Here is a 55,423-nt window from a genome sequence, read left to right on the forward strand (position 1 = left end):
TCCAGGTGGGTGCCGATGCTTCACGACACTTGACCTTCAAGACGGTTGCTCAGGCCAGCGGCGCCAGGCCGTGGCGGGCGCGGGCGCGGCTGCAGGCCTCGTCGCCGCGCCCCAGCGGCGCGAGCAGGCCGAACTCGCGGCAGGGGCCGGGACGCCATTCATGGATGCCGCAGCTGGCCTGCACGCCGACCGTGCCGACCAGCGCGGCGCAGCGCGGCCGGGCATGATCGGTGCCGCGCAGGCGGGCGATGTGCTCGGTCAGCTCGACCGCCAGCCCGTCGGGCACGCTGCCGCCGCGCGACTGCAGCTCGTCGCAGGCGAAGTCGACCCGGAAGCTGGCACAGCAGGCGCCGCAGCGCAGGCAGGGGTTCTCGTGGGCGGCGGTCGTGGTCATGGCACGGGACGGGTGGGACAGGTCGTCACGATAGCGGCGTGGTGTCGCGGCGTGGTGATAGCGGCGTGGTGATAGCGGCGTGGGATCGCGGCGTGGTTCAGCGGACGGCGGTCGTCTCGCGCTGGCGCTCGACGTAGCCCTGCTGCGTCGCCATGGCGGCGTCCGGACAGCTGGCGCTGCCGTTGCAGGCGGTCGCCTGGATGCGCCAGACGGTCCGCACGCGCGGCACGCCGGGGCTGCTCTCGCCCTCGTTGTAGCTGCTGCGGCTGCAGGTGACGGTCACGCGCATGCCGGTGTCGGCGCCGAGGTCCAGGGTCTGGCTGCTGCCGCCGGCACCGGTCGTGCAGCCGGTCCAGCTGCCCTTGAGGGCCTGGAACAGGCCCCACTCGACGCCCGCCCGTGCGGCCAGGCCGGCCCGTGCGGCCAGCAGGCTCTGGCTGGCCGCGACCTGCTGGCCCACGCCGAGCCGGACCAGCGCGGCGGCCAGGCTGGCGAGCACCACCAGCACCACGATGGCGGCGATGGCGCCGAAGCCCCGATGCGACTGGCGGCACGTCATGGCGCGTTGGGCACGTGGGCCCCCATGCCGAGGTAGGCGCTCTCGCCGTTGCGCACGATCTCCAGCTCCATCCAGACGAAGCCGCTCTGCTGCGTCGCACCCTGGTTCGGGTCGTGCACGAAGTTGCAGGTCCGCACGCCGCTGGCGACCACCACGCCGCCGCTGGCCGGGCAGCTGGTCGGCACGCTGGCGTTGTAGCCGTAGCCGCTCAGGCGCAGCAGCCGGCCGCGGCCGTTGCCTTGCGCGTCGAGCGTGCCGTCGGCGCCGACGCAGCTGTAGAAGACCGCCTGCTGCGCGGCCGGCACGAGGTAGTAGCGGCCACCGTCGTAGCCGGGCGAGACCTGCAGCGCGTCGATGCCCAGGCGCGCCACGCCGTAGGCGGCGGGCGGGGTCGAGACCGCGCTGACGCGGCTGCGGTCCAGGCCCTCGTAGACATCGTTGCCGTTCTGGTTGTTGATGACGATGGCATCGCCGACCTCGGCCGGCGTGCCACTGGTGCTCAGGGCGTCGAACACGGTGGTGGTCGTGCCGGTGTCGACCCAGGCGCTGCAGTTGGCGCCCGGCGTGCAGCCCACGCCGCTGTCGTTGACGGTGTCGGGGCCGGACCGGTAGCGGCCGCCGCCGCTGGCGGGCAGCAGCTCGAAGCACTGGTTGCCCGGCGTGCGCACCGAGTTCGGCACCGCCCGGCGGACCTCGCGGACCAGCGTCGACAGCGCGATCTCGGCCTCGTCGTGCAATGCGGCGCGGTCGCGGGTGCGGATGTAGCCGTCGATGGCCGGGCGCAGGAAGACGGTCAGGGTCGCGGCCAGCACGCCGGCCACCACCATCACCACGATCATCTCGACCAGCGTGAAGCCGTGCGGGCGCGGCGCCGCGAGGGGTCGGATGGACCGGCTCATGAGGCGTAGTCCGTGCGCCAGGTGCGCAGCACCAGCGGCGCGCTGCCGCTGCGTGTCACGGTGACGGTGATGCGGCGGGCGGTGGTCACGCCGCCGATCGCCACCGCCTCGACCGAGACGCCGACCGAGTAGCCCGCCAGCGCGCCGATCGGCGTGCCGTCGATGCCGCAGATGCGCCCGCTGGTGGCATAGCCGTCGTAGTCGCCGATGTCGTTCCAGGTGTCGCGCGCGCAGGCCGTGGCCGGCGCCGCATTCGCGGCCGCGGCATAGGGCTTGAGCACGATCTCCTCGATCAGCTCCTCGGCGATGGCCTGCATCTGGCGCTGCACCAGCGGGTCGGCCGAGCCGCGCGTGACGGTCGAATAGGCCAGCATCACGCCCGCCAGACCGACGCCGATGACGACCATCGCCAGCACCAGCTCGACCAGGGTCAGGCCGCGAGCTTGGCGACGGGCCGGCCGGCGGGCCTTACTGGACGCGACCATGCAGGCCCTCCACCGTGATCGTGGCGACGTCGCCGGCGCTGAGCGTGTAGCTGCTGGTGGTCGTCGCGGTGGCGCTGCTGGCCACGCCGCCCGAGGGCAGGAAATAGAGCGTGCGCGAGGGGCTGGCGCTGATGCGCCAGCCGCGCGGGGCGGCCAGTGCCAGCGGCTGGCCATCCGGGCCGGGCAGGTCGACGCTGCAATCGGCCGCGCCGAAGCTGGCGGCGATGCGCAGGCGCAGCACCGGCGGGTTGGCGCTGTCGAAGCTGGCGCACACCACGCGCCGATGGCCCCGCGCCAGCGCACGGGCCTGCCGCAGCGTGGCGACCACGCCGTCGCGCCAGGCCTGTCCCTGCACCTGCGTCGACGCCTGCCAGCGCGGCAGCGCGACGACCGCCATCACGCCGATCATCACCAGCACGGCGATCAGTTCGACCAGCGTGTAGCCGCGCCTCGCATGCGGCGCACGCGCGGTCGTGCAGGGGCTGAGGGTCGGACGCAACGTGGCCATGGTGGGGGCGATCGTGCCTCGACCTGCCGGTCGGCCAAGGCCGGAAAAAACGGTCGTCGCGCCCTCAATCCACCTCACGCACCATCAGCGTCTGGCGCGACTCCGGGCTGTAGACGCCGAAGCTGGCGCGGGCCGAGGGGTCGCGGTCGAAGGCGGTGCTGCAGGCGCCGGTGCGCGAGCGCAGCCAGGGCAGGCCGGCGCCGGTGCTGCTGCCGATGGCGCCGAAGGCTCCGCCAGGGCCGGCCACGCAGCTCGCGTCGCTGGTGCTGTGGCCGAGGTTGATGGCGACGTCGACGGTGCCGGTGCCCTTGGGGCTGGGTGGCGCCAGGCGCAGCTTGCCGGTGCCGCCGCCGAGCGTGATCGACTGGACCGCTGCGGTCCAGTTCGTGTTGCCGCCGCGGTGGCTGCGTGGCGTGCCGCGGGCGACGGCCGCCAGCGGCAGCACGGTGCAGGTGTCGTCGCTGGCCGGCACCCAGCTGCGGCCGCTCCAGTATTCGAGCTGCAGCGCCAGGTCCAGCGCCTGGGTGTCGGTGCCGAAGGCGTTGGACAGGCGCAGCCGGCCGCTGCGCAGGGCCATGCCCGGGTCGCTGCCGACACCGCCGACCGGCGCGCTGCTGACGCCGTCGGCATCGCTGCCGCGCAGCACCACGCTGCGGGGGGCGGTCAGCTTGTCGGTGTAGGCATAGGCCGGCGCGCCGCTGCCGCTGAGGCTGGCGACGCCGGCGCGGAAGCTGCTCGCGGCGATCACGCCGTTGACCAGGCCGCCGCCGCCCAGGCCGCCGACCTCGGACAGGCTCACGCGCTGAGCCAGCGTCGGCGTGGTCAGGCCGCTGCCGTCGTAGTTGCGGGTGACGGCACCGGCCGCGTTGAGCGCCTGCAGCGTCACCGCGAAGGGCTGGCCGGCATAGCTCCAGCTGCCGCAGGCCGGCGTGGCCGTCAGCGCCAGGCGCTTCGGGACGAAGCGGCCGATCGCGCCGGCCGTGCCGGTACTGCCCAGCGCGCCCAGGCCGCTGCCCAGGTAGTTGGACAGGGTCGCGGCCAGGTCGATGCGGCCGACCTCGCTCCAGCTCAGGTTGGCGACGCTGGCCTCGCCGTTGGTGAAGCTGGCCGGGCCGGTGCTGAAGATGCCGTCGACCGCGCCGCTGCCGGTCGGCGCGGCGCGCGTGTGGCTGAGGGTGACGCTGGCCGGCGGCGATTCCTTGCCGAACGAGGGCATCACGCTGCCCAGCGCGTTGAGCGCGCGCAAGCGCACCGAGAAGGGTGCGCCAGCGGCGATCGGGCCGGCGGGCAGGTTGTCGATCGCCAGCACCGCCGGCACGGCGATGAAGGTGGTAGCGCCGCTCAGGCCGGCCGCTGCCAGCGCGTCGCCGGCCGGGCCGGTCAGGCCCAGCAGCAGCTCGACCTGGCCGGCGTCGGCGTAGCGCAGCGTGGTGGTCGCGATGCCCTGGGCGTCGAAGGCCAGGTTGACCGACGCGCCGCTGCCGTCGCAGGCGCTGCTGGCGCTGGCCGCCGCGTTCAGCGGCGTGCCGTTGACCAGCAGCGGCTGCGTGCCCCCGGACGGGTTGGCGTAGCGGCAGCGCGCGAGCAGCGGTCGCACCGTGTTGGCCAGCGCCGCGACGCAGACGTTGGCGTTGTCGGCCTTGCGCACGGCCCGCACCGTCAATGGTGTGTCGATGCCGGCGACGTGGTCGCTGGCGTTGACCTGCAGGCCGACATCGGCCGAGGTCCAGGTGCAGGCGGGGCTGCCGAAGTTGCAGGTCGCGTTGTTGCTGGCGCTGGGCAGCACGGTCGAGACACCCAGCGTGGTGGCGCCGGCCACGGGCAGCTGCAGCGGCACGTCGACGCTGGACTGGCCGGCCGGGATGGTGAAGGTCTGCCCCTGGGGCCAGAGGGTCGCCGCATGCGTCGAGCTCAGCTGGCCGCTGGCGCCGGCGGTGCTGGGCATGCGGCAGGCGGCGTCCTCGCAGGCCACCACGGTGATGTTCTCGGGCGAGCAGGTCAGGCCGGTGCCGGTCGCGTGGCGCAGCTCGATGTGGTGCAGCGGCGGCGTGCAGGCATGGATCGGGACCAGGTCCAGCGCGATCTCTGCCACGCCCATCTCGTAGTTCGAGATGCGCAGCTCGTCGAACTGGCCGTTGGCCGAGTTGAAGGTGGTGTTCGACGGCGCCGCGCTGCTGCGGTTGTCGCCGACATAGAGCGAGGCCAGGCTCGCGTCCAGCTCGCCGTTGGTCCGGTTGCTGGCGACGGCCGACTGCACACCGTTGATGTAGAGCCGGACGGTGCTCTGCGTGTTGTTGGTGCCGGGCAGCATGGCCCAGGTCGCGGCGATGTGGGTCCAGGTGCCGGCCGGGATGAGCATGACCGGGCTGGTCGCCGTCAGGGTCGTGCCGCTGCTGTCGCTGACGACGAACTGCAGCGTGCCGGTGGCCGTGCGCTGCAGGTGGAAGGGGCGGCCGGACGACGTTGTCGCGCTCATCAGCATGCCCGGCGTGCCGCTGGCCCAGGCCGTGTTCGACCGGAACCAGAACGACAGCGTGCCCCGGCTACCGATGGCGGTGTCGACGTCCAGCGAGGTGTCGACGGCGCTGATCGTCGTGCCCGTGTTCAGGGGGATGTCGGCCCGCCGGCAGAGACGGCCGTCGTCCTGGACGCTGGCCGAGCCCACGCGCAGGCCGTTGTTGCGGTTGCCGGACGAGTCCCGGACCTCGCCGATGGCGCCGCTCCAGGCGATGACCTCGTCGAAGCGGTACTCGGCCACCCGGGCCGGCTCGCCGCTGGGCCGGTACCAGCGGATGGCCGTGCCGTTGGCGTTGTAGCCGCTGTTGAAGGAGTACTGGGTGTGGTCGTTCGGATCGACCTGCACGCCGATGGTCGCGTTCGAGCCCGAAGCGTTGGCATTGCCGTACTGGAACTTGAACTCGCCGTTCTCGAACAGGATGATCTGGAAGGTGTAGGGGGTGCTGGTGTTGTACTGGTGGACGTTGTTCCAGCTCACCACCACCTGGCGGTTGGGCGCGCTGCCCTTCTGTTCCCAGGTCACGCTGCCGCTGCGGCTGGGGTCCAGGTCAGCCCAGTAGGCCATGAGGACCCGGGTCGTGTCCGTCGCGGGACACCCGCCACCCAACGTGGCCGGCTTGCCGATCGGGAAGGTCGTGTTGTTGTAGGTGCGGTAGAAGCCGGTGTCGGCGCCGAACTGCAGGCCGCCATTGCTGAGCACGCGGACCGAGTTGTAGGCCGTGCCGGCGAAGGTGAACGTGAAGCCGTTGGTGAAGTTCAGCGTCGCGCGGTCGTCGTCACCGGGGTAGATGGAGCAGCCACCGCTCCAGCTGACCGGCTGCGAGGCGCTTTCCCACGCGTAGCTGTCGCTGCGGTAGCTGTAGGTGGCGGCCTGGGCGGTGCTGGCCAGGCAGAGCCCGGCCAGCAGCAGTCCCTGCAGGAGGAACGCGCTCAGGCGATGTCGCCAGGCAGCCGCCATCGCCGCACCGATCAGTTGCCGGCGGCCACGCCGATGAAGGTCTGGCTGTAGGTCGTGGTGCCGACCGTCTTGCTGACCGAGCAGGTGGCGGTGGCGCCGTTGGTGGTGCCGATGTCGGCGCCGGCGGCGGACGCCGAATAGGCGGCGGGCAGGCCGCCCTGCATGAGGCCACCCACGTCGGCGCAGGCGTCGACCGTGGCGCACTTGCCGGCCGTGGCGACGTTGCCGGTCAGCGCGCAGCCGCTGTAGTTGAGGTTCATCGCCGCGCCCGCCGCACCGGCCACGCTGTCGATGGCGGCCTGCTCGGCATCCCCGCGCATGTCGATGAACTTCGGCAGCGCGGTGGCGGCCAGCACGCCGAGGATGACGATGACGACGATCAGCTCGATCATCGTGAAGCCTTGTTGACGCAGTCGCATGGTGTTCTCTCCAGGGTCAGGTATGGGGTGGGGGCGTCCGTTCCGACGACTTCGCCGGGGCGGCTGGAACTGAGCAATCGGTTCGTCCATTTGTGTTTTCGGAGATTCTTCGACCGGCTTGAGCACCCCGATCGCGGGATGTGTCACGGACTGGCCTGCCAGTTCCTGCGCTGGCCGGTGTGGGGCATCCGTGGCGCATCCATGTCGCCTCAACAACGCATCAATGCCGCATCGCCGTCCGGCCGAGGTCCCACACCGGCAGGAAGACGCCCAGCGCGAGCATCAGCACCAGCACGCCCAGCATCACGATCAGGATGGGCTCGATCTGCTGGCTCAGTGTCTTGAGCTCGTACTCGACCTCGCTGGCGTAGAAGCCGGCGACCTCGTCCATCAGCTCGTCGACCGCGCCGGTCTCCTCGCCGACCGCGATCATCTGCAGCACCACCGGCGTGAAGACGTCGGCCGCAGCGGCTGCGCGCAGGATCGAGTCGCCGCGTTCGACCGCGCCGCGCATGCCGTCCAGGCGCCGCGCGATGTGCTGGTTGTCGACCGTCTGCGCGACCACACTGAGGGCCTGCTCGATCGGCACGCCGCTGCGCAGCGCCAGCGCGAAGCTGCGCGCGAAGCGCGCCAGCATGGCCTTGCGCACGATCTTGCCGGCCACCGGCACGTGCAGCAGCGCGGCGTCGATGCGCAGCCGGCCGTCCGGCGTGCGCCGCCAGGCCCGCAGCGCGAAGGCCCCGCCAGCGCCCAGCAGCGCCAGCGCCCAGCCCCAGTCGACCGTGAACTGCGAGGTCGCCATCAGGATGCGGGTGGGCAGCGGCAGGCTCGCGCCGGCCGAGGCGAAGACGCTGGCGAAGGCCGGGATCACCAGCAGGTTGATGACGCCCAGCGCCACCACCATCGCCGCGACCACGAAGGTCGGGTAACGCATGGCAGCCTTGACCTGCTGGCGCAGCGTGTTCTCGAACTCGAGGTGGTGGAACAGGCGCAGGAAGACCTCGTCGAGCCGGCCGGTCATCTCGCCCACCCGAACCAGCGCGACGAAGATCGGGTCGAACACGCGCGCATGGCGGGCCAGCGCCATCGACAGCGCGAGGCCCGATTCGAGGCTCTTGCGGACCTCCAGCAGCACGTCCTTGACGGCCGGGTTGACGGCCGATTCCTGCAGCCCGGCGAGCGCCCGCAGGATCGGCACGCCCGAGCGCAGCAGCGTGTGCAGCTGGCGGCTGAACAGCATCAGGTCGACCGCGCGGACCTGGGGCGCGAACAGCGTCGCGAGCCGCATCGACCCGGGTCGGCCGTGCTCAGGCTTGCCGTTGGCCTTGTCGGCCTTCCTGTCGGTCTTCCTGTCCTGGGTGGCCGCGCCAGCGCCCTGTGCCCGGATGGTCAGCGGCGTGATGCCGCGCCCGCGCAGCAGGTCGGCCGCCTCGGACGCGCTGTTGGCGTCCAGCAGGCCGGAGCTGGCGCCGGCGGCGGCATGCCCGGTCCATGCGTATGACGGCATCGCGGCCTCCTCAATCGCCTTGCAGGTGGCTCACGCGCATGGCCTCGGACAGCGTGGTGCGTCCGGCCATGACCAGCTCGGCAGCGGCGCGGCCGAGCGTGTGGCCGGCCATCTGGCGGCGGCCGGCGGCGCTGAAGGCGGCCGGGTCGCCGTGGTTGATCGCCTCGACCAGCTCGGGCGTCATCTCGATGAACTCGTGCACGCCGGTGCGGCCGCTGTAGCCGGTGTGGCTGCACTCGTTGCAGCCGCGGCCCTGGCGCACCTGGGCGGTGTCCAGGCGCGCGCCGGCCGGCAGGTGGGACGCGAGCCAGGCGGCTTCCTGCGCGTCCGGCGCATGCGGCTCGGCGCAGTGCGTGCAGACGGTGCGGACCAGGCGCTGTGCCAGCACCATCTGCAGTGACAGCGCGACCATGTAGCGCGGCACGCCCATGTCGATCAGCCGCAGCGGCGTGGACAGCGCGTCGTTGGTGTGCAGCGTGGACAGCACCAGGTGGCCGGTCAGCGCGGCGCGCATGCCGATCTCGGCGGTGGTCTGGTCACGCATCTCGCCGACCAGGATCACGTCCGGGTCCTGGCGCAGCGCGGCGCGCAGCACGCGGTCGAAGCCCAGCTCGATCTTCTCGTGCACCTGCACCTGGTTCAGGCCGGGCAGGCGGTACTCGACCGGATCCTCGACCGTGATGATCTTGCGCTCGCTGCTGTTGAGCGCGTTCAGTGCGGCGTACAGCGTGGTGGTCTTGCCGCTGCCGGTCGGGCCGGTCACCAGCAGCATGCCGTGCGGCCGGGCGATCGAGCGCCGCAGCGCCTTCACGACCCGCTCGGGCATGCCCATCGACTCCATGGCCAGCAGGCCGTTGGACGGGTTGAGCAGCCGCATCACGACCGACTCGCCGTGCTGGGTCGGCATGGTGGAGATGCGCACGTCCAGCGCGCCGCCGCGCAGCGTGACCGCGAAGCGGCCGTCCTGCGGCAGGCGCTTCTCAGAGATGTCCAGGCCCGACATCAGCTTCAGGCGCAGCGCGACCGCGCCGGCGATGCGCGCATCGGCCTCGGTCTGCACATGCAGCACGCCGTCGATGCGGAAGCGGATGCGCAGCGAGCCGGCTTGCGGCTCGATGTGGATGTCGGAGGCGCGCACCCGCAGCGCCTCGTCGAAGACGGAATACAGCAGGCGCACGACCGGTGCGTCCTCGGTGCTTGCGGTGCCCAGGCCCAGCAGCTCACCGAGGTTGCCGGCCAGGCCGTTCTCGACGCTGTTCAGCTCGGTGGTCAGCTCGCGCGCCAGGCCGGCGATGGCCTCGGTGTTGCGGTAGCTGCGCTCGATCGCGGCCATCAGCTGGCCCTCGGCCAGCACGACCAGCTCGAACTCGCGCTTGAGCAGCCGCGCCACCTCGTCGTAGGCGGCCATGTCGGTCGGATCGGCCATGGCCACGCGCAGGCTGCCGGCGTTGTCCTCGATCACCAGCGCGCGCAGCCGGCGGGCCTGGACCTCGGGCAGCAGCCGCGCGATCTCCGGCCGGATCGAGCGCTGGCCCAGGTCGACGAAGGGCACGCGCAGCTGGCCGGCCAGCGCCCGCGCGATCTGGCCTTCGTTGACCCAGCCGTTGTCGATGAAGACGCGGCCGAGCTTGCGCCCGGTCGACTTCTGCGCGGCCAGCGCCTCGTCGAGCTGGGCCGGCGTGATCAGGCCCTGCTGGACCAGCAGGTCGCCCAGGCGGATGCGTTCGGGACGGGGCATGGTGCGGTTCCCGGTGGGCCTCAGCGGGCGGCCGGCTGCGGCGCGGCCGTGCCGTCGATCACCAGCGCGGCCCGCGCGGGGGCGGGGCGGGCATCGGCACCTGGCGCGGACATGTCATTGGCCTTGTCGTTGGCCTTTTCGTTGGCCTTTTCCGGCCACGGTTGCAGCCGGCTGGTCGGCTGGGTCGTGTCGGCCTCGGGCCAGGCGCTGCCGTCGCGCACGACGGTCGGCTTGATCAGGATGACCAGCTCGCGCTTGCGCACCGAGGTGGTCTTCTGCCGGAACAGCCCGCCGACGACCGGCAGCTCGCCCAGGCCGGGCAGGGCGGTGCTGTCCTCGTGGCGCTCCTGGCTCATCAGGCCGCCGATGGCCGCGATCTCGCCGTCGCGCAGGCGCACGATGCTGTCGGTCTCGTTGACCGCGCTGCTGGCCAGCGGCAGCTGGTAGCTGCCCAGCGAGCCGAGGTTGATGGCCTTCTGCTTCTCGGTCACCGTGCTGATGGCCGGATGCACGTGCAGCATCACCTGGCCGTCCTCGCCGATCTGCGGCGTGACGTCCAGCGAGATGCCCGAGAAGAACGGCTGCAGCACCACCGACGGCGTCGTCGTGCTGGTGCTGCCGGTGCTGGTCGTGGTCGATGAGACGCCGGTGACGTAGAGCTCGTCGCTGCCGACCTTGAGGACGGCCTTCTGGTTGTTGAGCGTGGCGATGCGCGGACTCGACAGCACCTGCACCTTGCCCTGGCCTTCGAGGAAGCTCAGCAGCGCGGCGAAGTGGGTCGACTGGAAGGCCAGACCGTAGAAGGGCGCGGTCGCATTGCCGGAGACGAGGTTGCTGCCCGGCGTCACCTGGCTGCCGTTGAGGTTGAGCGCGCCGCTGGCGGCCAGCGTCACGCCTGGCTGGGCCATGCCCACACTGATCGCGCCGCCCAGCGCGCGGCCGAAGGCGGCCCAGTTGATGCCCGTCTGGCTGCTTTCGCCCAGCTCGACCTCGAGGATCTTGGCTTCGAGCATCACCTGCCGCTCGATGCTGACCTGCACCGCCTGCAGGTAGGACTCGACCTGGCGCAGCTCGGCCGGCGTCGCCCGCACGACCACCACGCCGGCGGCCGGGTTGAGCACCAGGCTGCGGCGCAGCGGTGCGGCACCGGGCGTGGCCGGTTGGGCGCCGCCGGTGTTGTCCGCGCCGTTCTCGTCCAGCCCGAGCAGGGCCTGCAGCGACGCCTTCACGTCGCGCCAGAAGTCGGCATCGGAGCTGGTGCGCACATAGGCGCTGTCGTCGTTGCGGCCGCCGTGGCCACCGCTGGCCGAGCCGCCGCTGCCGCCGCCGGCATAGCTGCCGCTGGCGTTGCCGCTGCTGCCGCCGTTGCCGCTGTTGCCGCTGTTGCCATTGCCTGCGCCACTGCCGGTGATCGATGCCGAGCTGACCCGCAGGTCGCTGGTGCCCTGGCGGCGGCCGGGCAGGTAGTTGATGCGGAACAGCCGCGTCTGCGCGGTGTTGGGCAGCACGTGCACGCGCTTGCCGCTGATGCGGATCTCGTAGCCGTACAGCTCGCGCAGCGTCTCCAGCGCCTCCGGCACGGTGGTGCCGCGCAGGTTGAGCGTGACGCTGCCGGCCACCTCCGGGCTGACCATGACCTGCCAGTCGCTGCCCATGCCCAGCTGCATGAAGACCTGGGCGGCCGGGGCCTGGTTCAGGGCCAGGTCGAAACGGGCTTCGGCGGCACGCGCCGGTGCCAGCGGCGACAGGGCCAGGGCGGCGGCGAGCAGGGTGGCGGGCAGGGTGGTGGGCAGGGTGCAGCGCGCAGGGGCGGTCGGTCGGGGCATCACGGTTCCTTGTGCGGGCGGGCGTCGCCCAGCAGCGGCAGCCACAGCGTGGCGGTGTCGGGGGTGGCGCGGCGCAGCAGCACGCCGTCGTCGCCGATGCGCTCGACGCGCCAGTCGGTGCCGAGGCTCTGGCCGGTGGTCAGCACGACGCCGTCCAGCATGGCGCTGCGCGGGCCGCCGTCGGGCGACATCAGCGCCTGCAGGCGGGGCGGTGGCACGACGCGGGCCGGTGCGCGCGCGGTGCTGGCGCCTGCGCGCGGGACCGGATTCGGTGTCAGGCCAGCCGGGCCGGCCGGCGCGGCCGGTGTGGCCGTCAGCGATCGGGCCGTGCCCATCGGCCGGGTCGGATCGGGCAGCGACTGCGCCGGCAGCGGCAGCGGGACCAGCCCGGCCAGGGCGAGGCCCAGGGCCAGCGCGGCGGCGCGTGGCGGTCGTTGCAGTCGTGGCAGGTGTTGGTTCGTCACAGCGCGACCCATCCGGCTTGCGGGCTCAAGGTGTAGACGCGCAGCGTCAGCACGGCCCGCGGGTGTTGTTCGACGTGCAGCTGCAGGCTGCCCCACAGCAGCTTCTGCGGCAGGGCTTCGAGCGCCTGCAGGTAGGCCAGCAGCTCGGGGTAGCTGCCCTCGACGCGGATCTCGACGCCGTGGCGGTAGAGCGTGGGGCGGTCGGCGGATGAGGGCGCAGATGCGGATGCGGATGCGGGTGCGGGTGCGGGTGCGGGTGCGGGGTTCGCGGCGCCGGGTGCGACGCGCGCCTCCGCGCCGACCGGCGTCTGTCCCAGCGACTGCAGCGTGCGCACGCGCAGGCCGTGGCGCCGGCCGATCAGCTCGCCCAGCAGGGTCGGCATCTGCTGCGCGTCGACGAGTTCACGGGTGCCGCTGGCGAGCGGCTGGGCCAGCGTCGCCTCCAGCGTGGCCACCTCCGCCTGCATGCGGCCGAGGTCGGCGGCATGCTGGCCTTCCAGCGTGGCCTGGTCGGCCTGCAGGCGCTGCAGGCCGGTGTCGAGCGCCTGGCGCTGCTGGCGCAGGTCCTGCCAGCCCTGCCAGGCAGGGTCCAGCCACAGCGCATGGGCCAGACCGAGCAGCAGCACGGCGGCGCTGGCGATCAGCAGCACGCGTTCGCGCGGTGCGCGGGCATCGAAGGCCCGGGCGGTCTGGCGCCAGAGGGCCTGTGCGCGGGCGGTGGATGGGTCGGCTTCCATGGGTGGCAAGGGCTGGGGTTCGGGGGGCGGGGTGTTCGCGGTGTTCTCGGTGTAGGGGGGCGCGGCTCAGGGCCGGGCCACGGGCTGGGGCAGGCCGGCCGATCCGGTGGCGATCGGCAGCAGCGTGCTGCGCAGCAGGAATTCGGTCAGGCCAGCGGCTTCGGGCTCGGCGCCTTCGGCATCGAGCCGGCGCAGCTGCAACTGGGCGAAGGCGCGGCCCTGCAGCAGCGGTTCGCGCCGCAGCCGTTCGAGGTAGCCGGGCAGCGCGGCCGGGTCGGCCATGCGGCCGGTCAGCTCGATGGCCTGGCCGTCCGGGGCGACCGTCACGCCGGTCAGCCACACGGCGGGGTCGGCCTGACGGGCCAGTGCCAGCAGCAACGCCGCATGGCCTGTACCCCGACCGGCCTGGCCGCCGGCGATGACCTGGCGGACCTGCTGGCGTGCGGCTTCCTCGCGCTTGAGCTGCTGCCAGCGCTCGCGCAGGGCATGGCCGGTGTCGTGGGCCGGGCCGGTGGGGTCGCCCTGCCCGTCACCGCCGGCCAGGCGTTGCTGCGTCTGTTCGCGCTGCTGTGCCAGGCTGGCCTGCAGCGCCGTCATGGCCTCGCGCTCCTGCCGATCCAGCCACGCCAGCAACGGCACGGCGGCCAGGCACAGCAGGGCGAGCAGCGCCAGCAGCACGACGCCGTGCTGCAGCGTGGCCCAGGGCCGCTGGCGACGCAGGTCGGCGCTGAACAGGTTGAGGTGCTGGGTGCTCACGTCGGCTTCCGTCTCATTCGGGGCGCAGCGCCGCGCCGATCGCGCACAGGTAGCGCGCCTGCTCGGCCGGGTCGGCCAGCGCCGGCACCGACGCGAGGTCGACGTGCCGGGCCAGATCGAAGGGCTGCACCGGCAGGTCGACCAGGCCGCCGAGGTGCGCGATGAAGCCGCTCGCATGGCCCGGGCAGACCGCCAGCCGGCCGATGCCGACGCGGTTGAACAGGCGCTCGCAGTGGTCCAGCGTGCGCAGGATCTCCAGCGCGGCGCGGTCCCAGGCGGCGGTGGGGTCGGGGGTGTCGTGGGGCATGCTGCCGGCGTCGCGCAGCGCGAAGTCCAGGCCGCCGTCCGGCTCGCCCGATGCCGGCCGGGCCGGCGGCCGCGACGTCGCCGGGGTCGGCTCGACCTGGGCCAGCGTCAGCTCGATCGGGCGGGCCATCAGCAGCTCGCCCATCGCGGTGATCACCAGCGTGCCGTGCTGTTCGCCCAGCCACAGCAGGGCCAGGCCGCGCGGGCCGTCCTCGGCCAGCGTGCAGAGGTTGCGCAGGGCGGTGTCGGGCAGGTCGATCGCCTGCCAGGGCATGCGCGCGTTGTCGCCGGCCTGCACCACCGCTTCGAGCGCCTGACGTGGCGCGATCGCGGCCAGCAGGCCGGCGCGGCCGCGCTGGCTGGCGTCGGCGGGGACTTCCAGCAGGTCGATGCCGGCATCCTCGACGGCGAAGTCGACCATGTCCTTGAGCTGCCAGCGCACCGCATCGCGCCAGGACTCGCGCGGCACGTCCGGCGCGTCCAGCGGCAGCAGCTGGTACTGGTCACGCCGCAGCAGCGCGACGCTGCGCAAGCCGCGCAGCGCCGGTTCGCGCCGCAGCTGCGCCAGAGCGCCGGCCGGCTCGCGCCAGCCGACGCTGCCGGCCCAGCGCAGCTGCGGCCGCAGCTCGCCCGGCGGCCACACGACATGCGCCGCCCGGGCCTGTTCTCCCGCCGGCGCGACGGCCAGCCAACCTGGCTGCTGGCGCTTGACGGAACGACGGAACATGGCGGACTCCCGGTGGTGATGGAGCCGATGTTGCGTTCGCCCGAATGCGGGCCAAGCTGAAAAAAACGAGGAAAAACAGGGCTGTCTTGGAGGCGGCGGGGCTCAGGCCGCATCAGCGGTCGGGCCGTCCCTCGCCCATGAAAAAGGACGCCCTCGGGCGTCCTTCGTGGTGAGCGGGTGGGGCGCGCCGGTCAGCGCGTCGCCGCGTGGCGGTACTGCACCAGCAGCTCGTCCGGGCGGATCATGCCGTGCTCCCAGCGGGCGCGTTCCTCGATCGTCTCGAGGCCGTCGCGCAGGTCGGCGACCTCAGCCGTGAGGCGCTCGTTGCGCAGGCGGGCGTCGGTGTTGCGGTCGTGCTGTTCGGCCACCAGGTGATCCAGCTCGCGCACGCGCGGCATGCCGCTGCGGCCGAACCAGAGTTCCAGGTGGACGAGTCCGAGCAGAACCACCAGCACCAGCGTCACGCCGCGCATGCCGAGCACCTCCGGGCGGGTCACGATCGGTCTGCCTCAGCGCAGGTTGTAGAAGGCCGCGCGGCCCGGGTAGACCGCCACGTCGCCCAGGTCTTCCTCGATGCGCAGCAGCTGGTTGTACTTGGCCATGCGGTCGCTGCGGCTCATCGAGCCGGTCTTGATCTGGCCGGCGTTGGTCGCCACGGCGATGTCGGCGATGGTGCTGTCCTCGGTCTCGCCCGAGCGGTGGCTGATCACGGCGGTGTAGCCGGCGCGCTTGGCCATCTCGATCGCGGCGAAGGTCTCGCTGAGCGTGCCGATCTGGTTGATCTTGATGAGGATCGAGTTGGCGATGCCCTTGTCGATGCCTTCCTTCAGGATCTTGGTGTTGGTGACGAACAGGTCGTCGCCCACGATCTGGACGTTCTTGCCGAGGCGGTCGGTCAGCAGCTTCCAGCCGTCCCAGTCGCCTTCGGCCATGCCGTCCTCGATCGAGATGATCGGGTACTTGTCGACCCAGGCGGCCAGCATGTCGGTCCATTCCTGGGCCGTCAGCGACATGCCTTCGCCTTCGAGGTGGTACTTGCCGTCCTTGTAGAACTCGCTGGCGGCGCAGTCCAGGCCCAGGGCGATCTGCTCGCCGGCCCGGTAGCCGGCCTTGTCGATGGCTTCGAGGATCAGCTGGATGGCGGCCTCGTGGCTGGCCACGCTCGGGGCGAAGCCGCCCTCGTCGCCCACCGCCGTGCTGATGCCCTTGTCGTGCAGGATCTTCTTGAGCGCGTGGAAGACCTCGGCGCCCCAGCGCACCGCCTCGCGGAAGCTCGGCGCGCCCACGGGGATGATCATCATTTCCTGCAGGTCGAGGCTGTTGTTGGCGTGCGCGCCACCGTTGATGACGTTCATCATCGGCACGGGCAGCTGGACGGCCGACATGCCGCCGAAGTAGCGGTACAGCGGCAGGCCGGATTCCTCGGCCGCGGCGCGCGCCACGGCCATCGACACGGCCAGCATCGCGTTGGCGCCCAGGCGGCCCTTGTTGTCGGTGCCGTCGAGGTCGATCAGGGTCTTGTCCAGGAAGCTCTGCTCGGCGGCGTCCAGGCCCAGCACGGCTTCGCTGATCTCGGTGTTGATGTTCTGGACCGCCTTGAGCACGCCCTTGCCGAGGTAGCGGCTCTTGTCGCCGTCGCGCAGCTCGATGGCCTCGCGGCTGCCGGTCGAGGCGCCGCTCGGAACGGCGGCGCGGCCCATCACGCCGCTTTCCAGCAGCACGTCGCATTCGACGGTGGGGTTGCCGCGGCTGTCGAGGATCTCGCGGCCGACGATGTCGACGATGGCACTCATGTGTGTTCTCCGTGGATCAAGGGTGGTATGGGGTGTTGGGCTCGTGGCTCAGCGCGCGCAGCATGCCGCAATCCGGTTTCGCCGGGGCCTCAAGCTGAGGGGCGCTCGCACGGCGGGGCGTCAGCAGCTGAAGTCGTTCTCGAGCAGCGGTTGCGACTTGACCACGCGGTCGATCGCCACCAGCTGCGCCAGCAGCGCCTTCATGTGCCGCAGCGGCACGGCGTTCGGGCCGTCGCTGAAGGCCTTGGCCGGGTCGGGGTGCGTTTCCATGAACAGGCCGGCCACGCCGACGCCGACGCCCGCGCGTGCCAGCACCGGCACCATCTCGCGGGCACCGCCGCTGGCGCTGCCCAGGCCGCCGGGCTTCTGCACCGAGTGGGTCACGTCGAAGACGACCGGCGCGCCGGAGTTGCGCATCTCGGCCAGGCTGGTCATGTCGGCGACGAGGTTGTTGTAGCCGAAGCTCACGCCCCGCTCGCAGGCCAGGAAGCGGTCTTCCGACAGGCCGGCTTCGCGCGCGGCGGCGCGGGCCTTGTCGATCACGTTCTTCATGTCCCAGGGCGCGAGGAACTGGCCCTTCTTGATGTTCACCGGCTTGCCGCACTGGGCGACCGCGCGGATGAAGTCGGTCTGGCGGCACAGGAAGGCCGGCGTCTGCAGCACGTCGACCACGCTGGCGACCTCGGCCACCTGGGACTCGTCGTGCACGTCGGTCAGCACCGGCAGGCCGGTCTGGCGGCGCACCTCGTCGAGGATCTTCAGGCCCGCTTCCATGCCCACGCCGCGCTGGCTGGTGCCCGAGGAGCGGTTGGCCTTGTCGAAGGAACCCTTGTAGATCAGCGGGATGCCCAGTTCGCCACAGGCTTCCTGGAGCAGCCCGGCGACGTCCAGCGACATCTGCAGGCCCTCGATCGAGCAGGTGCCGGCGATCAGGAAGAAGGGCTGGTCCAGGCCGGCCTCGAAACCGCAGAGCTTCATGCCGTGGTCTCCTTCAGGCGCTGCTGGCGATGCTTCAGCGCCGCGTCGATGTAGCTGATGAACAGCGGATGGCCGTCCCACGGGGTCGACTTGAACTCGGGGTGGAACTGCACGCCGACATACCAGGGATGGACCTCGCGCGGCAGCTCGACCATCTCGGTGAGCTTCTCGCGCTGGGTGATGGCCGAGATGACGAGGCCGGCCTCCTGCAGGCGCTGCAGGTACTTCTCGTTGGCCTCGTAGCGGTGGCGGTGGCGTTCGGTGACGACCGGGCCGTAGATCTCGTGGGCCAGCGTGCCGGGCTTGACGTCCGAACTCTGCGAGCCCAGGCGCATGGTGCCGCCGAGGTCGGAGTTGGCGTCGCGCTTCTGGATCGAGCCGTCGGCGTCCTGCCACTCATCGATCAGGGCGATCACCGGGTGCGGGCCCTCGGGCTCGAACTCGGTCGAGTTGGCACCGGCGAGGCCGGCCTTGTGGCGGGCGTACTCGATGGTCGCGACCTGCATGCCCAGGCAGATGCCCAGGTAGGGGATGCCGTGCTCGCGGGCGTAGCGGGCGGCCTCGATCTTGCCTTCGATGCCGCGCTTGCCGAAGCCGCCGGGCACCAGGATGGCGTCGTAGCGGGCCAGGTCGCCGACGGTGCCGGGCGTCAGGGTCTCGGAGTCGACGTACTCGATGTTGACCTTGGCATGGTGGTGGATGCCGGCGTGGCGCAGCGCCTCGTTGAGCGACTTGTACGAGTCCGACAGCTCGGTGTACTTGCCGGCCATGGCGATCGTGACCTCGGCCTTCGGGTGCTCGACCTCGTGGACCAGGCGGTCCCAGCGGCCCAGGTTGGCCGGGCGCGTGAACAGCTGCAGCTTCATGCAGATCAGCTCGTCCAGGCCCTGCTCGTGCAGCATGCGCGGCACCTTGTAGATGGTGTCGGCATCCCACACCGAGATCACGCCGTGGCGGGCCACGTTGGTGAACAGCGAGATCTTCTCGCGCTCGTCGTCGGGGATGGGCCGGTCGGCGCGGCACAGCAGTGCATCGGGCTGGATGCCGATCTCGCGCATCTTCTGCACCGTGTGCTGGGTCGGCTTGGTCTTGAGCTCGCCGGCCGCCGCGATCCACGGCACGTAGGTCAGGTGGACGAAGGCCGCGTTGTTCGGGCCGGCCTTCAGGCTGAGCTGGCGCACGGCTTCGAGGAAGGGCAGCGACTCGATGTCGCCGACCGTGCCGCCGATCTCGACGATGGCCACGTCGACCGCGTCGTCGGTGCCGATGCCGGCGCCGCGCTTGACGAAGTCCTGGATCTCGTTGGTGACGTGCGGGATGACCTGCACGGTCTTGCCGAGGTAGTCGCCGCGGCGTTCCTTCTCGAGCACGGACTTGTAGATCTGGCCGGTCGTGAAGTTGTTCGACTTCTTCATCCGCGTGGTGATGAAGCGCTCGTAGTGGCCGAGGTCGAGGTCGGTTTCCGCACCGTCGTCGGTGACGAACACCTCGCCGTGCTGGAACGGGCTCATGGTGCCCGGGTCGACGTTGAGGTAGGGATCGAGCTTGATGAGGGTGACCTTCAGACCGCGACTTTCGAGGATCGCGGCCAGCGAAGCTGCCGCGATGCCCTTGCCGAGCGAAGACACCACACCGCCGGTGACGAAGACAAACTTGGTCATGTGGAGCGGCCCTCCCTTGGCGCTCGCGCACCACCCGGAAAGCGGGTGGCGGGGCGGACAGGAGGGCCGTGGTGGTAAAGCGAGATTATAGGTGCGACGACCTGCGCAGGCCGTCGCGACGGGGCTCGCGGCCGCCTGAAGCGGGGGCTCAGCCTTCGACGTTGTCGATCAGCCGGGTGCTGCCCAGCCGGGCCGCGCCCAGGGCGACCAGCGCGATGCCGGCGGCCAGTTCGGCCGGCTCCGGCGCGAGCAGGTCGCTGCGCCGGCGGGCGGTCAGGTAGTCCGGTGCCCAGCCCTGCGCGGCCAGCGCGGCGCGGGCTTCGGCCTCGATCTCATCGAGCTTGGCCGCCGCGCCGTCGCGTCGGACCCGTTCGAGCAGCCCACGCAGCGCCGCCGACAGCTGCAGCGCCTGCGCGCGCTCGGCCTCGCTGAGGTAGCCGTTGCGCGAGGACAGCGCCAGGCCCTGTGCGCTGCGGCGGGTCTCGCCGGCGATGACCTCGATGGGCAGCGCGAACTGCTCGACCAGGCGCCGGATCACCATCAGCTGCTGGTAGTCCTTCTTGCCGAACACGGCCAGCTGCGGCTGCACGATCGTGAACAGCTTCATCACGACGGTGCAGACGCCGGTGAAGAAGCCGGGCCGGAAGTGGCCTTCGAGCAGCTCGGCCAGCGCCGGATCCGGCACCACCTGGTAGCGCTGCGGCTGCGGGTACATCTCGCGCTCGTCGGGCGCGAAGACGAGGTCGCAGCCGGCGCCGGCCAGCAGCTCGGCGTCTCGGGCCAGCGTGCGCGGGTAGCGGTCGAAGTCCTCGTGCGGCGCGAACTGCAGCCGGTTGACGAAGATGCTCGCGACCACCGTGCCGCTGGCGCCGGCACGTTCGCGGGCCTGCCGGACCAGGTCGAGGTGGCCCTCGTGCAGGTTGCCCATGGTCGGGACCAGGGCGATGGCGCCGGTGCCTGCGGGACGGTCCTTCAGGACCTGCCGCAGCGCGGCGATGGTGTGGACGATCTGCATGGCGGACGTCATTCGGGCCGGTGCCGACGTTCAGGCCGCGCTGCCGTAGGCATGCGCCACCGGGTCGGGGAAGTGGCCGGACTTGACCGCCGCGACGTAGGCGGCCAGCGCGGCCTCGGTGGCGACCGCCGCGCCGGTCTGCTCGTCGCGGGCGAAGTTGCGCACGAAGCGCGGCAGCTTGCCGCGGGTCAGGCCCAGCATGTCGTGCAGCACCAGCACCTGGCCGGCGGTGCCGGGTCCGGCACCGATGCCGATGGTGATCATCTGCGGGTTGTCGGACTGCACCGCGCTGGCGACGTCCGTGGGCATCAGCTCCAGCACCATCATCGCGGCGCCGGCCTCGGCCAGTTCGCGGGCATGGGCGCGCAGCGTGGTGGCGCTGGCCGCGTCACGGCCCTGGATGCGGTAGCCGCCCAGCGCATGCACGCTCTGCGGCGTCAGGCCGAGGTGGGCACAGACGGGGATGCCGCGCTCGACCAGGAAGCGCACCGTCTCGGGCGTCCAGCCGCCGCCTTCGAGCTTGACCATCTGCGCACCGGCCTGCATCAGCGCGGCGCTGGCGGCCATGGCCTGCGCGGTGCCCTGCTGGTAGCTGGCAAACGGCAGGTCGGCGATCAGCCAGGCCGCGCCGCCCTGCAGCCCGCGGGCGACGCAGCGGGTGTGGTACGCCATCTCGTCGAGCGTGGTCGGCAGCGTGCTGGTGTGGCCCTGCACCACCATGCCCAGCGAGTCGCCGACCAGCACCGTGTCGATGCCGGCCTCGTCGGCCAGCCGGGCGTAGGTCGCGTCGTAGGCGGTCAGCATGGCGATCTTCTCGCTGCGGGCCTGCATCGCGCGCAGGCTGTGCAGCGTCACCGGCTTGCGCGAGCTGGCGTTGGCGGTGGGGAGGGCGTGGACGCTCATGGTGTTCTCCTGCCGGCGGTGCGGGACCGCGCGGGGGCTCCTCGGTCGGTGGGTGCCCTCTCATGGGGCGTCGGGCGCGGCGGATTCTAGCCACCGCCCGGTCTCATGTTGCAGTGCGGAAACCCTGTCGGCCGGTGCGCATCGGCCCGTGTTCACCGGCCCGCTTCGACACCCATGGCGCGCAGGAGTTCAAGCACCGCCTGCGCCGTTTCCAGCGGCCGCTCCATCGGGTAGAGGTGGCTGCCCTCGATCCAGTGCAGCCGCTCGTGCACCAGCGCCCGGGTGGCGGCCAGGCCGACCTGACGGACCTCGACCGACTGGGTGCCGGCGATGAAGGCGACCGGGCAGCGCGGCGGGTGGCGGCGCAGCATCGCCGCGAACTGGTGCGGCAGGGTGTCGTAGATGCGGGTCTCGATGCGGCGGTCGAAGCGCAGCACCACGCCGGGCCCGTGGGGATCGCCAGCCGGCGCCGGCCCGGTGCCGGCGTCGACGTAGTCCTGCAGCACGCCCGGCGCCCAGCGGGCGAAGGCATGCTTGGCGGCAAAGTGGTCCAGGCAGGCCTGGGCCGAGGGCCAGTGCTGGCGCCGCCGGGCCGAGACCTTGCCGGGCGAGACGCGCGAGATCAGCCGCGTCGCCTTGGCCACCTGCACGCTGTGGGCGCGCCAGCCGGTCAGCACCGGCGAATCGAGCAGCACCAGCGCGCGCACCAGGTCCGGCCGGCGCGAGGCCGTCATCAGGCTCAGGTAGCCGCCCAGCGAATGGCCGACCAGCACGACCGGGCCGCGCGCGGCCTCGGGCCGGGCCGCCTGCAGGGTCTCGAGGTGGTCGATCAGCTGGTCGCGCAGGTGCGGCCAGTTGCCGCTGACCGGGAAGCGCGGGTCGTGGCCGTAGCGGTCGACCGCGTCGACCGTCCAGCCGGCCTCGCGCCAGGGCCCGAACAGCGCCCGGTAGGTGGCGCCGGGGAAGCCGTTGCCGTGGCTGAAGACCAGCGTGTCCATCGCCGGGGCCGGGCTCAGACGATCTTCTCGCCGGCGTGGCCGATCTTCTTCATCGGCTCGTGACGCTCGGAGCCGACCATCAGCGGATGGTTCGCGTCGCCACCGTCCCAGACCGGGTCGTCGATGCCCTCGAACACCTCGCGCAGGCGCTCGCCCCAGGTCTCGTGGATCATCTTGAAGTAGGGGTTGCGCTCGTCGATGCAGACGACCTGATCGGCCTGCAGGCTGTCGGCGCGGTAGACCAGCAGGTCCAGCGGCAGGCCGACGCTGAGGTTGGACTTGAGGGTCGAGTCCATCGACACCAGCGCGCACTTGGCGGCCTCGTCCAGCGGCGTGGTCGGCGTCAGCACCCGGTCCAGGATGGGCTTGCCGTACTTGCTCTCGCCGATCTGGAAAAAGCAGGTCTCGCGCGTGGCCTCGATGAAGTTGCCGGCCGAATAGACCAGGAACAGCCGCATCGCCTCGTTGCCGATCTGGCCGCCGAGGATGAAGCTGGCGACGAAGTCGATGCCGGCCTGCTTGAGCGACGGACCGTCCTGCTGGTAGACCCGCCGCACCGCCGAGCCCAGCACGCGGGCCACGTCGAACATGCTCTTGGCGTTCCAGATGCTGATGGGCTCCTCGCCCTCGCCGGCGGGGATCTTCTCGACCTGCAGGATCTCGCGCACCGACTGCGAGATGCTCAGGTTGCCGGCCGACAGCAGGCACATGAAGCGGTCGCCCGGCTTCTCGTAGACGATCATCTTGCGGAAGGTGGAGATCGCGTCCAGGCCCGCGTTGGTGCGCGAGTCCGACAGGAAGACGAGGCCGGCGTTGAGCCGAAGGCCGATGCAGTAGGTCATGGCGTCTGGGGTGGAAGGCGTGAGGGTTTCAGGACCTGGCGGCGTCGTTGACTCGGATCGCCCAGGTCATGACGCAGCTGGCGCAGTTCGTAGAGTCGGGCCAGCGCCTCGCGCGGGCTCATCTGGTCGGGGTCGGATTGGTCCAGCGCGGCCAGCAGCCGGGCCAGCGTCGGGTCGGGGCGGGTGGCGGCGCGGTCGTCGCGGCGGTCGGTCCCGTTCATCTCATCCGGGCTGATCTCGTCGGGCGACGGCGCCAGCGGCGCGGCGAACAGGTCGATCTGCGCGGCGCCGGCCTGCTGCTGCGATTCCAGCTGCTCCAGCGCGAGCCGGGCCTGGCGCAGCACCGCGCCGGGCATGCCGGCCAGGCGCGCGACCTGCACGCCGTAGCTGCGGCTGGCCGGGCCGGCCTCGATCGCGTGCAGGAAGACGATGTCCTCGCCGCTCTCGACCGCCGAGACGTGGCAGTTCAGCGCATGGCGGTGGCGGGCCGGGAACTCGGTCAGCTCGAAGTAGTGGGTCGCGAACAGCGTGAACGAGCGGTTGCGGTCATGCAGATGGCTGGCGATCGCGCCGGCCAGGGCCAGGCCGTCGAAGGTCGAGGTGCCGCGGCCGATCTCGTCCATCAGCACCAGCGAATGTTCGGTGGCCGCATGCAGGATGGCGCTGGCCTCGGTCATCTCCAGCATGAAGGTCGACTGCGCGTTGGCCAGGTCGTCGGCCGCGCCGATGCGGGTATGGATCGCATCGATCGGCCCGAGCCGGCAGCGCGCGGCCGGCACATGCGAGCCGATCGCGGCCAGCAGCGCGATCACCGCGACCTGGCGCATGAAGGTGCTCTTGCCGCCCATGTTCGGTCCGGTCACGATCAGCATGCGCCGGCTGCTGTCCATGCGGCAGTCGTTGGCGATGAAGCTGCCGCCGGCCGTCTCCGCCAGCCGCGCCTCGACCACCGGATGGCGGCCCTGCTCGATCTCGATGCACGGGTGCGTGACGAACTCCGGCGCGCGCCAGCCCAGCGTGGCCGAGCGCTCGGCCAGCGCGGCCAGCACGTCCAGCGTCGCCAGCGCCCGGCCCAGCTCGGACAGCGCGACCAGGTGCGCCATCAGCTGGTCCAGCACCTGCTCGTAGAGCCACTTCTCGCGGCCCAGCGCACGTTCCTGGGCCGACAGCGCCTTGTCCTCGAAGGCCTTCAGCTCGGGCGTGATGTAGCGCTCGGCGTTCTTCAGCGTCTGGCGGCGCTGGTAGCGCGAGGGCACCTTGTCGACCTGGCCCTGCGTGACCTCGATGTAGAAGCCGTGCACCTTGTTGAACTGCACCCGCAGATTGCCGATGCCGGTGGCGGCGCGCTCGCGCACCTCCAGGTCGAGCAGGAAGGCGTCGCAGTTCGTGCCGATGGCGCGCAGCTCGTCCAGGTCGGCGTCGTAGCCCGGCGCGATCACGCCGCCATCGCGCAGCAGCACGGCCGGTTCGGCGGCGATGGCCGCAGCCAGCAGCGCCGCGATGGCGGCATCGGGTTGCAGCGCCTCGTGCAACGCGGCCAGCAGCGGCGCGCCGTCCGGGTCCCGGCCTTCGGGCACGACCTGGCGCAGTCCGGGCAGCCGCTGCAGCGTCTCGCGCAGGCCAGCCAGCTCGCGCGGACGGATCTGGCGCAGCGCCAGGCGGGCGGCGATGCGCTGCACGTCGCTGACCTCGCGCAGCGCCTCGCGCAGCGGCCCGGTGGCACGCGCGTCCTGCAGCACCGCCAGCGCGGCCAGGCGCTCGCGCGCCTCGCGGCGATCCCGGCGCGGGTTGGTCAGCCACTCGCGCAGCAGCCGGCTGCCCATGCCGGTGCGGCAGGTGTCGAGCAGCGACAGCAGCGTCGGCGCGCGTTCGCCGCGCAGCGTCTCGGTCAGCTCCAGGTTGCGGTGCGTCGCCGGCGGAAGTTCCAGGAGCTCGCTGGCGCGCTCGACCACCAGCCGGTTGACGTGCGCCAGTGCGCGGCCCTGGGTGTGTTCGGCATAGCTCAGCAGCGCGGCGGCGGCGGCATGGGCCAGGCCCAGGTCCTGCGCGTTGACGCCCACGAGGTTGGCGACCTTGAGCTGGTCGCGCAGCTTGCGCGCGCCCAGCGCGGTGTCGAACTGCCAGCCGGGCCGGCGCGTCAGCGGCACGCCGGCCGTCAGCAGCGCCGCGGGCAGCTTGCCGTCGTCCGATCCGCCATCGCGGTCCGCGCTCAGCAGCACCTCGGCCGGCTGCAGCCGCGCCAGCCAGGCCGGCAGCTCGGCGGCACTGCACTCGGTCAGGCCGAGCTGACCGCTGGCCAGCGCCAGCCAGGCCAGTCCGTAGACCGTCTGGTTGCCGCTGCCCTGGGCCTTCGACAGCGCCAGCAGCCGGTTCTCCTCGCGCTCGGCCAGCAACTCGGTGTCGGTGATCGTGCCGGGCGTGACCACGCGCACGACCTTGCGCTCGACCGGCCCCTTGCCCGCGCCGACCTCGCCGACCTGTTCGGCGATCGCCACCGACACGCCCAGCCGGATCAGCTTGGCGAGGTAGTTCTCCAGCGCCTGCACCGGCACGCCGGCCATCACCACCGGCTCGCCGTTGCTCTGCCCGCGCGTGGTCAGCGTGATGTCGATCAGCCGGTTCGCGGTGCGGGCGTCCTCGTAGAAGACCTCGTAGAAATCGCCCATCCGGTAGAGCACCAGCGTGTCCGGGAACTCGGCCTTGATGCGCAGGTACTGCGCCATCATGGGCGTGTGGCCGGCGAAGTCGTTCGCCGTCGCAGCGTGGCTGCCGGCGTGGGGCGGGCGAGGGTCGTCGGACATCGGCAGGTGCGGCAGGTGCGGCGGAGGCGGCGCGGGTGAGCTGGACTGGTCTGGGGAAAGCCCGGTATTAGACAGGACGGTGGCTGCGCACGCCGCGGGGCCGGGGCGACGGCTGGCTGCTTCCTAGAATCCGCGCCCATGCCCGTGGTCACCGCCCTCGACACCCTGCGCCAGCGCCGCTCCATCCGCGCCTTCCTGCCGACGCCGGTGGCCGACGAGCAGTTGTTCGACCTGCTGCGCATCGCCCGTCAGGCGCCCAGCGGTGCCAACCTGCAGCCGGGCGAGTTCATCGCGGTGCGCGGTGCGGCGCGCGAGCGACTGGGCGAGCGGCTCACGCAGGCCTGGCGTGACGGTGAGCCGGCGCGCGAGGACTACAGCTACTTCCCGCAGCCCATGCCCAAGCTGCTGCGGCGTCGTCAGGTGGCGGCCGCGCAGGCGCTCTATGGCGCGATCGGGGTGGGGCGCGAGGACCGGGCCGGGCGCGATGCGCAGTTCGCTCGCAACTTCCGCTTCTTCGACGCGCCGGTGGCGTTGATCGTCACCATCGACCGCCGCGTGGGCACCGGCTGCTACATGGACCTCGGCATGGCCCTGTACGGCCTGATGCTGGCGGCCGAGGCGCAGGGCCTGGCCAGCTGCGCGATCGGCGCCATGGCCTCCTGGCCCGACCTGATCCGCGCCGAGCTGGGCCTGGACGACGACACCGCCATCGTCTGCGGCATGGCCATCGGCCACGCCGACCCGGACGCGCCGGTCAACCGGACGGTGACGGCGCGCGAGCCGCTGGAGAGCTTTTTCCGCGTCGTGGGGTGAAGGGGGCGGCGGTTGCGTTCAACCCCGTTGAGGCGAGGTGGCCGTCGGGCTGGTGCCGCCAGCCAGCGGTCCAGAACCGTCTTGAACACGCTGCCAGGCGATGCTTGACGCCCGCTACACCCGCTCCACCACCACCGCCGCCCCCAGCCCGCCCGCTGCGGCGATCGATGCCAGACCGGTCGAACCGGGTTGGCCTGCCCGCCGCAGATCCGCCAGCACGCGCACCAGCGCGATGGCGCCGGAGGCGCCGATCGGGTGGCCGCGCGACAGGCCGCCGCCGCGTCGGTTGAGGTGGGATGGGTCCAGCCCCAGTGCCGCCGCGATGTGCAGGGCCTGGACGGCGAAGGCGTCGTGCAGTTCGATGGCGGCGAGGCTGGCCAGGTCGGCCAGACCGGCGCGGGACAGGGCGAGCCGGATCGCCTGCGCGGCCGCTGCCATCGGTCGTTCGGGATTGCCGCCGGTCATCGCACCGGAGCGCCAGCGGGCACAGGGCGAGAGGCCGAGTCGCGTGCTGGCGGCCTCGCTGGCCAGCAGCAGCATCGCCGCGCCGTCGGCCCGTGGCGAGAGACCCAGCAGGCTGGGTGCGTGGACGGGGTCCGTGTCGGCCGAGGCCTGTTCGTTGCCCAGGCCGGTGGCGGTGCGCCAGGCCGGCGGCAGGCGCGCGACGCGGCTGGCGTCGATGAGGCGGGGACAGGCGTCGCGCGCCAGGCCGGCGATCGGCTCGATCTCATCGGCCAGGTCGGCGCGCGACGCGACGGCGCGCCGGTGGCTGGTGACCGCCCAGGCGTCCTGCATCGCGCGGGTGATGCCGGCCTCGCGTGCCCAGGCGGTGGCCGCCGCCAGCAGGTCGGGGTCACGGGCCGGATCCGGCGCGAAGGCCGGGCGTTCGTAGGGCAGCGGATCCGCGTCGACCCGCAGCGGCCGATGGGCGCGGACGGGGGCGCGGCTCCAGGCCTCGACACCGCCGGCGATGACGACCTCGGCCTGGCCGCTGGCGACCAGGCTGGCGGCCAGCGTGATGGCGTCCAGGCCGGCGTCGCACTGGCTGTCGATGGACAGCGCGCCGACCCGGTCGGGCAGGCCGGCGGCCAGCGCGACCAGGCGGGCCGGGTTGCCGCCCGCACCGAGCGCGTTGCCGACCAGCACGAGGTCGACCGTCTCGCCGGCCATGTCGCTGCGGGCCAGCAGGGCACGCAGCAGCGGCGCGCCGAGGTCATGTGCCGTCAGCGCCGACAAGGCACCGCCCACCGGCGCGACCGCGCTGCGCCGCGCGTCGACGATCAGGACGTCGCGTGCAGCCATGGCGGTTCCTGGCCGTCGCCGGTGTCGAAGGCACGGGCGATGGCGCCGTGGTCGGTCTTGCCGCTGCGCGTCAGGGGCCAGTGGCCGGGCGCGGCGATCCACCAGCGGCGCGGCAGCTTGTAGGGCTCCAGCGCGGCGCGACAGGCCTGCGCCAGGCGGGCGACGAGCGCGTCGTGGTCGACCGGATCGGCGGGATGCTGCGACTCGTCCAGCTTCAGCACGGCGACCACGCGCTTGCCGCGCACGGCGTCCGGCAGGCCCAGCACCGAGGCGGCGAGCACGCCGGGCTGGGCTTCGAGCACGGCCTCGACCTCTTCCGGGAACAGGTTGCGGCCCTGCGTGACGACCATGCGGTTCTCGCGCCCGTGCAGCCAGAGTCGCCCGTGTTCATCGAGCCTGCCGCGATCGCGCACCGACAGCCAGGTGCCGCGCGCGTCGTCGCTGCGGATCGCGGCGGTGGCCGGGTCGGGACTGCCGACGTAGTCGGAGAACAGCATCGCGCTGCGCACGTGGATGCGGCCAGACGCGTCCGGGTCGTCGGCCGGCAGGCGGTCGCGGATCTCGACCTCGACGCCGTCGAAGGGCCGGCCGACCACGGCGGTCGGCACGTTCGCGTCGGCCTCCTGCCAGGCGATGAAGCTGGCCTCGGAGGCGCCGTAGAACTCGATCAGCCGGGCGTTCGGGAACAGCGCCTGCAGCGCCGGGGTGTGGGCGCGGGCCCAGGGCGCGCCGCTGATCAGGATCATCCGCGTCGCGGTGATGGGCGCCAGCGCCCGACGCTGTGCCTGCGTCAGCAGCATCAGCAGCTGGCTGGGCACGGCGACCAGCACGGAGGCCGCGCCGTCGGCCAGCGTCGCCAGGGTGCGGGCGGCCGAATGGCGTTCCTGCACGAGGCTGCCGCCGCCGGTCCACAGGCCCAGCAGCATGCCGAACAGGAACAGCGAATGCGACACGCGACCGGGCGCCAGCACGGTGCCGCAGACCTCGGGCCCGAAGGTGTCGACGCAGGTGCGCAAGCTCTCGGTCCAGGACCGGTGGTGACGCCGGAAGCCCTTGGGCTGGCCGGTGCTGCCCGAGGTGTAGCCGACATAGAAAGGCGCCAGCGCGCCATCGGCCGGTGGCGTGGCGGGCAGGCCGTCGAGCTGGCGCGTGACGGCCGCGCGCACCGGGCCGGGCCAGTCCGGATCGCCGACCGCGGCGCAGCGTCCGCTGGCGATCGTGGCGAGGAAGTCCAGCAGCTGGTCCAGCGTCGACGCGGCCGGGTCGATCAGGCGGTGGTCCGCCGCGTGCGAGGCATCGAGCGCGGCGGCGCGCTCATGGACCTGGGCCTGCAGCGTGGCGAAGTCGAGCCTGCGGTGCTCGTTGGCCAGCGCGAGCTGCTGCGGACGATCGAGCGCCCAGTGCGCGAGCGGCGCGTGGACGCGGTCGAAAGGGGGCAGGTCGGGCATCGCCGGGTGCGGGCGATGCGGGGCTCAGCGGGCGTTGCCGCCGCCCAGCTGCCAGTCGGGCAGGCCACGCGCGACGGTGTGCACGACGCCGGCGGTGACCACCGCCTTGATCAGGTCGCCCGGCACGAACAGCAGCGTGCCCAGCAAGGCCTTGGCCGCCGGCAGCTGCGCGATCAGCATCAGCCCGACGACGCCGCAGGCATGCACCACCAGGAGGCCGCCGGCGACGGCGGCGAAGAAGGCGCTGACGGCAGCGCGGCGCGGCGCGGCGGTCGGCAGGGCCTGCATCACCAGGGCGGTGACCCAGGCGCCCAGCGGCCAGCCGATCAGGTAGCCGGCCGACGGCGCGAAAAACACCGCCGGGCCGCCCCGGCCGCCCGACAGCAGCGGCAGGCCCAGCGCGACAGCGGCCAGCAGCAGGGCCACGGCCAGGAAGGCCTGGCGCGGTCGCAGCAGCGCACCGGCCAGCATCACGCCCAGGGTCTGCAGCGTGATGGGGACGCCCAGGGGCAGGTCGATCTTGGGGATCAGGCCGAACACGGCGATGAGCGCAGCGAACAGCGAGACGGTGGCGATCTGGCGGGAAGAGTTGTTCATGGGACTGCTCGGGATGAAGCCGGTCAACGGCCAAGGCGGACGTGCAGAGTATCGGCCACGCGTCGTGCGGCCAGCAGCATCTGGAGGGTCAGCGGGGCCAGCAGACGCAGCCCGCCCGGACGACCGGTGCGCAGGCGATGGGCCTCGTCGAGCTGCTGCCAGCGGGCGAAGAAATGCTCGGTGTAGCGCAGCATGAGCGCGAGGTGCAGCGCGAAGCGTGACGGGTCCAGGCCGAGGTGGCGCAGCGGCTGCAGCAGCCGCTCGATGACCTCGACCAGGTCGGCCGGCCGGGTGGTCAGCGTCAGTGCGAGACCCAGCGCGGTGGTGCAGACCAGGCGCAGCGCGGCGACGAGGCCGAGCGGCACGGTGCCCAGGAGCGCATGCAGGCCGACCAGCAGCGCGGCGACGACCAGCGTGACGGTCATCGGCCGGCGCGCGCCACGTCCGGCCGGGCCGAGCGAGGCCAGCAAGCCCAGCGCGGCGACCGCCGCCACGGCCAGCGCGAGCGCATCGGTCGTCAGCGCCAGCGCCAGTCCGCCCCCGGCCAGCGCCGCGAGCTTGAGGCCGGCCGGCACGCGGTGCAGCCAGCTCGGGGTGTCGGCGTAGAGGCTCAGCACGGCGGCGGCGTCGGTTCAGGCGCCCGGGCGGACGGACCTGCCGGCCACGCGCTGGGCGACGTCGGCCTCGTAGGCCGCGCAGACCTCGGCGCCGGGGCCATCGGCGCGCACCCGGCCGCGTTCCAGCCAGAGCACGCGAGCGAAGTCGCGCACCGGGTCGAGCAGGTGGGTCGACACCAGCACCTGGGCCGGCGCGCGGCGGATCTCCTCGCGCAGCCAGGCCTGGCCGGGCAGGTCCAGGCTGGCATAGGGCTCGTCGAGCAGGCGCACGCGCGGGGCGGCCAGGTCCAGCGCCAGCCAGCAGACGAACTGGCGCTGGCCATGGCTGAGGCTGGCGATCGCGCGCGGCGCCCAGTCGGCCAGACCGCGCCGGCCGAGTGCCTCGCGGGCGGCGGCCTGGGCGTCGCGGCGGCTGGCACCGGCGGCCTGCGGGCCGAGCGCGAGTTCTTCCTCGACGGTCGGGAAGATGATCTGTTCGTCGGGGTTCTGGAACATCAGCCCGATGCGGCCGGGCGGCAGCGGCGCGCCGGCGAGCGCCTGCCCATCGACCGTCACGCGGCCGGCCTGTGGGCGCTCCAGCCCGCACAGCAGGCGCAGCAGGCTGCTCTTGCCGGCGCCGTTGTCACCGACCAGACCGATGCGGGGCTCGGTCAGCGACAGCGTCAGGCCGTCAAAGACAGGGGTGGCGCCACGTCGCAGCGTCAGGTCGCTCAGGTGCAGGCCGGCCGTCATCGGCAGGGGCCGGCTCAGAACGGGGCGTCGTCGCTGCGCTTGCGGCCGCGCGGGGCCGGACCGGCCGAGCGGGTGCCACCGCTCGGGCCGCTGGCATCGGCGCTCGGGCGCATGCCGGGACGCTTGGGCGGCGGGCCGCCGCGGGCGGGGTCGCGGTCGTTGCCACGCTCAGTGCCGCGATCCACACCACGCGGGCCAGCCGAGCGGCCACGCGGGCCCTCCGGCGCGGCGGGCGGGGGCGGCGGCAGGTCTTCCTTGCGGATGCGGGTCGGCTTGCGCACCGTCACCACCGGCGCGGGCGCATCGGCGGCGGGCATGGGCTCGAAGGCGGCGGCCAGGGCCTGGGCCGGCGACAGCCTGGGCTCGAAGGGGCGCGACGCGGCGGTGCTGGTGGTCGCGAAGGCATAGGGCACGTCGTCGGCGGCAGCGGCTTCGGCCGGCGCGTCATGCGCAGCATCGGCTGAATCGGCAGCAGCGCCAGCAGCGGCTTCGACCGCCTCGGCCGCCGCGCCCTGGTAGGCGCCCGGGGGCACGCCAGCGGTGGCGATGAAGGTCTCGGTCGCGTCGGTCTCGATGCCGCCCACGCCGGTGTAGGGCTTGCCGGTGGTGGAGGCGCCGACCTCGGGCTTGTCGTCGGCGATCACGCGGGTGTAGGGCTTGAGGATCTGCACCAGCTGGGCGTAGATCTTGGGCGAGCCGCAGACCAGTTCCTTCTGGTACAGGAAGTCGGCCTCGCCGGTGAAGTTGCCGACCAGGCCACCGGCCTCGGTGATGATCAGCGAGCCGGCGGCGACGTCCCAGGGGCTCAGGCCGGTCTCGAAGAAGCCGTCCAGCCAGCCGGCCGCGACGTAGCACAGGTCCAGCGCGGCGGCACCCGGGCGGCGCAGGCCGGCGCAGGAGGTCATGACGTCCTCGAACATCCGCATGTAGCGCTTGAAGTTGTCGCCTTTGCGGAAGGGGAAGCCGGTGCCGATCAGCGCTTCCATCATGCGGATGCGCTTGGACACGCGCAGGCGCTTGTCGTTGAGGAAGGCGCCGCGGCCCTTGGTGGCGTAGAACAGGTCGTTGCGGTTCGGGTCGTAGACCACCGCCTGCTCGACCTTGCCCTTGTAGGCCAGCGCGATCGACACGGCGTACTGCGGGTGGCCGTGGATGAAGTTGGTCGTGCCGTCCAGCGGATCGATGATCCAGGTGTAGTCGCTGTGCTTGGAGCCGTGCTCGCGGCCCGATTCCTCGGCCAGGATGGCGTGGTTCGGGTAGGCCTGCAGGATGACGTCGATGACCGCTGCCTCGGCCGCCTGGTCGACTTCGGTGACGAAATCGTTGTGCCCCTTGCTGGTGACGGTGAGCCGGTCGACGTCCTGGCTGGCCCGGCTGATCACCGCGCCACCGGCACGGGCCGCCTTGACGGCAATGTTGAGCATCGGGTGCAGGTTCGTTTGCGACATGGCGGCGTGCGTCTCGGGTGGGATGGCTGCCGCGGGCGCAGGCTGCGCGGCGGCGGGCAAGGGGCTGGCGGGGACAAAGAGCGCGGCGGGCGCGGGGGCCTGCCGAAGTGAGCGCGCGATTCTAGCCAAGCTGCTCAGGGTTCGCACTCATTTCCCGCCGTAGGATCCCGGGCCTCGCCCATTCTTCCCTTGCCGCACCTGCCGATGACCGACCTCGCCGCCGACCCGCCCGACCCGACCCGCATCGTGCTGATCCGCACCAGCCACCCCGGCAACGTCGGCGCCGCGGCGCGGGCGATGAAGGTGATGGGGCTGCGCGAGCTGGTGCTGGTGCAGCCGCGATTCCCGGACGTGCTGGTGCAGGAGGAGACCGTCGCGATGGCCAGCGGCGCGGCCGACATCCTCGTGCGCGCGCGCATCGTCGACAGCCTCGATGCGGCGCTCGAGGGCGTGCACCTGGCCTGCGCCACCGCGATGACGCCACGCGACTTCGGCCCGCCGACCGCCGCGCCACGCGAGCACCTGCCGACGCTGGCCCCGGCCGCCGCCGCCGGCGAACGCATCGCCTTCGTGTTCGGCAGCGAGCGTTTCGGCATGAGCAACGACGAGGTCCGGCGCTGCCAGGTCTGCCTGTCCATCCCGACCCAGCCGGACTACGGCTCGCTCAACCTCGCGCAGGCCGTGCAGCTGATCGCCTACGAGTGGCGCCTGGCGCTGGGCGGCTATCCGGTGATCGAGCGGACGAGGACGCCGGAGCGAGCCACGCTCGACGAGGTGCACGGTGCGCTCGAACACTGGCGCGGCGTGCTCGAACAGATCGGCTACCTCGACCCGGCCGCACCGAAGAAGCTGATGCCGCGCCTGCAGCTGCTGCTGGACCGGGCCGGGCTGACGCGCGAGGAGGTCCACATCCTGCGCGGCATCGCCCGCAGCGTTGCCGGGCGCGAAGGCGCGCGCTGAACGCGACGGCGCGGCCGGCCAGGGTCCATCCGGGGCTCACGCAGTCGCGCCGGGCGTGGGGTCGTTCTCGCGCCGGGCCCGATCGGGCCGGAAAGCTGCCCCTACACTCGTTGACGCTTTGCAGGGCCAAGAGATCACCATGTTCAGCCGCCTCCGAGAAGACATCACCTGCATCCTGGAACGCGACCCGGCTGCCAAGTCGCGCTTCGAGGTCCTGACCTGCTACCCCGGCCTGCACGCGCTGTGGATGCACCACGCCGCGCATGCCTGCTGGAAGCGCGGGCTGCGCTGGCTGGGCCGTTTCATCTCGCACCTGGGCCGCTGGTTCACCGGCATCGAGATCCACCCCGGCGCGACCTTTGGCCGGCGGGTCTTCATCGACCACGGCATGGGTGTCGTGATCGGCGAGATGGCCGAGGTCGGTGACGACGTGACGATCTACCAGGGCGTGACCCTGGGCGGCACCTCGCTGGTCAAGGGCGCCAAGCGCCATCCGACGCTCGAATCCGGCGTCATCGTCGGCGCGCATGCCTGCGTGCTGGGCGGCTTCACGGTCGGCCAGGGCGCGCGCATCGGCTCGGGCGCGGTCGTCACCAAGCCGGTGCCGGCCGGCGCGACGGCGGTCGGCAACCCGGCCCGCATCATCCAGGCCAGCGCCGACGCGCAGCGCGAGGAAGCCGCCGCCAAGATGGGCTTCTCGGCCTACGGCGTGACCCAGGGCGACGACCCGGTGGCGCAGGCGATGAAGGGGCTGATCGACAACGCGTCCGGCCACGAGCACCAGATCGCGCTGCTCTGGCAGGCGATCGAGAAGCTGTCGAGCCGCGCCCGCGAGCTGCCGGCCGACGCCTGCGTGCCGCAGGACGCCCACACCACCGAGGACTTCGACGCGGAGCGCCTGAACCGGCTGGTGCGCTGAAGGCCGTACCGAAGATCGTGCCGACGGCCTCGCCGGCCCGGCGTCCCGCTCAGCCGCGCGATGGCCGCCGGGCGGTCTTCGGACGAAAGGCGGCGAGCACGTTCTCGCGCGTTTCCAGGTAGGGACCGCCGATCAGGTCGATGCAGTAGGGCACCGCCGCAAAGATGCCGGGGCAGGGCGGTGTCGCGCCGGGCAGGCCTTCGAGCGTCTCGGCGATCGACTTGGGCTGGCCGGGCAGGTTGATGATGAGCGCGCGGCCGCGGATCACCGCCTCCTGGCGCGACAGGATGGCCGTGGGCACGAAGCGCAGGCTGATCTGGCGCATCTGCTCGCCAAAGCCGGGCATGACCTTGTCGGCCACCGCCAGCGTCGCCTCGGGCGTGACGTCGCGCGGTGCCGGGCCGGTGCCACCGGTGGTCAGCACCAGGTCGCAGCGCTCGACGTCGACCAGCTCGCGCAGCGTCGTGCTGATGCCGTCCTGCTCGTCAGGAATCAGGCGCGTGACCCAGCTCACCGGGTTGTGTAGCGCCCGTTCGAGCCACTCGCGCAGCGCCGGGATGCCCTTGTCCTCGTACACGCCGCTGCTGGCGCGGTCGCTGACCGAGACCAGGCCGATGCGGACCGGCTCGGGCGGCGGCAGGGCGTCGGGGCTGGAGGTCACGGACGCATCAGTCATCGTGGGTCGACCGCAGGCCGTCGTCGTCGTCGCGGGCGGCGCCCTCGGCGCCGGCCAGGGCCTCGCGCACCAGCTGGAAGATCTCGCGGTAGGCGCGGCCCTTGCGCTCGGGTGCGCCGTCGTGCGCCTGTGCAGCGGCGGCGGCCTGGGCATCCTTGCGGGCGCTGCGGATCAGGCTGCGCAGGGCCTGGGCATCGGTGGCCGGGTGTTCGGCCATCCACGCGGTCATCGCGTCGTCCGAGCCGATCAGGCGGTCACGCCAGGCCTCGGCCTCGTGCAGCGCCAGGGTCTCGCGGGCCGACGGGATGCGCATCGCGGCGACCGCCTCGCGCAGCGGTGCCGGGTCGATGCCGCGCATCAGCTTGCCGACGTACTGCCACTGCCGGCGCTTGCCCTCGAATGAGCGCGTGCGGGCCAGGTCGTCGAGCGCGTCGCGCAGGCCCTCGGGCAGGTCGAGTGCATCGAGCTTGGCCTTGGGCAGTTCGAGCAGGGCCTCGCCCAGCTCCTGGAGGTCGTGCGACTCCTTCTTCATCTGGGTCTTGCTGGGGCGGGCCGACCGCGGCAGGCGCAGCTCGGGGTTGAGCGCGACGGCGGCAATCTGGGCCGCGTCGCGGGCCTGGCGCTCGGCCTCGGCCTCGATCTCGGCGAGGTTGGGCGGGCTGAACTTGAAGGGTTTGCGGGGCGGCATGGAAAGGGCTTGAAAGAGCGGCGGCTATGATAAGTCGCAGGGCCTCCGGGGCCTCTTCAGGGCCGTCCTGCCCCCTGATGGGAACCCGCCAACCCGTGACGGCCCGGCGTCTCCCTGAGCGCTCACCAAGGCCCTTTCGAAGTCCTCGCCACGAAGCATTCATGACCGACTCCCAAGCTGCCGACGCCCGCGCCACGCACGGTTTTGCCTACACCCGCGAGCAGTTCCAGCAGCTGGTCGAGGACACCCTGGGCATCGCCCGCGAGCTGGGCGCCAGCGATGCGGGCGTCGAGGTCTCCGAAGGTGCCGGCCTGTCGGTCTCGGTGCGCAAGGGCGAGATCGAGAACGTCGAGCGCAACCGCGACAAGTCCATCGGCGTGACGGTCTATCTGGGCCAGCGACGCGGCAACGCGAGCACCTCCGACTTCTCGCCCGCCGCCTTGCGCCAGACCGTGCAGGCGGCCTACGACATCGCCCGCTTCACCGCCGAGGACAGCGTGGCCGGCCTGCCCGATGCGGCTGACCTGGCCACCGAGGCCGAGGCTGCGCGCGACCTGGGCCTGTGCCACCCGTGGCCGATCGACGCCGAGACGGCTGCGGCCATCGCGCTGCGCTGCGAAGGCGCGGCGCTGTCGGTCGACAAGCGCATCACCAACTCCGAGGGCGCGGCGGTGTCGGCCCAGCAGTCGCACTTCTTCGCCGGCAACAGCCGCGGCTTCCGGGGCGGCTATGCCAGCTCGCGCCATTCGATGTCGGTCTCCCCGATCGCCGGCCGCGGCCGCGACATGCAGCGCGACTCCTGGTACAGCTCGATGCGCGACGCGGCCGACCTGGCCGAGCCCGAAGCCGTCGGCCGCTATGCCGCCGAGCGGGCGCTGTCGCGGCTGAAGTCCCGCAAGATCAAGACCTGCGAGGTGCCGGTGCTGTTCGAGGCACCGATCGCCGGCGGCCTGCTCGGTGCCTTCGTGCATGCGACCAGCGGTGGCTCGCTCTATCGCAAGGCCAGCTTCCTGGTCGACAGCCTCGGCCAGCCCATCTTCCCCGAGCACATCGACGTGCGCGAGGACCCGCACGTGCCCAAGGGCAAGGCCAGCGCACCCTTCGACGACGAGGGCGTGCGCACGACGGCCCGCACGGTGGTGTCGGCCGGCGTCACGCAGGGCTATTTCCTGTCCAGCTACTCGGCCCGCAAGCTCGGCATGCGCACGACCGGCCATGCCGGCGGCCCGCAGAACATGACGCTGAGCAGCCGCCTGACGCGTCGCGGCGACGACCTGGCCGGGATGATCCGCAAGCTGCACCGCGGCCTGCTGGTGGTCGAGCTGATGGGCCAGGGCATCAACTACGTGACCGGCGACTACTCGCGCGGCGCGGCCGGTTTCTGGGTCGAGAACGGCGAGATCGCCTATCCGGTCGACGAGATCACCATCGCCGGCCACCTGCGCGACATGCTTAAGGGCATCGTCGCGGTCGGCGCCGACGTCTACAACGGCGGCAACAAGACGCTGGGCTCGATCCTGGTCGAGCGCATGACCATCGCCGGTCACTGAGGCGGTTCCCTACGCAATCTTGCGCAGGGGAAATCACCCGGCGGGGCGCTCCGGACGCCTTCCTAGAATCCGGTCATCCCTTCCTCGACACGATCAGGAGATCTTGAATGGAACGTCGTTCCTTTGTCCGTCAAGCCGGTCTCGCCGGCATCCTGGCCGCCGGTGCCGCCCCTGCGGTGGTGCACGCCCAAGCCAACATCCGCTGGCGCATCGCGTCGAGCTTCCCGAAGTCGCTCGACACCATCCACGGCGGTGCCGAGACCTTCGCCAAGAAGGTTGGCGAGATGACGGGCGGCAAGTTCCAGGTGACGGTGCATGCCGCCGGTGAACTGATGCCCGCCTTCGGCATCGTCGACGGCGTGCAGAACGGCACCGTCGAGGCCGGCCACACCGTGCCCTACTACTACTTCGGCAAGGACGAGACGTTCGCGCTGGGCGCGGCCATCCCGTTCGGCCTGAACAGCCGCCAGATGACCTCGTGGATGTTCGAGGGCAACGGCCTCAAGCTGATGCGCGAGTTCTACGCCGCCTACGACATCATCAACTTCCCCTGCGGCAACACCGGCGCGCAGATGGCCGGCTGGTACCGCAAGCCGATCAAGTCGATGGCCGACGTCAAGGGCCTGAAGATCCGCATCGGCGGCTTCTCCGGCAAGGTCATGGAACGCATGGGTGGCGTGCCGCAGAACATCCCTGGCGGCGAGATCTACCAGGCGCTCGAGAAGGGCACCATCGACGCGGCCGAGTGGATCGGCCCGTACGACGACCAGAAGCTCGGCTTCAACAAGGTCGCCCCGCACTACGCGTACCCGGCCTGGTGGGAAGGTGGTCCCCAGATCGACCTGTTCGTCAACCGCAAGGCCTACGACGCGCTGACGCCCGAGTACAAGGCCATCGTCGAGGCGGCGGCGACCTACGCCCACGTCGACATGCAGGCCAAGTACGACGCCAAGAACCCGATGGCGCTCAAGCAGCTGGTGGCCAACGGCACCAAGCTGTTCCGCCTGCCCAAGGACGTGATGGACGGCGCCTTCAAGGCCTCGAACGACCTGTACAACGAGATCGGCACCAAGAACGCCAACTGGAAGAAGGTCTACGCCGACTTCGCCAAGTTCCGCGCCGAGCAGAACCTGTGGTTCCGCTTCGCCGAGCAGGGCTTCGACCAGTACATGCAGTCGCAGAAGCTGTGATCGGCTGACCGGTCCGCCGGTCACCGCACGAAGGCCGCTGTCCCCGGACCGCGGCCTTCGTCGTTTCAGGGCGCTGCCTAGAATCGCCCGCATGCAGACGTCATCCGGTGCAGCCGAGGCCCGATCGAGCACCCCACCCATGCCCCGCCCCGTGCCGCGCCTGTGGCCGGGCCTGGCCTTCGCGCTGACGGGCTCGATCGCCTTTTCCGGCAAGGCCATCATCGTCAAGCTGGCCTACCGCCACGGCGTCGATGCGGTCACGCTGCTGATGCTGCGCATGCTGTTCGCGCTGCCGCTGTTCCTGGGACTGGCCTGGTGGGCCGGACGCGGCAAGCCCGCTCTGACCGCGCGCGACTGGCGTGTCGTCATCGGCCTGGGCTTCTGCGGCTACTACCTCGCGAGCTTTCTCGACTTCGCCGGCCTGGCCTACATCAGCGCCAGCCTGGAACGCCTGATCCTCTACCTCAACCCGACGCTGGTGCTGCTGCTGGGCCTGGTGCTGCATGGCCGGCGCATCGGCCGCACGCAATGGCTGGCTCTCGGCGTGAGCTACATCGGCGTGCTGAGCGTGTTCGGCACCGAGCTGAGCCTGCAGGGCGAGCATGTGCTGCTGGGCGCGGCGCTGGTGTTCGGCAGCGCGGTGAGCTATGCCTGCTACATGTTCTTCAGCGGCGAGGAGGTGCGCCGGCTGGGCTCGTTGCGCCTGACCGGGCTGGCCTCGACCGTCGCCTGCGCGCTGTGCATCGGCCAGTTCCTGCTGCTGCGCCCGGTCGCCGGCCTGCAGGACGTCGCACCGCAGGTCTACGCGCTGTCGGTGCTGAACGCGACCGCCTGCACCTTCGCGCCGGTGATCCTGGTGATGCTGGGCATCGAGCGCCTCGGTGCGGCGATGGCCGCCCAGTGCGGCCTGATCGGCCCGATGAGCACGATCCTGATGGGCATCGTGCTGCTGGGCGAACCCTTCACGCCGATGCTGGCGGTCGGCACGGTGCTGGTGCTGGCCGGTGTGTGGCTGCTGGCCCGCTCGCGCTGACGACGCCGGACGGGACCGAAGACTTCAAGGAAGACAGGACGATGGATCTGGGACTCGTGGGCAAGTGGGCGCTGGTGTGCGGCGCCAGCAAGGGACTCGGGCTGGGCTGCGCGCAGGCGCTGGCCGCCGAGGGTGTCCACCTCGTGATCACAGCGCGCGGTGCCGAGGCGCTGGAGGCCGCCGCGGCCGGGCTGCGCGCGCGCCATCCGGCCATCGAGGTGCGCACCGCGCCCGGCGACATCGCCAGCGCCGAAGGCCGTGCGGCGGCGCTGGCGGCGGCGCCGCAGGTCGACATCCTCGTCAACAACGCGGGCGGACCGCCGCCGGGCGATTTCCGCGACTGGGACCGCGAGGTCTGGCTGCGCGCGATCGACGCCAACATGCTCACGCCGATCGAGCTGATCAAGGCCACCGTGGACGCCATGGCCGCGCGCGGCTACGGGCGGGTGCTCAACATCACCTCGGGCGCGGTCAAGGCGCCGATCGACATCCTGGGCCTGTCCAACGGCGCGCGCAGCGGCCTGACCGGCTTCGTTGCCGGTCTGGCGCGGCAGAAGTCGCTGGCCGCGCGCGGCGTGACGATCAACAACCTGCTGCCCGGCGCCTTCGACACCGAGCGGCTGCGCGTGACGATGGAAAAGTCGGCGGCGCAGGCCGGACGCGAGGTCGAGGCGATCGCCGCATCCCGCCGTGCCGGCATCCCGGCCGGACGCTTCGGCGAGCCGGCCGAGTTCGGCGCGCTGTGCGCCTTCCTGTGCAGCCCGCTGGCGGGCTACATCAACGGCCAGAACCTGCTGATCGACGGCGGGGCCTACCCCGGCACCTTCTAGCCGCCGCGCCGCAGCGACGACACCGCGATGCCCGCGACGATCAGCGCGAAGGCCGCCCCGTGGTACGCCTGGGGCGCGTCGCCCAGCATCGCGGTGGACATCAGCGCGGCGAACAGCGGCGTCAGGTTGGTGAAGATGCCGGCCGTGGTCGGTCCGGCCTGCGCCACCGCCTCGCCCCAGAACTTGTAGGCCAGCAGCGACGGGCCGATCGTGATGTAGGCCAGCGCCACGGCCACTGCGGGCGTCCACTGCGGCACGCGGTCGGTCAGCGTGGCCTCGACGCCAGCCGAGGTGGCCGACCAGACCAGCCCGAACAGCGTCTGCACCAGCAGGTATTCGGCCCAGTTCCAGGTTCGCGGCTGGCCGTCCGCGCCGATCACGCGAGGCCGGTTGGCCGGCTGCATCGACGCGGGCGGGCGCACCAGCAGCCAGCTGTAGCCGGCCCAGCAGGCCGCCGCGGCCAGCATGAACAGGTCGCCCTGCACGAAGTGGATCTGCGCGAGCTTGGACCAGTCGCCGCGGCTCAGCACGGTGGCCACGCCGGCCAGCGACAGCGAGGCACCGACGACCTGGCGCGCCTGCGGCTGTTCATGGAAGAAGACGAAGCCGACCAGCAGCATCCACAGCGGCATGCTGGAGGCGATCAGCGTGACGTTGATCGGCGTGGACGTGGTCAGCGCCAGGTACTGCAGCGCGTTGTAGGCGCCCACGCCGAGCAGGCCGACCAGTGCGAGGTAGCGCCAGCGCGCGCGGATGTCGGCGCGGCCCTGGGCCGTCGCGATGGCGCGGCGGCCGATCACCAGCAGCACGATCGCCACCGTGGCCCAGCGCAGCAGGTTGAGCAGCAGCGGCGGCACCAGCGGAACGGTCAGCCGTCCGGCGATCGCGTTGCCGGCCCACAGCAGCGGCGGCACGGTCAGCATCAGGGTCAGGCGCGGGGTCAGCTTCATGGGGATGCGCCGGGCGCGCGAAAGGGGCACGCACCGGCCGACGGGGCAGGGGCGCGCATCGTAGCGGCGCCGGCTTGCGGCCGTCCGCTGTCGCCGGCGTGACGGGCCGGAGGCAGGGCCGTCGCGAAGGTGATGCGTCACGGGCGCGGCCTTGGCCTATGCTGACGCGTCGCGCGGCGAGGCGCGCAGACGCCGGTCTCCGGCACCCGCTCCATCCACACCAAGACCCACGAGGAACACATGTCCCGAGCCATCCAGATCCAGGCCTTCGGCGGCCCCGAGGTGATGCAGGTTGTCGACCTGGACGTCGGCGAGCCCGGCCCCGGCGAGGTCCGCATCCGCCACCATGCGGCCGGCCTGAACTTCATCGACGTGTACCAGCGCACGGGCCTCTACCCGAACGCGCTGCCGCTGTCGCTGGGCATGGAAGGCGCGGGCGTGGTCGAGGCGGTCGGCGAGGGCGTGACCCACCTCAGCGCCGGTGACCGCGTGGCCTATGCCAGCCAGCCGCCGGGCAGCTACTGCGAGGTCCGCGTGATGCCCGCCAGGTGCGTCGTGCAGCTGCCCGACGGGATCGACTTCGAGACCGGCGCGGCCATGATGCTCAAGGGCCTGACGGTGCAGTACCTGCTGCGCAGCACCCAGCCGCAGGGTGGCCTGCAGCCCGGCGACTTCGTGCTCTTCCATGCGGCGGCCGGTGGCGTCGGCCTGATCGCCTGCCAGTGGGCCAGGGCGATGGGCCTGAACCTGATCGGCACGGCCGGCTCGGACGAGAAGTGCCAGCTCGCGCTGGACCTCGGCGCCAGCCATGCGATCAACTACCGTACCGGCAGCTTCGTCGAGCAGGTCAAGGCGATCACCGGCGGGCGCGGCGTCAAGGTGGTCTACGACTCGATCGGCAAGGACACCTTCGAGGGCTCGCTGGACTGCCTGTCGCCCTTCGGCCTGCTGGTCAACTTCGGCAATGCCTCGGGCCCGGTGTCGGCCTTCAACCTGGGCGTGCTGGGTGCCAAGGGTTCGCTCTACGTGACCCGCCCGACGCTGTTCACGCACATCGCCACGCGCGAGCGCACGCAGGCCATGGCCGACGACCTGTTCGGCATGGTCACGAGCGGCGCGGTCCAGATCCGCATCGACCAGCGCTACCCGCTGGAGCAGGTCGCCCAGGCCCATCGCGACCTGGAAGCGCGTGCGACCACGGGCTGCAGCGTGCTCACACTCTGACCGGCTCTGACCGGCGGTCACCGGCGGTCACCGGCTCTGACCGGTCGTGACCGCCTGACGGTTCAGGCCGTGCTGCCCGGCAGGCTCGGGTCCGGTCGCACGGCCGAGCCGGGCAGTTCATCCGCCGATTCGGGCGGCTCGACCGACCCGCGGTAGGCATGCCAGCTGGCATGGCCCAGCACCGGTCCGACCACCAGCAGGCCCAGGAACCACGGCAACAGCGCGGCCACCACCGCGATCACCAGCAAGGCGCCCCACCACAGCATCACGCCGGGCTGGGTCAGCACCAGGCGCAGGCTGGTCAGCCCGGCGGTGATGGCGTCGACGCGGCGGTCCAGCATCATCGGGATGCTGATCACGCTGACCGCGAAGATCAGCCCGGCGAACAGCGCGCCGACGCCGACGTAGGCGACGATGAACCCGATGTTCTCGGGGTTCAGCAGCGCCAGCAGCGAGCCCTTGAAGTCGGGCATGCCGTCGAAGCTGACCGCGAAGACCACCAGCGAGGCGCGGCCCCACAGCATCTCCAGCACCAGCAGCACGAAGCCGAAGATGGCCATCTGCGCGGTGTGCTCGTCCCAGGCGGTCAGCGCGTCACCGAAGTCGGGACGCTCGCCGCGCTCGAGCCGGCGGCTGACCTGGTACAGGCCCATGCAGATGAAGGGCCCCATCAGCAGGAAGCCTGCGGAAAGCGCCAGCGTCCAGGCCGGCGCCTCCTGGAACACCTTCAGCAGCGCCCAGCCCATGCCGGTGAAGCACAGCCCGAAGAACAGGCCGATGCCGGGGTGGCGAACGAAGTCGCGCCAGCCGAGCGCCAGCCAGCGCGGCGGATCGGACCAGGCCAGGGGCTTCAACCGGATCGGCGCGGGGGGCGGTCCCGGCGGCGGGGTGGCATCCGCGGCGGCTTTGGCCGAGGGTTCGACGCGCGGGTCGGTGGCCGTGTCGATGGCGGTGTCGGTGGCGGTGTCGGTGGCGGTGTCAGCGGCAGACATGCGGGTGGCGGCAATCGTGATGCACTGCACCATAGGCGCAGCGATCACGCTTGAACAGCCGGGCTGACACCGAGCACCGGTGCGGCCTCATGTCGCCTTCAGGGTGGACCGGGCGCTCGCTCAGGGCGTGGCGGCTGGGCGCACGGCGCGCCGACGCCGGGCCTGCCAGCCGACCACCGTCAAGCCGGCCAGCATCAGCGCCCAGGTCTCGGGCTCGGGCACGGCGGTGACGGGCGCTGCTGGCTGGGTGGTCGGTGTGGTCGGCGTATTAGGCGTACCAGGTGGATTGGGCGTGGATCCTCCGCCGCCCAGGCCGCCGATCGGACCGGTGATGCCGGTCGGCGTCGTCTGGGCGCGGCGGGCGAAGCCGTCGTTGCCGTCCAGGTCCAGCGGCGTGGGCGAGCCGAAGCCGCCGCCGTCGGTGACCGGGCCGCTGCTGCCCTCGTCGAGCTGGGCGAAGACTTGCGGTGCGCCCGCACCCGGCGGATCGATGACCAGCTCACCCGGATCTTCCTGCGGCGGCGGCTGGCGTCCGGCGACACGGTCCTGGCGAGCCGGCGCCTGCGCATCCCGCGCCGGACGCGGTGCGGCGGCACGGACGGCGCGCGGAGCAGCCTGCGCCACGACGGGTTCCTGCCCGGCCGGACCCTGGACCAGCGGCGCACCCAGGCCGGCGCCTCCGCCACCACTGACTGCGCCACCGACCGCGCCACCGCTGGCGACCGGCCCGGCCCCGACGCCGTGGCTGCGCTTCATCAGGCCGTAGCCCAAGGTGCCGGCGGCCAGCAGGCCGGCCAGCAGCCAGAACAGCATCAGGCGGCGCTTGCGGCGCTCCCGCTCCTCCTGTCCGGCCAAGCCGAGGGGTGTCTGGAAGACGCGGGCATCCGCGGCGCGCGGACGTGCGGCGCCACCGGTGTTCGAATTCTGGGAAAGGCTCACGGGCGTTCCTCTTGACTGCGGTGGAACGAGACAGATGTGAGCGATGTTAGGAACTCGTGCCCGGATGCAACAGACTTCATTCCGGGGGGTGCGCAACGGCCCCTGGCCGTCCGGATCAGCTGCGCCGCACCCGCCGCAACTCGTCGATCACCAGCGCGATCGCGCCGCCGGTGATGGCACTGTCGGCCACGTTGAAGGCCGGGAAATGGCCGCCGGGGAAGATGCCGGCGAGGAAGTCCCAGTGGACCTGCACGAAGTCGATGACGTGGCCGTGCCACATGCGGTCGATCACGTTGCCGACCGCACCGCCGAGCAGCAGCGTCAGCGCCAGCGAGAACAGGCGCTGGCCGGCATGCGCGCGCAGCAGCCAGATGAACAGGCCGGAGGCGAGCAGGCCGATGCCGGTGAAGAACCAGCGCTGCCAGCCCGAGGCCTGCGACAGGAAGCTGAAGGCCGCGCCGGGGTTGTGAACCCGCACGAGGTTGAACCAGCTGGTGATGGTCACGCTGTCGCCATGTGCAAAGCGGCCCACGATCAGCACCTTGGTGAACTGGTCCACCACGATGATCAGCAGCGCGAGCGCCAGCCAGGTGCTGAGTCGCGTGCCACCGGCAGGGGCGCGGCGGGTGGTCGAGGTCGTCTTCTTCGGCGGCGGCATGGAGCGGAGGTCGGGCGACCGGCAGGCGATGCCGGCGCGTTGCAAAGCGCGCTACTTTAGCGGCGCGTCGTGGCGGTCCCGCAGGACCGGTCAACCCTGTGGCGTGACGTGGCCGAATCGGCGCTGGGCATAGACGAGGCTGCTCGCGCCGCTGGCGGCCCCGGCCGCGCCAGGCGCACCGAACTCGCCGATGCTGCCGATCAGGATCTCGTGATCGCCCGCGCGCAGCACCTCGTGCAGGCCGCAGTCGAACCAGGCCAGCGCGCCAGCCAGCCGGGCCCGCCCGCTGGCCAGGCGCTCGATGCCGATGCCGTCAAAGCGTTCGGCCTGCGTGCCGCTGGCGAAGCGACGCGCCAGCGCGGCCTGTTCGGGTGCCAGCACGTTGACGCAGTAGCCGCCGCCCTGGGCCGCCGGCCGGGTGAAGGCGGCATGGCTGGACGAGCCTCGGTGCAGGCACCACAGCACCAGCGCCGGGTCGAGCGAGACGGTCGTGAACGAGCTGCAGGTCATGCCCCAGTCGTGGCCGTCGTGGTGGGCGGTGACGATCACCACGCCGGCGCTGACGCAGGCCATGGTGTCCTTGAGGGCTTGCAGGCGTGCGGCCTGGACCAGTTCCTGCGGCGGCACGGGGTTCATGGGGGGCTCCATCGGCGGATATACGGGGGGGACACAGGCGGGACACGGGCGGGATCGTGCGGGACACGGGCGCGATCGTTGCGGGGCTGGGGGCAAGGCGGGCGACATCATCGCAGCGACGCCCGGCGCGCGTGTGGCGGCGGGATTGGCGGCCGTTCAGGGCACCTCGTGGCCGCAGGCCAGCGTCCACAGCTCGAACCAGCTCTGGCGGTCGAGCGTGACGCGGCAGGCGTCCGACAGCCGCGCGATGCGGTCGAGCCGGTTGGTGCCGGCCACCGGCAGGATGCCGGCCGGGTGCATCAGCAACCAGGCCAGCGCGACCGCGTCGGCGCCGACGCCGAACTCGTGCGCCAGCCGCTGCAGCGCCGGCTGGAGCCGCGCGCCGATCGGCTGCTGCGCATCGAGCAGCGCGCCGCCGCCGAGCGGCGACCAGGCCATCGGCCGGATGCGCTGCTGCTGCAGGAAGGCCAGCTGGCCGTCGGTCCAGGGCGCACGCGCGGCCAGGCTCAGCTCGATCTGGTTGGTCACCAGTGGATGCTTCATGCGCGAGGCCAGCAGCTGGAAGTCGTGCGGCAGGAAGTTGGACACGCCGGCTGCGCCGATCAGGCCCTCGTCGACCAGCGCATCGAGCGCCGCGCCGGTCGCATCGGCGTCCATCAGCGGATCGGGCCGGTGGATCAGCAGCAGGTCTAGCCGCTCGACGCCCAGCAGCGCCAGCGTGCGCACGACCGAGGCACGGACGTGGGCCGGCGTGGTGTCGTAGAACTTCAGCCTGGGCTGGCCGTGCAGGCCGCCGGGGATCACGATGTCGCACTTGCTGACCAGCTGCAGCCGCGCCTTCAGGTCCGGCCGGGCCTGCAAGGCGGCGCCGAACAGGGCCTCGCAGCGGTGGCCGCCGTAGAGGTCGGCATGGTCGAAGGTCGTGATGCCCTGGGCCAGGCAGGCGTCGATCTTGGCCGCGACGTGGGCGGGCGAGGTGTCGGCATCGTCGGCCAGCCGCCAGACGCCGTAGACCAGACGGCTGAAGGCCGGCAGGCTCGGGTGCAGCGTGACGCGGGGGACCTGGACATCAGGGTGGCTCATCGGATGATCCTGTCGAGGGGTGCGCCGCTTCAGGCGATGGTCCGGACTTCGCCCGGGCCTTCGAGGTTGCTGACGCAGCGGCCGCAGACCGTCGGGTGCGCGGCATGCGTGCCGACGTCGTCGCGGTAGTGCCAGCAGCGCTCGCACTTGGTCGCCGTGCTGGGGCTGACGCGCACGGCCAGGGCCTCGGCGTCGACCACCTCGGCGGCCGAGGTGATGGTGACGAAGCGCAGGTCCTCGCCGAGCGCACGCAGCAAGGCGGCGTCCTCGGCGGCGGCCTCGATGCGCAGGACCGCCTGCAGCGACGCACCGACCGCGCCGGTGGTGCGCACCGCCTCGATCTCCTTGTTGGCGAGGTCGCGGATCTCGCGGATGCGGCCCCACTTGGCCAGCAGGGCTGCATCGACCGTGCCCAGGTCGGCCCAGGTCTCGGTGTAGATCGTGCCGCTGCTGCGCGCTCCGGCGAAGATCGCCCAGGCTTCCTCGGCGGTGAAGCTCAGGAAGGGTGCCATCCAGCGCAGCATCGCGCCGGTGATGCGCCACAGCGCGGTCTGGGCCGAGCGGCGCGCATGGCTGTCGGCGGCGGTGGTGTAGAGCCGGTCCTTGAGCACGTCGAGGTAGAACGCGCCCAGGTCTTCCGAGCAGTAGACCTGCAGCTTGGCGACCACCGGGTGGAACTCGTAGCGCTCGAAGTGGCCGAGGATGTCGGCCTGCAGCTCGGCCGCTCGGCTCAGCGCGTAGCGGTCGATCTCCAGCAGTTCGCTCGCCGGCACGCTGTGCACGGCAGGGTCGAAGTCGCTGGTGTTGGCCATCAGGAAGCGCAGCGTGTTGCGGATGCGGCGGTAGGCATCGACGACGCGGGCGAGGATCTTGTCGTCGATGTTGAGGTCGCCCGAGTAGTCGGTCGAGGCCACCCACAGGCGCACGATCTCGGCGCCGAGCTTGCTGGTCACGCTCTGCGGCTCGACCGTGTTGCCCAGGCTCTTGCTCATCTTGCGGCCCTGGCCGTCGGTGGCGAAGCCGTGGGTCAGCAGGCCGCGGTAGGGCGCGCGGTCGTACAGCGCGCAGCCCAGCAGCAGCGAGCTGTGGAACCAGCCGCGGTGCTGGTCATGGCCTTCCAGGTAGAGGTCCGCTTCCGGCCCGCTGTCGTGGTGGCTGGCGCTGCCGGGGTAGGCCCGGGCATGGCTGCCGCGCAGGACGTGCTGGAAGGTCGAGCCGGAATCGAACCAGACCTCCAGGATGTCGGTGCTCTTGGTGTAGTGCGCGGCATCCTCGGCGCCGAGGATCTCCTCGGTCGTCACGCGGCTCCAGGCCTCGATGCCGCCGGCCTCGACGATGTCGGCGGCCTGGTCGAGGATGGCCATGGTGCGCGGGTGCAGCTCACCCGAATCCTGGTGCAGGAAGAAGGGCACCGGCACGCCCCAGCTGCGCTGTCGGCTGATGCACCAGTCGGGCCGGTTGGCGATCATGTCGCGCAGGCGGCTGCGGCCGTTCTCCGGGTAGAAGGCGGTGTGCTCGATGGCCTCCAGCGCCAGCTGGCGCAGCGTCTTCGGGGCCTTGTCGGACGTGAACACGCCCTCGCCCTCGTCCATGCGGATGAACCACTGCGCGGCGGCGCGGTAGATCACCGGCGTCTTGTGGCGCCAGCAATGCGGGTAGCTGTGGGTGATGGCCTGGGTGGCCAGCAGGCGGTCGCTCTGGGCCAGCACCTCCAGGATGCGTGGCACGGCCTTCCAGATGTGCTCGCCGCCGAAGAAGGGCAGTTCCTCGGCATAGACGCCGTTGCCCTGCACCGGGTTGAGGATGTCGTCGTAGGCCAGGCCGTGGGCGACGCAGGAATTGAAGTCGTCCACGCCATAGGCCGGCGCCGAGTGCACGATGCCGGTGCCGTCGGCGGCGGTGACGTAGTCGGCCAGGTAGAGCGGCGAGCGGCGCCGGTAGCTGTACTTGCCACCCTGTTCGGCGCTGACGGTGTCGTGCAGCGGGTGACGGAAGACCAGGCCGCGCAGCGCCTCGCCCTTGGCGGTGGCGACGATGTCGCCTTCGAGGCCGTAGCGGGTCAGGCAGGCCTCGACCAAGCTGGCGGCCAGCAGCAGCAGGCCGCGCGGCGTGTCGACCAGCGCGTAGTCCAGCTCCGGGTGCGCGTTGAGCGCCTGGTTGGCCGGGATGGTCCAGGCGGTGGTGGTCCAGATGACGGCAAACGCCTTCTTGCTGCCGCTGGCCAGCGACTCGGGCAGGGCGGCCAGGCCGAAGGCGCGGGCCAGCGCGGCGGCATCGTCGGCCTCGAAGGCGACGTCCAGCGTGTCGCTCTTCTTGTCGGCGTACTCGATCTCGAACTCGGCCAGCGAGGAGCCGCAGTCGAAGCACCAGTAGACCGGCTTGAGGCCGCGGTAGACGAAGCCGCGCTCGATCACGCGCTTGAAGGCGCGGATCTGGCCGGCCTCGTTGGCCGGGTCCATGGTGCGATAGGGCATCTCCCAGTCGCCCAGCACGCCCAGGCGCTTGAAGTCCTCGCGCTGCTGCGAGATCTGCTCGGTCGCGTAGGCCCGCGATTTCGCCTGCATCGCGTCGCGGCCGAGGTTGCGGCCATGCAGCTTCTCGATCGCGTTCTCGATCGGCAGGCCGTGGCAGTCCCAGCCGGGGATGTACTGCGCGTCGAAGCCGGCCAGCTGGCGGCTCTTGACGATCATGTCCTTGAGGACCTTGTTGAGCGCATGGCCGATGTGCAGCTTGCCGTTCGCATAGGGCGGGCCGTCGTGCAGCACGAACAGCGGTGCGCCCTGGCGAGCCGCCCGCAGGCGCAGGTAGAGGCCACCGTCGCGGCCACCCGCGTTCCAGTCGGCCACCCAGGCGGGCTCGCGCCTGGGGAGATCGCCGCGCATCGGGAACGGCGTGTCGGGCATGTTCAGCGTGGCGCGGTAGGCGCCTTGCTCGGCACCCTTCTCGCTGCGTCCGGCCTTGTCGGCGGCGGGCTTCGGGGCGTCTTGCGGGGCAGATTGGGTCATCGCGACTCGCGCCACCTCGGGTGGCGCGCCTGGTCAGGGAGATACGGGAAGGGAAGGGCGGCGAGGGCGATGCCGGCAGGCAGCGTCCCGGTTCGGGCTGCGGCAGCCGCTGCGATCGGGTCGATCGGAGCCGGCTCCGGGACGTTCAAATTCGGTCGCGCGTGGTCTGGCGGCGCTCGGCCGCGTGGCCTGCGGTCGCCGCATCGCGGGCGAACCATGCGCGGGCCTGCGCCACATCGTGGTCGATGGCGGCGGTCAGGGCTTCGAGGCCGTCGTAGCGGGCCTCGTCGCGCAGTTTTTCGAGCAGTTCCACACGCACGATTTTACCGTAGCCCCCCTCGCGGCCCAGGCTGGCGGGCCAGTCCAGGCAGTAGGTCTCCAGCAGCACCCGGCCGGCATCCTCGACCGTCGGGCGCACGCCCAGGCTGGCCACGCCGTCCAGCGGCCTTTCGTCCAGGCCGTGCACGCGCACGACGAAGATGCCCGCTGCGGCCGGCTTGCCGTGCGGGAAGCGCACATTGAGCGTGCGCAGGCCGTCGGCCGCGCCGATGCGCGTTTCGCCCAGCGTGCGGCCAAGCTTCTGGCCGTGCACGACGTGGCCGCTGATGCTGTACGGACGGCCCAGAAGCTGCGCGGCGCGGCCCATGTCGCCGGCCTGCAGGGCCTCGCGCACCGCCGAGCTGGACACGCGCAGGCCGTGCACCTCGTAGCTCAGCATGCGGGCGACGTCGAAGCCGCCCCGCGCGCCAGCCGCATCGAGCATGGCGTAGTCGCCGGCTCGCTTCGCGCCGAAGCGGAAGTCGTCGCCGACCAGCACGTAGCGGGCGCCCAGCGCACGCACCAGCACGTCGTCGACGAAGGCCTGGGGCGACTGGCTGGCGAAGGCGGCATCGAAACGCACCAGCACGACCTGGTCGATGCCGCAGCGCTCCAGTTCGGCGAGCTTGTCGCGCAGCGTCGCGATGCGGGCCGGTGCCTTGCCGGGATGACCGCTGGCGGCGGCGAACCAGTCGCGCGGGTGGGGCTCGAAGGTCAGCACGCAGCTGGGCAGGCCACGGTGACGGGCCTCGTTGCGCAGCAGCGCGAGCATGGCCTGGTGGCCCCGGTGCACGCCATCGAAGTTGCCGATCGTGAGGGCGCAGGCCGGGGCCAGGCCAGGTGGATGCCGGTGTGGATGACCACGGAGAACTTGCATGGGGCGGGATTATCTGGCCCGTCCGGGATGATCGACGTCATCGGCCCGACGATGGGTCCGCCCTATGCTCGACGGACGATGCCCATGCCCATGCCCACGCCCACCGCCACCGTCCCCGTGCCTGGTGCCCCGACCTGGCATGCCGTCGACCCCACCGACGCCCTGCGCCGGCTTGACGTCGATCCGGCCGTCGGCCTGAGCGCCGCCGAGGTCGCGCGACGTGCCCAGCGGCACGGTCCGAACGCCTTGCCCGAGACCGCGCCACCGTCGTCCTGGCGACGCCTGTTGCGCCAGTTCGTCAGCCCGCTGATCGCGATCCTGGGCGTGGCGGCGTTGCTGGCCATCGCGCTGGGGCATGCGGCGGATGCTGCGGTGATCGGGCTGGTGGTGGTCGTCAACGCGCTGATCGGTGCCTGGCAGGAAGGCCGCGCCGATCGGTCGATGGCGTCGTTGCGGCAGCTCGCGTCGCTGCGCGTGCGGGTCTGGCGCGACGGCGCCGAGGCGTCCATCCCGGCGCGCGAGCTGGTGCCGGGCGACATCCTGCTGCTGGCCGCCGGCGATGCCGTGGGCGCCGATGCCCGCATGATCGAGGCCGCCCTGCTGCAGGCCGCCGAGGCGGCGCTGACCGGCGAGTCGGTGCCGGTCGCCAAGCACACCGGGGCCGAGCCCGAGGCCTGCGGGCTGGCCGATCGCCACGGCATGGTCCATTCCGGCACCCACGTGACGGCCGGACGAGGCCGGGCGGTGGTGGTGGCCATCGGCGCCGAGACCGAGGTCGGCCAGATCGCCGACCTGACCACCCGCGCGATCGACCCGCGCACGCCGCTGGAGCTGCGGCTGGACCGCTTCGGGCGCGGCCTGGTGATCGCCGCACTGGTGCTGTTTGCCTTGGTGCTGGCGCTGGGCCTGCTGCGTGGCCTGCCGCTGGACGAGGTGCTGATGGTGGCCATCAGCCAGATGGTCTCGATGGTGCCCGAGGGCCTGCCCGTGGCCATCACCATCGCGCTGGCCGTGGGCATGCAGCGCATGGCGGCCCAGGGTGCGATCGTGCGCCGGCTGGCCGCGGTCGAGACGCTCGGCTCGACCACCGTCATCTGCACCGACAAGACCGGCACGCTGACCCGCAACGAGATGACCGTGACGCGGCTGTGGCTGGCCGACGGACGCGACTGGCAGGTCGGCGGCTCGGGCTACGTGCCCAGCGGCGAGCTGTCCGGCGCGGCCCTACCGGCGGCGGGCGATGCGGCGCTGGCCGATTTGCTGCGGGCGGCGCTGCTGTGCAACGACGCCGACCTGCTCGCGCCCGACGACGGCGAGCGCAGCGCCTGGACCGCGCTGGGCGACCCGACCGAGTCGGCGCTGGTCGTGCTGGCGCACAAGCTCGGCGCGCGGGCCGGCCTGCGCGCCGACACGCTACGGCAGGACTGGCCGCGCGTGGCCGAGCTGCCCTTCGATGCCGACACCCAGCTGATGGCCACCCGCCATGCCGGCCCCGGCGCGCCGGCCCGCGTCTACCTCAAGGGCGCACCCGAACGCTTGCTGCGCCTGTGTGCCGGCATCGAGCCGGCCGAGCGCCTGGCCGTTGCCCGGACCACCGCCGACGAGATGGCACGCGGGGCGCTGCGCGTGCTGGCGCTGGGCGTCGTCGACCTGGATGCGGCGCAGGCCGCGCAGCCCCTGTCCTTCGACCTGCTGGCCGGCCATGTGCGCCTGCTCGGCCTGGCCGGCCAGATCGACCCGCCGCGTGACGAGGTCCGCGCCGCCGTGGCCGAGTGCCGTGCCGCCGGCATCCGGCCGGTGATGGTGACCGGCGACCACAAGCTGACCGGCCTGGCGATCGCACGCCAGCTGGGCATGGCCGGGCCGGAGGACCGCGCCATCGACGGCGTCGAGCTGGAGCGACTGGGCGAGGCCGAGCTGCGCGCCGCGCTGCCGCATGTGGCGGTGTTCGCGCGGGTCCAGCCGGCCCAGAAGCTGCGCATCGTCGAGGCCTTCCAGGCCCGTGGTGACGTGGTGGCGATGACCGGTGACGGTGTCAACGACGCGCCGGCGCTGGCCCGTGCTGACGTGGGCGTGGCGATGGGCCGCAGCGGCACCGAGGTCGCCAAGGGTGCCGCCCGCATCGTGCTGGTCGACGACAACTTCGCCACGCTGGTCGGCGCGGTCGAACAGGGCCGGCTGACCTGGGGCAACCTGCGCAAGGTCCTGCTCTACCTGTTCGCGACCTCGCTGGACGAGGTCATCGTGCTGATGGCCGCGCTGCTGGCCGGCCTGCCCCTGCCGCTGCAGGCGGTGCAGATCCTGTGGGTCAACATCGTGACCGAGGCCACGCTGACGGTGAACCTGGTGATGGATCCGCCCGATGGCGACGAGATGCGCCGCCCGCCGACCCGCAGCGATGCCGCGCTGATCGACCGGGAGATGCTCGGCCGGCTGCTGCTGATGGCGCTGACCTCCTCGGTCGTCACGCTCGCCTGGTTCGGCTGGCGCCTCGCCCAGGACGTGCCGCTGGACACCGTCCGCACGGAGGTCTTCACGCTGACCGTGCTGGCGCAGTGGTTCAACGTGCTGAACTGCCGCAGCGCCACGCAGTCGGTGCTGCGGGTCTCGCTGCTGTCCAACCGCTGGCTGATGGGCGGCCTGCTGATCAGCGTCGTGCTGCAGGCCAGCGTGCTGTTCTGGCCGCCGCTGGCCGGCCTGTTCCACGCGGTGCCCCTGCCGGCCTCGACGCTGCTGGCCATCCTGGGTGCGGCCAGTTCGGTGCTGGTGGTGGAGGAGCTGCGCAAGCTCGTGGCTCGACGCCGGGCGGCGTCGATGCCGCTGCCCAAGGCTTCGCCAGGTCAGTAGCGACGTTCGAGCACCATCTGCTCGCCGTCGCGCTGCATGCGGAAGCGGCTCAGGAAGCTGTTGCCCAGCAGCACGACCGGCATGTCCTGCGGACCGACCACCGTGTCGACCTGGTGCAGCTCGACCTCGCCGATGCGGACCCGGTCGACGCTGAGGCGCCAGGCCGGCGCGATGCCGTTGGCGGTCTGCATCGACACCCGCTTGCCGGCGCGCCAGTTCAGGCCCAGCCGGTCGGCTTCCTGCTGCGACATCGAGACCGCGCTGGCACCGGTGTCGACCAGGAAACGCACCGGCTTGCCGCCGATGCTGCCGTTGACCTGGAAATGGCCGTCGCTGCCAGCACCCAGCACGATGCGCTGGCCGCTGTCGCGGGCAGTTGCACCACTGGCCGTCGGACCGGCCGCCGCCGGCGCGGCGCCGATGCTGGCGGGCTGCGCACCCATGCGCAGCGACAGCCGCTGGTCGCGGATCATCACGGTGGCGTTCTCGCCGTCGAGCATCAGCAGCTTGACGCCCTGGGCCTCCTGGCCGAGGCCCAGCGTGCGCGGTGCGCCGTCGATCACCAGCAGGGCGCGATCGCCCATGCGGCCGGCATAGCTGACGTTCTGGGCGCTGGCCGGCCAGGACGACAGCAGGGCGACCAGGGCCGCGCCGATCAGGGCCGGACGTCGTGCGGGGGTGGACAGGAAACCGGCCGGGCGCGCCATCACCGCGCGCTCAGTCGCGGAAGTTGTTGAACGACAGCGGCACGTCGTCGACTTCCTTGCGGATCAGCGCCATGGCGGCCTGCAGGTCGTCGCGCTTGGCGCCGGTGACCCGCACCGTGTCGCCCTGGATGCTGGCCTGGACCTTCATCTTGCTGTCCTTGATGGCCTTCTGGATGCGCTTGGCGACGTCGCCCTCGATGCCGGCCTTGACCAGCACCTTCTGCTTGAGCTTGTCGTGGCTCATCTTCTCGGGCTTGGCGGTGGTGTCGAGGAAGCGGATGTCGACGCTGCGCTTGCTCATCTTGGCCAGCAGGATGTCGGTGACCTGCTGGAGCTGGAAATCGCTGTCGGCGAAGAGCGTCAGCTCCTTGTCCTTCTGCTCGACGCGGGCGTCGCTGCCCTTGAAGTCGAAGCGGGTGCCGATTTCCTTGTTGCTCTGGTCGATGGCGTTCTTCACCTCGACGAGGTTCGGTTCGAGGACGGTGTCGAAGCTGGGCATGGTGGCGAGGGTCTGGGGTTGGACGTGAATGGGAAGGCCCGGGAGTTTCGCACCGCACCTCGGTGGCGCATGGGCGTCGCGTGAATCTGAAGGC

The 55,423-nt window shown here is 71.9% G+C and carries 49 protein-coding genes and 1 pseudogene; 9 read left to right on the top strand and 41 right to left on the bottom strand.

What is annotated here, in order from left to right; translation table 11 throughout:
* Nucleotides 1-49 precede the first annotated feature (49 nt).
* From Q8X39_RS18275 to mutS, 23 genes are all read right to left on the bottom strand, one after another.
* Nucleotides 50-394 (bottom strand): YkgJ family cysteine cluster protein, encoded by a 345-nt coding sequence (locus Q8X39_RS18275; protein WP_305751131.1) that lies wholly within the window; start codon nt 392-394, stop codon nt 50-52.
* A 97-nt stretch (nt 395-491) separates the two neighbouring features.
* Nucleotides 492-953, bottom strand: a complete 462-nt coding sequence (locus Q8X39_RS18280; RefSeq protein ID WP_305751132.1) for an MSHA biogenesis protein MshP — start codon at nt 951-953, stop codon at nt 492-494.
* A complete protein-coding gene (locus Q8X39_RS18285) occupies nt 950-1,852 on the bottom strand; it encodes a type II secretion system protein (RefSeq protein ID WP_305751133.1) in 903 nt (300 codons plus the stop codon). Before Q8X39_RS18285 ends, Q8X39_RS18280 begins: the two co-directional genes overlap by 4 nt.
* Nucleotides 1,849-2,337 (bottom strand): type IV pilus modification PilV family protein, encoded by a 489-nt coding sequence (locus Q8X39_RS18290; RefSeq protein ID WP_305751134.1) that lies wholly within the window; start codon nt 2,335-2,337, stop codon nt 1,849-1,851. Before Q8X39_RS18290 ends, Q8X39_RS18285 begins: the two co-directional genes overlap by 4 nt.
* Entirely contained in the window at nt 2,321-2,845 is a 525-nt protein-coding gene (locus Q8X39_RS18295; RefSeq protein ID WP_305751135.1) for a pilus assembly FimT family protein, read from the bottom strand. Before Q8X39_RS18295 ends, Q8X39_RS18290 begins: the two co-directional genes overlap by 17 nt.
* A gap of 64 nt (nt 2,846-2,909) precedes the next feature.
* On the bottom strand, nt 2,910-6,320 hold the full coding sequence (locus tag Q8X39_RS18300) for a LamG domain-containing protein (RefSeq protein WP_305751136.1): 3,411 nt from the start codon (nt 6,318-6,320) through the stop codon (nt 2,910-2,912).
* Between the two features lie 11 nt (nt 6,321-6,331).
* A complete protein-coding gene (locus Q8X39_RS18305; protein WP_305751137.1) occupies nt 6,332-6,739 on the bottom strand; it encodes a type II secretion system protein in 408 nt (135 codons plus the stop codon).
* A gap of 220 nt (nt 6,740-6,959) precedes the next feature.
* Nucleotides 6,960-8,246 (bottom strand): type II secretion system F family protein, encoded by a 1,287-nt coding sequence (locus tag Q8X39_RS18310; RefSeq protein WP_305751138.1) that lies wholly within the window; start codon nt 8,244-8,246, stop codon nt 6,960-6,962.
* A gap of 10 nt (nt 8,247-8,256) precedes the next feature.
* On the bottom strand, nt 8,257-9,984 hold the full coding sequence (locus tag Q8X39_RS18315; RefSeq protein ID WP_305751139.1) for a GspE/PulE family protein: 1,728 nt from the start codon (nt 9,982-9,984) through the stop codon (nt 8,257-8,259).
* A gap of 20 nt (nt 9,985-10,004) precedes the next feature.
* A complete protein-coding gene (gene mshL / locus Q8X39_RS18320) occupies nt 10,005-11,810 on the bottom strand; it encodes a pilus (MSHA type) biogenesis protein MshL (protein WP_305751140.1) in 1,806 nt (601 codons plus the stop codon).
* Complete coding sequence (locus Q8X39_RS18325; protein WP_305751141.1) at nt 11,810-12,274, bottom strand: hypothetical protein; 465 nt, start codon at nt 12,272-12,274, stop codon at nt 11,810-11,812. The genes mshL and Q8X39_RS18325 overlap by 1 nt, the downstream gene beginning before the upstream one ends.
* Nucleotides 12,271-13,011 (bottom strand): hypothetical protein, encoded by a 741-nt coding sequence (locus tag Q8X39_RS18330; protein WP_305751142.1) that lies wholly within the window; start codon nt 13,009-13,011, stop codon nt 12,271-12,273. Before Q8X39_RS18330 ends, Q8X39_RS18325 begins: the two co-directional genes overlap by 4 nt.
* Nucleotides 13,012-13,077: 66 nt before the next feature.
* Nucleotides 13,078-13,767: a PilN domain-containing protein gene (locus Q8X39_RS18335; RefSeq protein WP_305751143.1), complete on the bottom strand. Its 690-nt coding sequence runs from the start codon at nt 13,765-13,767 to the stop codon at nt 13,078-13,080.
* Nucleotides 13,768-13,780: 13 nt separating this feature from the next.
* Entirely contained in the window at nt 13,781-14,800 is a 1,020-nt protein-coding gene (locus Q8X39_RS18340; RefSeq protein WP_305751144.1) for a hypothetical protein, read from the bottom strand.
* Nucleotides 14,801-14,991: 191 nt separating this feature from the next.
* The gene (gene ftsB / locus Q8X39_RS18345; RefSeq protein ID WP_305751145.1) at nt 14,992-15,297 is read right to left on the bottom strand and encodes a cell division protein FtsB; all 306 of its coding nucleotides are present in this window, start codon (nt 15,295-15,297) and stop codon (nt 14,992-14,994) included.
* A 12-nt stretch (nt 15,298-15,309) separates the two neighbouring features.
* Entirely contained in the window at nt 15,310-16,593 is a 1,284-nt protein-coding gene (gene eno / locus Q8X39_RS18350; RefSeq protein ID WP_305751146.1) for a phosphopyruvate hydratase, read from the bottom strand.
* Nucleotides 16,594-16,713: 120 nt separating this feature from the next.
* Nucleotides 16,714-17,571: a 3-deoxy-8-phosphooctulonate synthase gene (gene kdsA / locus Q8X39_RS18355; RefSeq protein WP_305751147.1), complete on the bottom strand. Its 858-nt coding sequence runs from the start codon at nt 17,569-17,571 to the stop codon at nt 16,714-16,716.
* Nucleotides 17,568-19,232 carry a CTP synthase gene (locus Q8X39_RS18360; RefSeq protein ID WP_305751148.1) on the bottom strand — a complete coding sequence of 555 codons (1,665 nt, stop codon included), beginning with the start codon at nt 19,230-19,232 and terminating at the stop codon, nt 17,568-17,570. Before Q8X39_RS18360 ends, kdsA begins: the two co-directional genes overlap by 4 nt.
* Nucleotides 19,233-19,380: 148 nt before the next feature.
* Nucleotides 19,381-20,247 carry a pantoate--beta-alanine ligase gene (gene panC, locus Q8X39_RS18365; protein ID WP_305751149.1) on the bottom strand — a complete coding sequence of 289 codons (867 nt, stop codon included), beginning with the start codon at nt 20,245-20,247 and terminating at the stop codon, nt 19,381-19,383.
* 30 nt (nt 20,248-20,277) lie between these two features.
* A complete protein-coding gene (gene panB, locus Q8X39_RS18370; RefSeq protein WP_305751150.1) occupies nt 20,278-21,150 on the bottom strand; it encodes a 3-methyl-2-oxobutanoate hydroxymethyltransferase in 873 nt (290 codons plus the stop codon).
* 152 nt (nt 21,151-21,302) lie between these two features.
* Entirely contained in the window at nt 21,303-22,148 is an 846-nt protein-coding gene (locus tag Q8X39_RS18375; protein ID WP_305751151.1) for an alpha/beta fold hydrolase, read from the bottom strand.
* A 14-nt stretch (nt 22,149-22,162) separates the two neighbouring features.
* Complete coding sequence (locus tag Q8X39_RS18380; RefSeq protein ID WP_305751152.1) at nt 22,163-22,990, bottom strand: proteasome-type protease; 828 nt, start codon at nt 22,988-22,990, stop codon at nt 22,163-22,165.
* Nucleotides 22,987-25,791 (bottom strand): DNA mismatch repair protein MutS, encoded by a 2,805-nt coding sequence (gene mutS / locus Q8X39_RS18385; protein WP_407068033.1) that lies wholly within the window; start codon nt 25,789-25,791, stop codon nt 22,987-22,989. The genes Q8X39_RS18380 and mutS overlap by 4 nt, the downstream gene beginning before the upstream one ends.
* Nucleotides 25,792-25,929: 138 nt before the next feature.
* Here mutS and Q8X39_RS18390 point away from each other — a divergent pair, with 138 nt between their 5' ends.
* Nucleotides 25,930-26,604: a nitroreductase gene (locus tag Q8X39_RS18390; protein ID WP_305751153.1), complete on the top strand. Its 675-nt coding sequence runs from the start codon at nt 25,930-25,932 to the stop codon at nt 26,602-26,604.
* Between the two features lie 114 nt (nt 26,605-26,718).
* On the opposite strand, the gene Q8X39_RS18395 is transcribed toward Q8X39_RS18390, so the two are convergent.
* From Q8X39_RS18395 to Q8X39_RS18420, 6 genes and pseudogenes are all read right to left on the bottom strand, one after another.
* Nucleotides 26,719-27,906, bottom strand: a complete 1,188-nt coding sequence (locus Q8X39_RS18395) for a thiolase family protein (RefSeq protein ID WP_305751154.1) — start codon at nt 27,904-27,906, stop codon at nt 26,719-26,721.
* Nucleotides 27,885-29,354, bottom strand: coding sequence for an AMP-binding protein (locus Q8X39_RS18400; protein WP_305751155.1), 1,470 nt, complete (start codon nt 29,352-29,354; stop codon nt 27,885-27,887). Before Q8X39_RS18400 ends, Q8X39_RS18395 begins: the two co-directional genes overlap by 22 nt.
* Nucleotides 29,355-29,378: 24 nt before the next feature.
* Nucleotides 29,379-29,951 (bottom strand): biotin transporter BioY, encoded by a 573-nt coding sequence (locus tag Q8X39_RS18405; RefSeq protein ID WP_305751156.1) that lies wholly within the window; start codon nt 29,949-29,951, stop codon nt 29,379-29,381.
* Between the two features lie 23 nt (nt 29,952-29,974).
* Entirely contained in the window at nt 29,975-30,568 is a 594-nt protein-coding gene (locus Q8X39_RS18410; RefSeq protein ID WP_305751157.1) for an energy-coupling factor transporter transmembrane component T, read from the bottom strand.
* A gap of 15 nt (nt 30,569-30,583) precedes the next feature.
* Entirely contained in the window at nt 30,584-31,300 is a 717-nt protein-coding gene (locus tag Q8X39_RS18415) for an energy-coupling factor ABC transporter ATP-binding protein (RefSeq protein WP_305751158.1), read from the bottom strand.
* A gap of 458 nt (nt 31,301-31,758) precedes the next feature.
* A pseudogene (locus Q8X39_RS18420) lies at nt 31,759-32,748 on the bottom strand (inositol monophosphatase family protein); the annotation flags it as partial.
* 204 nt (nt 32,749-32,952) lie between these two features.
* Here Q8X39_RS18420 and Q8X39_RS18425 point away from each other — a divergent pair.
* Both Q8X39_RS18425 and cysE read left to right on the top strand, forming a co-directional pair.
* A complete protein-coding gene (locus Q8X39_RS18425; protein ID WP_305751159.1) occupies nt 32,953-33,708 on the top strand; it encodes an RNA methyltransferase in 756 nt (251 codons plus the stop codon).
* 139 nt (nt 33,709-33,847) lie between these two features.
* Entirely contained in the window at nt 33,848-34,627 is a 780-nt protein-coding gene (cysE, locus tag Q8X39_RS18430) for a serine O-acetyltransferase (RefSeq protein WP_305751160.1), read from the top strand.
* Nucleotides 34,628-34,676: 49 nt separating this feature from the next.
* On the opposite strand, the gene mog is transcribed toward cysE, so the two are convergent.
* The gene (gene mog / locus Q8X39_RS18435; RefSeq protein ID WP_305751161.1) at nt 34,677-35,303 is read right to left on the bottom strand and encodes a molybdopterin adenylyltransferase; all 627 of its coding nucleotides are present in this window, start codon (nt 35,301-35,303) and stop codon (nt 34,677-34,679) included.
* A complete protein-coding gene (gene yjgA, locus Q8X39_RS18440; RefSeq protein ID WP_305751162.1) occupies nt 35,296-35,991 on the bottom strand; it encodes a ribosome biogenesis factor YjgA in 696 nt (231 codons plus the stop codon). The genes mog and yjgA overlap by 8 nt, the downstream gene beginning before the upstream one ends.
* Before the next feature lie 161 nt (nt 35,992-36,152).
* On the opposite strand from yjgA, the gene pmbA reads away from it, so the two are divergent.
* The 4 genes from pmbA to Q8X39_RS18460 all read left to right on the top strand — a co-directional run bounded on the left by pmbA (nt 36,153) and on the right by Q8X39_RS18460 (nt 40,594).
* Entirely contained in the window at nt 36,153-37,541 is a 1,389-nt protein-coding gene (gene pmbA / locus Q8X39_RS18445; RefSeq protein WP_305751163.1) for a metalloprotease PmbA, read from the top strand.
* 107 nt (nt 37,542-37,648) lie between these two features.
* The gene (locus tag Q8X39_RS18450) at nt 37,649-38,731 is read left to right on the top strand and encodes a TRAP transporter substrate-binding protein (protein WP_305751164.1); all 1,083 of its coding nucleotides are present in this window, start codon (nt 37,649-37,651) and stop codon (nt 38,729-38,731) included.
* 139 nt (nt 38,732-38,870) lie between these two features.
* Entirely contained in the window at nt 38,871-39,764 is an 894-nt protein-coding gene (locus tag Q8X39_RS18455) for a DMT family transporter (protein WP_305751165.1), read from the top strand.
* Between the two features lie 41 nt (nt 39,765-39,805).
* Entirely contained in the window at nt 39,806-40,594 is a 789-nt protein-coding gene (locus Q8X39_RS18460; protein ID WP_305751166.1) for an SDR family oxidoreductase, read from the top strand.
* Here Q8X39_RS18460 and Q8X39_RS18465 read toward each other — a convergent pair.
* Nucleotides 40,591-41,544, bottom strand: a complete 954-nt coding sequence (locus Q8X39_RS18465) for a DMT family transporter (protein WP_305751167.1) — start codon at nt 41,542-41,544, stop codon at nt 40,591-40,593. The genes Q8X39_RS18460 and Q8X39_RS18465 overlap by 4 nt on opposite strands.
* A gap of 240 nt (nt 41,545-41,784) precedes the next feature.
* Here Q8X39_RS18465 and Q8X39_RS18470 point away from each other — a divergent pair, with 240 nt between their 5' ends.
* Nucleotides 41,785-42,768, top strand: a complete 984-nt coding sequence (locus Q8X39_RS18470) for a quinone oxidoreductase family protein (RefSeq protein WP_305751168.1) — start codon at nt 41,785-41,787, stop codon at nt 42,766-42,768.
* A 62-nt stretch (nt 42,769-42,830) separates the two neighbouring features.
* Here Q8X39_RS18470 and Q8X39_RS18475 read toward each other — a convergent pair whose 3' ends face one another.
* From Q8X39_RS18475 to Q8X39_RS18505, 7 genes are all read right to left on the bottom strand, one after another.
* On the bottom strand, nt 42,831-43,760 hold the full coding sequence (locus Q8X39_RS18475; protein ID WP_305751169.1) for a DUF2189 domain-containing protein: 930 nt from the start codon (nt 43,758-43,760) through the stop codon (nt 42,831-42,833).
* Nucleotides 43,761-43,880: 120 nt separating this feature from the next.
* On the bottom strand, nt 43,881-44,699 hold the full coding sequence (locus Q8X39_RS18480; RefSeq protein WP_305751170.1) for a PEPxxWA-CTERM sorting domain-containing protein: 819 nt from the start codon (nt 44,697-44,699) through the stop codon (nt 43,881-43,883).
* A 115-nt stretch (nt 44,700-44,814) separates the two neighbouring features.
* On the bottom strand, nt 44,815-45,357 hold the full coding sequence (gene lspA / locus Q8X39_RS18485; RefSeq protein WP_305751171.1) for a signal peptidase II: 543 nt from the start codon (nt 45,355-45,357) through the stop codon (nt 44,815-44,817).
* A 90-nt stretch (nt 45,358-45,447) separates the two neighbouring features.
* Nucleotides 45,448-45,993: a flavin reductase family protein gene (locus tag Q8X39_RS18490; RefSeq protein ID WP_305751172.1), complete on the bottom strand. Its 546-nt coding sequence runs from the start codon at nt 45,991-45,993 to the stop codon at nt 45,448-45,450.
* 156 nt (nt 45,994-46,149) lie between these two features.
* Nucleotides 46,150-47,076 (bottom strand): aldo/keto reductase, encoded by a 927-nt coding sequence (locus Q8X39_RS18495; RefSeq protein ID WP_305751173.1) that lies wholly within the window; start codon nt 47,074-47,076, stop codon nt 46,150-46,152.
* Between the two features lie 29 nt (nt 47,077-47,105).
* Nucleotides 47,106-49,979, bottom strand: a complete 2,874-nt coding sequence (gene ileS / locus Q8X39_RS18500) for an isoleucine--tRNA ligase (RefSeq protein WP_305751225.1) — start codon at nt 49,977-49,979, stop codon at nt 47,106-47,108.
* A 247-nt stretch (nt 49,980-50,226) separates the two neighbouring features.
* Entirely contained in the window at nt 50,227-51,276 is a 1,050-nt protein-coding gene (locus Q8X39_RS18505; protein WP_305751174.1) for a bifunctional riboflavin kinase/FAD synthetase, read from the bottom strand.
* Nucleotides 51,277-51,366: 90 nt separating this feature from the next.
* On the opposite strand from Q8X39_RS18505, the gene Q8X39_RS18510 reads away from it, so the two are divergent.
* Complete coding sequence (locus Q8X39_RS18510; RefSeq protein ID WP_305751175.1) at nt 51,367-54,123, top strand: cation-translocating P-type ATPase; 2,757 nt, start codon at nt 51,367-51,369, stop codon at nt 54,121-54,123.
* Here Q8X39_RS18510 and Q8X39_RS18515 read toward each other — a convergent pair.
* Both Q8X39_RS18515 and Q8X39_RS18520 read right to left on the bottom strand, forming a co-directional pair.
* Entirely contained in the window at nt 54,117-54,830 is a 714-nt protein-coding gene (locus tag Q8X39_RS18515; RefSeq protein ID WP_305751176.1) for a retropepsin-like aspartic protease family protein, read from the bottom strand. The two genes, Q8X39_RS18510 and Q8X39_RS18515, sit on opposite strands and share 7 nt — an antisense overlap.
* A 10-nt stretch (nt 54,831-54,840) precedes the next feature.
* The gene (locus Q8X39_RS18520; RefSeq protein ID WP_305751177.1) at nt 54,841-55,329 is read right to left on the bottom strand and encodes a YajQ family cyclic di-GMP-binding protein; all 489 of its coding nucleotides are present in this window, start codon (nt 55,327-55,329) and stop codon (nt 54,841-54,843) included.
* Between the last annotated feature and the right edge of the window lie 94 nt (nt 55,330-55,423).

It is taken from the genome of Leptothrix discophora, assembly GCF_030705305.1.
GTDB classification, from domain to species: Bacteria; Pseudomonadota; Gammaproteobacteria; order Burkholderiales; family Burkholderiaceae_C; genus Sphaerotilus; species Sphaerotilus discophorus.

Bases quoted from the DNA above. Each gene is read 5' to 3' on its own strand.
- Q8X39_RS18275 (WP_305751131.1), bottom strand. From the start codon at position 394: ATGACCACGACCGCCGCCCACGAGAACCCCTGCCTGCGCTGCGGCGCC.
- Q8X39_RS18280 (WP_305751132.1), bottom strand. From the start codon at position 953: ATGACGTGCCGCCAGTCGCATCGGGGCTTCGGCGCCATCGCCGCCATC.
- Q8X39_RS18285 (WP_305751133.1), bottom strand. From the start codon at position 1,852: ATGAGCCGGTCCATCCGACCCCTCGCGGCGCCGCGCCCGCACGGCTTC.
- Q8X39_RS18290 (WP_305751134.1), bottom strand. From the start codon at position 2,337: ATGGTCGCGTCCAGTAAGGCCCGCCGGCCGGCCCGTCGCCAAGCTCGC.
- Q8X39_RS18295 (WP_305751135.1), bottom strand. From the start codon at position 2,845: ATGGCCACGTTGCGTCCGACCCTCAGCCCCTGCACGACCGCGCGTGCG.
- Q8X39_RS18300 (WP_305751136.1), bottom strand. From the start codon at position 6,320: ATGGCGGCTGCCTGGCGACATCGCCTGAGCGCGTTCCTCCTGCAGGGA.
- Q8X39_RS18305 (WP_305751137.1), bottom strand. From the start codon at position 6,739: ATGCGACTGCGTCAACAAGGCTTCACGATGATCGAGCTGATCGTCGTC.
- Q8X39_RS18310 (WP_305751138.1), bottom strand. From the start codon at position 8,246: ATGCCGTCATACGCATGGACCGGGCATGCCGCCGCCGGCGCCAGCTCC.
- Q8X39_RS18315 (WP_305751139.1), bottom strand. From the start codon at position 9,984: ATGCCCCGTCCCGAACGCATCCGCCTGGGCGACCTGCTGGTCCAGCAG.
- mshL (WP_305751140.1), bottom strand. From the start codon at position 11,810: ATGCCCCGACCGACCGCCCCTGCGCGCTGCACCCTGCCCACCACCCTG.
- Q8X39_RS18330 (WP_305751142.1), bottom strand. From the start codon at position 13,011: ATGGAAGCCGACCCATCCACCGCCCGCGCACAGGCCCTCTGGCGCCAG.
- Q8X39_RS18340 (WP_305751144.1), bottom strand. From the start codon at position 14,800: ATGTTCCGTCGTTCCGTCAAGCGCCAGCAGCCAGGTTGGCTGGCCGTC.
- eno (WP_305751146.1), bottom strand. From the start codon at position 16,593: ATGAGTGCCATCGTCGACATCGTCGGCCGCGAGATCCTCGACAGCCGC.
- kdsA (WP_305751147.1), bottom strand. From the start codon at position 17,571: ATGAAGCTCTGCGGTTTCGAGGCCGGCCTGGACCAGCCCTTCTTCCTG.
- Q8X39_RS18360 (WP_305751148.1), bottom strand. From the start codon at position 19,232: ATGACCAAGTTTGTCTTCGTCACCGGCGGTGTGGTGTCTTCGCTCGGC.
- panC (WP_305751149.1), bottom strand. From the start codon at position 20,247: ATGCAGATCGTCCACACCATCGCCGCGCTGCGGCAGGTCCTGAAGGAC.
- panB (WP_305751150.1), bottom strand. From the start codon at position 21,150: ATGAGCGTCCACGCCCTCCCCACCGCCAACGCCAGCTCGCGCAAGCCG.
- Q8X39_RS18375 (WP_305751151.1), bottom strand. From the start codon at position 22,148: ATGGACACGCTGGTCTTCAGCCACGGCAACGGCTTCCCCGGCGCCACC.
- Q8X39_RS18380 (WP_305751152.1), bottom strand. From the start codon at position 22,990: ATGACCTACTGCATCGGCCTTCGGCTCAACGCCGGCCTCGTCTTCCTG.
- mutS (WP_407068033.1), bottom strand. From the start codon at position 25,791: ATGTCCGACGACCCTCGCCCGCCCCACGCCGGCAGCCACGCTGCGACG.
- Q8X39_RS18390 (WP_305751153.1), top strand. From the start codon at position 25,930: ATGCCCGTGGTCACCGCCCTCGACACCCTGCGCCAGCGCCGCTCCATC.
- Q8X39_RS18395 (WP_305751154.1), bottom strand. From the start codon at position 27,906: ATGGCTGCACGCGACGTCCTGATCGTCGACGCGCGGCGCAGCGCGGTC.
- Q8X39_RS18400 (WP_305751155.1), bottom strand. From the start codon at position 29,354: ATGCCCGACCTGCCCCCTTTCGACCGCGTCCACGCGCCGCTCGCGCAC.
- Q8X39_RS18405 (WP_305751156.1), bottom strand. From the start codon at position 29,951: ATGAACAACTCTTCCCGCCAGATCGCCACCGTCTCGCTGTTCGCTGCG.
- Q8X39_RS18415 (WP_305751158.1), bottom strand. From the start codon at position 31,300: ATGACGGCCGGCCTGCACCTGAGCGACCTGACGCTGCGACGTGGCGCC.
- Q8X39_RS18425 (WP_305751159.1), top strand. From the start codon at position 32,953: ATGACCGACCTCGCCGCCGACCCGCCCGACCCGACCCGCATCGTGCTG.
- cysE (WP_305751160.1), top strand. From the start codon at position 33,848: ATGTTCAGCCGCCTCCGAGAAGACATCACCTGCATCCTGGAACGCGAC.
- mog (WP_305751161.1), bottom strand. From the start codon at position 35,303: ATGACTGATGCGTCCGTGACCTCCAGCCCCGACGCCCTGCCGCCGCCC.
- yjgA (WP_305751162.1), bottom strand. From the start codon at position 35,991: ATGCCGCCCCGCAAACCCTTCAAGTTCAGCCCGCCCAACCTCGCCGAG.
- pmbA (WP_305751163.1), top strand. From the start codon at position 36,153: ATGACCGACTCCCAAGCTGCCGACGCCCGCGCCACGCACGGTTTTGCC.
- Q8X39_RS18450 (WP_305751164.1), top strand. From the start codon at position 37,649: ATGGAACGTCGTTCCTTTGTCCGTCAAGCCGGTCTCGCCGGCATCCTG.
- Q8X39_RS18455 (WP_305751165.1), top strand. From the start codon at position 38,871: ATGCCCCGCCCCGTGCCGCGCCTGTGGCCGGGCCTGGCCTTCGCGCTG.
- Q8X39_RS18460 (WP_305751166.1), top strand. From the start codon at position 39,806: ATGGATCTGGGACTCGTGGGCAAGTGGGCGCTGGTGTGCGGCGCCAGC.
- Q8X39_RS18465 (WP_305751167.1), bottom strand. From the start codon at position 41,544: ATGAAGCTGACCCCGCGCCTGACCCTGATGCTGACCGTGCCGCCGCTG.
- Q8X39_RS18470 (WP_305751168.1), top strand. From the start codon at position 41,785: ATGTCCCGAGCCATCCAGATCCAGGCCTTCGGCGGCCCCGAGGTGATG.
- Q8X39_RS18475 (WP_305751169.1), bottom strand. From the start codon at position 43,760: ATGTCTGCCGCTGACACCGCCACCGACACCGCCACCGACACCGCCATC.
- lspA (WP_305751171.1), bottom strand. From the start codon at position 45,357: ATGCCGCCGCCGAAGAAGACGACCTCGACCACCCGCCGCGCCCCTGCC.
- Q8X39_RS18490 (WP_305751172.1), bottom strand. From the start codon at position 45,993: ATGAACCCCGTGCCGCCGCAGGAACTGGTCCAGGCCGCACGCCTGCAA.
- Q8X39_RS18495 (WP_305751173.1), bottom strand. From the start codon at position 47,076: ATGAGCCACCCTGATGTCCAGGTCCCCCGCGTCACGCTGCACCCGAGC.
- ileS (WP_305751225.1), bottom strand. From the start codon at position 49,979: ATGCCCGACACGCCGTTCCCGATGCGCGGCGATCTCCCCAGGCGCGAG.
- Q8X39_RS18505 (WP_305751174.1), bottom strand. From the start codon at position 51,276: ATGCAAGTTCTCCGTGGTCATCCACACCGGCATCCACCTGGCCTGGCC.
- Q8X39_RS18510 (WP_305751175.1), top strand. From the start codon at position 51,367: ATGCCCACGCCCACCGCCACCGTCCCCGTGCCTGGTGCCCCGACCTGG.
- Q8X39_RS18515 (WP_305751176.1), bottom strand. From the start codon at position 54,830: ATGGCGCGCCCGGCCGGTTTCCTGTCCACCCCCGCACGACGTCCGGCC.
- Q8X39_RS18520 (WP_305751177.1), bottom strand. From the start codon at position 55,329: ATGCCCAGCTTCGACACCGTCCTCGAACCGAACCTCGTCGAGGTGAAG.